The organism is Candidatus Neomarinimicrobiota bacterium (genome assembly GCA_036476315.1).
Lineage (GTDB): Bacteria > Fidelibacterota > Marinisomatia > Marinisomatales > S15-B10 > JAZGBI01.
In genome coordinates, this window is the sequence record JAZGBI010000073.1 from 1 (window position 1) to 57,671 (window position 57,671).

At 49.2% G+C, this 57,671-nt stretch carries 55 protein-coding genes, 1 tRNA gene, 1 pseudogene and 1 riboswitch (1 of these 58 running past the window's edge); of the genes and pseudogenes, 23 read left to right on the forward strand and 34 right to left on the reverse strand.

Going from position 1 to position 57,671, the window contains the following annotated elements:
- Positions 1-448: 448 nt before the first annotated feature.
- The gene (locus V3U24_07040) at positions 449-1,060 is read right to left on the reverse strand and encodes a site-specific integrase (GenBank protein ID MEE9167198.1); all 612 of its coding nucleotides are present in this window, start codon (positions 1,058-1,060) and stop codon (positions 449-451) included.
- Between the two features lie 448 nt (positions 1,061-1,508).
- Here V3U24_07040 and radC (V3U24_07045) point away from each other — a divergent pair, with 448 nt between their 5' ends.
- The 3 genes from radC (V3U24_07045) to V3U24_07055 are packed head-to-tail and all read left to right on the forward strand — an operon-like array spanning position 1,509 to position 2,378.
- Positions 1,509-1,964, forward strand: a complete 456-nt coding sequence (radC, locus tag V3U24_07045) for a DNA repair protein RadC (protein ID MEE9167199.1) — start codon at positions 1,509-1,511, stop codon at positions 1,962-1,964.
- A 19-nt stretch (positions 1,965-1,983) separates the two neighbouring features.
- Positions 1,984-2,169, forward strand: a complete 186-nt coding sequence (locus V3U24_07050) for a hypothetical protein (GenBank protein MEE9167200.1) — start codon at positions 1,984-1,986, stop codon at positions 2,167-2,169.
- Positions 2,170-2,171: 2 nt separating this feature from the next.
- Entirely contained in the window at positions 2,172-2,378 is a 207-nt protein-coding gene (locus V3U24_07055) for a zinc ribbon domain-containing protein (protein ID MEE9167201.1), read from the forward strand.
- 699 nt (positions 2,379-3,077) lie between these two features.
- On the opposite strand, the gene V3U24_07060 is transcribed toward V3U24_07055, so the two are convergent.
- The 8 genes and pseudogenes from V3U24_07060 to V3U24_07095 all read right to left on the reverse strand — a co-directional run bounded on the left by V3U24_07060 (position 3,078) and on the right by V3U24_07095 (position 8,951).
- Entirely contained in the window at positions 3,078-3,383 is a 306-nt protein-coding gene (locus V3U24_07060) for a hypothetical protein (GenBank protein ID MEE9167202.1), read from the reverse strand.
- 4 nt (positions 3,384-3,387) lie between these two features.
- Positions 3,388-4,545, reverse strand: coding sequence for a twin-arginine translocation pathway signal protein (locus V3U24_07065; protein MEE9167203.1), 1,158 nt, complete (start codon positions 4,543-4,545; stop codon positions 3,388-3,390).
- A gap of 101 nt (positions 4,546-4,646) precedes the next feature.
- The gene (locus V3U24_07070; GenBank protein MEE9167204.1) at positions 4,647-5,705 is read right to left on the reverse strand and encodes a CPBP family intramembrane glutamic endopeptidase; all 1,059 of its coding nucleotides are present in this window, start codon (positions 5,703-5,705) and stop codon (positions 4,647-4,649) included.
- Positions 5,706-5,780: 75 nt separating this feature from the next.
- Positions 5,781-6,488: a DUF4386 domain-containing protein gene (locus tag V3U24_07075; GenBank protein ID MEE9167205.1), complete on the reverse strand. Its 708-nt coding sequence runs from the start codon at positions 6,486-6,488 to the stop codon at positions 5,781-5,783.
- Between the two features lie 2 nt (positions 6,489-6,490).
- Positions 6,491-6,649 (reverse strand): annotated as a pseudogene (locus V3U24_07080) (zinc-binding dehydrogenase).
- Positions 6,650-6,683: 34 nt separating this feature from the next.
- Positions 6,684-7,121 carry a DUF6326 family protein gene (locus tag V3U24_07085; GenBank protein ID MEE9167206.1) on the reverse strand — a complete coding sequence of 146 codons (438 nt, stop codon included), beginning with the start codon at positions 7,119-7,121 and terminating at the stop codon, positions 6,684-6,686.
- Between the two features lie 134 nt (positions 7,122-7,255).
- Positions 7,256-7,954 carry a hypothetical protein gene (locus V3U24_07090; GenBank protein ID MEE9167207.1) on the reverse strand — a complete coding sequence of 233 codons (699 nt, stop codon included), beginning with the start codon at positions 7,952-7,954 and terminating at the stop codon, positions 7,256-7,258.
- 13 nt (positions 7,955-7,967) lie between these two features.
- Positions 7,968-8,951: an alpha/beta hydrolase gene (locus V3U24_07095; protein MEE9167208.1), complete on the reverse strand. Its 984-nt coding sequence runs from the start codon at positions 8,949-8,951 to the stop codon at positions 7,968-7,970.
- A 676-nt stretch (positions 8,952-9,627) separates the two neighbouring features.
- Between V3U24_07095 and V3U24_07100 the strand changes: the two genes are divergently transcribed.
- Entirely contained in the window at positions 9,628-10,470 is an 843-nt protein-coding gene (locus tag V3U24_07100) for a hypothetical protein (GenBank protein MEE9167209.1), read from the forward strand.
- A gap of 909 nt (positions 10,471-11,379) precedes the next feature.
- Here V3U24_07100 and V3U24_07105 read toward each other — a convergent pair.
- From V3U24_07105 to V3U24_07120, 4 genes are all read right to left on the reverse strand, one after another.
- Positions 11,380-11,452, reverse strand: a tRNA-Lys gene (locus tag V3U24_07105).
- Positions 11,453-11,608: 156 nt separating this feature from the next.
- Positions 11,609-11,860, reverse strand: coding sequence for a 50S ribosomal protein L27 (rpmA, locus tag V3U24_07110; protein MEE9167210.1), 252 nt, complete (start codon positions 11,858-11,860; stop codon positions 11,609-11,611).
- A 3-nt stretch (positions 11,861-11,863) separates the two neighbouring features.
- On the reverse strand, positions 11,864-12,256 hold the full coding sequence (gene rplU, locus V3U24_07115; protein MEE9167211.1) for a 50S ribosomal protein L21: 393 nt from the start codon (positions 12,254-12,256) through the stop codon (positions 11,864-11,866).
- A 67-nt stretch (positions 12,257-12,323) separates the two neighbouring features.
- Positions 12,324-13,850, reverse strand: a complete 1,527-nt coding sequence (locus V3U24_07120) for an Rne/Rng family ribonuclease (protein MEE9167212.1) — start codon at positions 13,848-13,850, stop codon at positions 12,324-12,326.
- 800 nt (positions 13,851-14,650) lie between these two features.
- Positions 14,651-14,726: riboswitch (SAM riboswitch) on the forward strand.
- Here V3U24_07120 and metH point away from each other — a divergent pair.
- From metH to V3U24_07180, 12 genes are all read left to right on the forward strand, one after another.
- The gene (gene metH, locus V3U24_07125; protein ID MEE9167213.1) at positions 14,717-18,424 is read left to right on the forward strand and encodes a methionine synthase; all 3,708 of its coding nucleotides are present in this window, start codon (positions 14,717-14,719) and stop codon (positions 18,422-18,424) included. Its footprint overlaps the riboswitch before it by 10 nt.
- Before the next feature lie 125 nt (positions 18,425-18,549).
- Positions 18,550-19,347 carry a 3'(2'),5'-bisphosphate nucleotidase CysQ gene (locus V3U24_07130; GenBank protein ID MEE9167214.1) on the forward strand — a complete coding sequence of 266 codons (798 nt, stop codon included), beginning with the start codon at positions 18,550-18,552 and terminating at the stop codon, positions 19,345-19,347.
- 59 nt (positions 19,348-19,406) lie between these two features.
- Positions 19,407-20,390 carry an FAD-dependent thymidylate synthase gene (gene thyX / locus V3U24_07135; GenBank protein MEE9167215.1) on the forward strand — a complete coding sequence of 328 codons (984 nt, stop codon included), beginning with the start codon at positions 19,407-19,409 and terminating at the stop codon, positions 20,388-20,390.
- Complete coding sequence (gene radC, locus V3U24_07140; GenBank protein ID MEE9167216.1) at positions 20,377-21,057, forward strand: DNA repair protein RadC; 681 nt, start codon at positions 20,377-20,379, stop codon at positions 21,055-21,057. The genes thyX and radC (V3U24_07140) overlap by 14 nt, the downstream gene beginning before the upstream one ends.
- A 204-nt stretch (positions 21,058-21,261) precedes the next feature.
- Positions 21,262-22,479, forward strand: coding sequence for an aldolase/citrate lyase family protein (locus V3U24_07145; GenBank protein MEE9167217.1), 1,218 nt, complete (start codon positions 21,262-21,264; stop codon positions 22,477-22,479).
- Positions 22,476-24,032 carry a citrate lyase subunit alpha gene (locus V3U24_07150; GenBank protein MEE9167218.1) on the forward strand — a complete coding sequence of 519 codons (1,557 nt, stop codon included), beginning with the start codon at positions 22,476-22,478 and terminating at the stop codon, positions 24,030-24,032. Before V3U24_07145 ends, V3U24_07150 begins: the two co-directional genes overlap by 4 nt.
- A 14-nt stretch (positions 24,033-24,046) precedes the next feature.
- Positions 24,047-24,580 carry an HD domain-containing protein gene (locus V3U24_07155; protein ID MEE9167219.1) on the forward strand — a complete coding sequence of 178 codons (534 nt, stop codon included), beginning with the start codon at positions 24,047-24,049 and terminating at the stop codon, positions 24,578-24,580.
- Between the two features lie 77 nt (positions 24,581-24,657).
- Complete coding sequence (locus V3U24_07160; GenBank protein ID MEE9167220.1) at positions 24,658-25,020, forward strand: four helix bundle protein; 363 nt, start codon at positions 24,658-24,660, stop codon at positions 25,018-25,020.
- On the forward strand, positions 25,004-27,016 hold the full coding sequence (gene lysF, locus V3U24_07165; GenBank protein ID MEE9167221.1) for a homoaconitase: 2,013 nt from the start codon (positions 25,004-25,006) through the stop codon (positions 27,014-27,016). Before V3U24_07160 ends, lysF begins: the two co-directional genes overlap by 17 nt.
- Positions 27,013-28,212 (forward strand): cation diffusion facilitator family transporter, encoded by a 1,200-nt coding sequence (locus tag V3U24_07170; GenBank protein ID MEE9167222.1) that lies wholly within the window; start codon positions 27,013-27,015, stop codon positions 28,210-28,212. The genes lysF and V3U24_07170 overlap by 4 nt, the downstream gene beginning before the upstream one ends.
- A gap of 221 nt (positions 28,213-28,433) precedes the next feature.
- A complete protein-coding gene (locus tag V3U24_07175; GenBank protein ID MEE9167223.1) occupies positions 28,434-29,561 on the forward strand; it encodes an isocitrate/isopropylmalate dehydrogenase family protein in 1,128 nt (375 codons plus the stop codon).
- On the forward strand, positions 29,558-30,952 hold the full coding sequence (locus V3U24_07180; protein MEE9167224.1) for an MmgE/PrpD family protein: 1,395 nt from the start codon (positions 29,558-29,560) through the stop codon (positions 30,950-30,952). Before V3U24_07175 ends, V3U24_07180 begins: the two co-directional genes overlap by 4 nt.
- Positions 30,953-31,015: 63 nt before the next feature.
- On the opposite strand, the gene V3U24_07185 is transcribed toward V3U24_07180, so the two are convergent.
- The 5 genes from V3U24_07185 to V3U24_07205 all read right to left on the reverse strand — a co-directional run bounded on the left by V3U24_07185 (position 31,016) and on the right by V3U24_07205 (position 36,332).
- Entirely contained in the window at positions 31,016-31,807 is a 792-nt protein-coding gene (locus V3U24_07185; protein ID MEE9167225.1) for a biotin--[acetyl-CoA-carboxylase] ligase, read from the reverse strand.
- A gap of 255 nt (positions 31,808-32,062) precedes the next feature.
- On the reverse strand, positions 32,063-33,556 hold the full coding sequence (locus V3U24_07190) for a methylmalonyl-CoA mutase family protein (protein MEE9167226.1): 1,494 nt from the start codon (positions 33,554-33,556) through the stop codon (positions 32,063-32,065).
- A 13-nt stretch (positions 33,557-33,569) separates the two neighbouring features.
- Positions 33,570-34,352, reverse strand: coding sequence for a TerB family tellurite resistance protein (locus V3U24_07195; protein ID MEE9167227.1), 783 nt, complete (start codon positions 34,350-34,352; stop codon positions 33,570-33,572).
- The gene (locus V3U24_07200) at positions 34,306-34,830 is read right to left on the reverse strand and encodes an acetyl-CoA carboxylase biotin carboxyl carrier protein subunit (GenBank protein MEE9167228.1); all 525 of its coding nucleotides are present in this window, start codon (positions 34,828-34,830) and stop codon (positions 34,306-34,308) included. The genes V3U24_07195 and V3U24_07200 overlap by 47 nt, the downstream gene beginning before the upstream one ends.
- Positions 34,827-36,332, reverse strand: coding sequence for an acetyl-CoA carboxylase biotin carboxylase subunit (locus V3U24_07205; protein ID MEE9167229.1), 1,506 nt, complete (start codon positions 36,330-36,332; stop codon positions 34,827-34,829). The genes V3U24_07200 and V3U24_07205 overlap by 4 nt, the downstream gene beginning before the upstream one ends.
- Positions 36,333-36,384: 52 nt before the next feature.
- On the opposite strand from V3U24_07205, the gene V3U24_07210 reads away from it, so the two are divergent.
- From V3U24_07210 to V3U24_07230, 5 genes are all read left to right on the forward strand, one after another.
- A complete protein-coding gene (locus V3U24_07210; GenBank protein MEE9167230.1) occupies positions 36,385-36,930 on the forward strand; it encodes a hypothetical protein in 546 nt (181 codons plus the stop codon).
- Entirely contained in the window at positions 36,927-38,144 is a 1,218-nt protein-coding gene (locus V3U24_07215) for a putative sugar nucleotidyl transferase (protein MEE9167231.1), read from the forward strand. Before V3U24_07210 ends, V3U24_07215 begins: the two co-directional genes overlap by 4 nt.
- Positions 38,145-38,245: 101 nt before the next feature.
- Positions 38,246-38,644: a hypothetical protein gene (locus tag V3U24_07220; GenBank protein MEE9167232.1), complete on the forward strand. Its 399-nt coding sequence runs from the start codon at positions 38,246-38,248 to the stop codon at positions 38,642-38,644.
- A complete protein-coding gene (locus V3U24_07225) occupies positions 38,641-38,958 on the forward strand; it encodes a DUF3467 domain-containing protein (protein MEE9167233.1) in 318 nt (105 codons plus the stop codon). Before V3U24_07220 ends, V3U24_07225 begins: the two co-directional genes overlap by 4 nt.
- A gap of 57 nt (positions 38,959-39,015) precedes the next feature.
- Positions 39,016-39,294 (forward strand): hypothetical protein, encoded by a 279-nt coding sequence (locus tag V3U24_07230; GenBank protein ID MEE9167234.1) that lies wholly within the window; start codon positions 39,016-39,018, stop codon positions 39,292-39,294.
- Positions 39,295-39,311: 17 nt separating this feature from the next.
- Here V3U24_07230 and V3U24_07235 read toward each other — a convergent pair whose 3' ends face one another.
- From V3U24_07235 to V3U24_07260, 6 genes are all read right to left on the reverse strand, one after another.
- Positions 39,312-40,214, reverse strand: a complete 903-nt coding sequence (locus tag V3U24_07235) for a cation diffusion facilitator family transporter (GenBank protein MEE9167235.1) — start codon at positions 40,212-40,214, stop codon at positions 39,312-39,314.
- A 28-nt stretch (positions 40,215-40,242) separates the two neighbouring features.
- The gene (locus V3U24_07240; protein ID MEE9167236.1) at positions 40,243-44,022 is read right to left on the reverse strand and encodes a TonB-dependent receptor; all 3,780 of its coding nucleotides are present in this window, start codon (positions 44,020-44,022) and stop codon (positions 40,243-40,245) included.
- Between the two features lie 83 nt (positions 44,023-44,105).
- Positions 44,106-45,698: a FlgD immunoglobulin-like domain containing protein gene (locus V3U24_07245; protein ID MEE9167237.1), complete on the reverse strand. Its 1,593-nt coding sequence runs from the start codon at positions 45,696-45,698 to the stop codon at positions 44,106-44,108.
- A gap of 140 nt (positions 45,699-45,838) precedes the next feature.
- Positions 45,839-47,674, reverse strand: a complete 1,836-nt coding sequence (locus V3U24_07250) for a (Fe-S)-binding protein (protein MEE9167238.1) — start codon at positions 47,672-47,674, stop codon at positions 45,839-45,841.
- 148 nt (positions 47,675-47,822) lie between these two features.
- Positions 47,823-48,809, reverse strand: coding sequence for an electron transfer flavoprotein subunit alpha/FixB family protein (locus V3U24_07255; GenBank protein ID MEE9167239.1), 987 nt, complete (start codon positions 48,807-48,809; stop codon positions 47,823-47,825).
- 17 nt (positions 48,810-48,826) lie between these two features.
- Entirely contained in the window at positions 48,827-49,600 is a 774-nt protein-coding gene (locus V3U24_07260) for an electron transfer flavoprotein subunit beta/FixA family protein (protein MEE9167240.1), read from the reverse strand.
- Positions 49,601-49,986: 386 nt separating this feature from the next.
- On the opposite strand from V3U24_07260, the gene V3U24_07265 reads away from it, so the two are divergent.
- Both V3U24_07265 and V3U24_07270 read left to right on the forward strand, forming a co-directional pair.
- Positions 49,987-50,202, forward strand: coding sequence for a hypothetical protein (locus V3U24_07265; protein ID MEE9167241.1), 216 nt, complete (start codon positions 49,987-49,989; stop codon positions 50,200-50,202).
- Positions 50,199-50,498, forward strand: coding sequence for a DUF2283 domain-containing protein (locus tag V3U24_07270; GenBank protein ID MEE9167242.1), 300 nt, complete (start codon positions 50,199-50,201; stop codon positions 50,496-50,498). Before V3U24_07265 ends, V3U24_07270 begins: the two co-directional genes overlap by 4 nt.
- Here V3U24_07270 and V3U24_07275 read toward each other — a convergent pair.
- The 10 genes from V3U24_07275 to sufT all read right to left on the reverse strand — a co-directional run.
- Positions 50,485-51,324 (reverse strand): IS1 family transposase, encoded by an 840-nt coding sequence (locus tag V3U24_07275; GenBank protein MEE9167243.1) that lies wholly within the window; start codon positions 51,322-51,324, stop codon positions 50,485-50,487. The two genes, V3U24_07270 and V3U24_07275, sit on opposite strands and share 14 nt — an antisense overlap.
- A 353-nt stretch (positions 51,325-51,677) precedes the next feature.
- Positions 51,678-52,103, reverse strand: coding sequence for a hypothetical protein (locus V3U24_07280; GenBank protein ID MEE9167244.1), 426 nt, complete (start codon positions 52,101-52,103; stop codon positions 51,678-51,680).
- 212 nt (positions 52,104-52,315) lie between these two features.
- On the reverse strand, positions 52,316-52,750 hold the full coding sequence (locus V3U24_07285) for a dCMP deaminase family protein (GenBank protein MEE9167245.1): 435 nt from the start codon (positions 52,748-52,750) through the stop codon (positions 52,316-52,318).
- Between the two features lie 311 nt (positions 52,751-53,061).
- Positions 53,062-53,316 (reverse strand): DUF2480 family protein, encoded by a 255-nt coding sequence (locus tag V3U24_07290; protein MEE9167246.1) that lies wholly within the window; start codon positions 53,314-53,316, stop codon positions 53,062-53,064.
- A gap of 213 nt (positions 53,317-53,529) precedes the next feature.
- Positions 53,530-53,877, reverse strand: coding sequence for an iron-sulfur cluster assembly accessory protein (locus V3U24_07295; protein ID MEE9167247.1), 348 nt, complete (start codon positions 53,875-53,877; stop codon positions 53,530-53,532).
- 18 nt (positions 53,878-53,895) lie between these two features.
- The gene (locus V3U24_07300) at positions 53,896-54,279 is read right to left on the reverse strand and encodes an iron-sulfur cluster assembly protein (protein MEE9167248.1); all 384 of its coding nucleotides are present in this window, start codon (positions 54,277-54,279) and stop codon (positions 53,896-53,898) included.
- Positions 54,276-54,674, reverse strand: a complete 399-nt coding sequence (locus tag V3U24_07305; protein ID MEE9167249.1) for an Rrf2 family transcriptional regulator — start codon at positions 54,672-54,674, stop codon at positions 54,276-54,278. Before V3U24_07305 ends, V3U24_07300 begins: the two co-directional genes overlap by 4 nt.
- 70 nt (positions 54,675-54,744) lie before the next feature.
- Entirely contained in the window at positions 54,745-55,920 is a 1,176-nt protein-coding gene (locus V3U24_07310) for an IscS subfamily cysteine desulfurase (protein MEE9167250.1), read from the reverse strand.
- Between the two features lie 173 nt (positions 55,921-56,093).
- On the reverse strand, positions 56,094-57,383 hold the full coding sequence (locus V3U24_07315) for a cysteine desulfurase (protein ID MEE9167251.1): 1,290 nt from the start codon (positions 57,381-57,383) through the stop codon (positions 56,094-56,096).
- Positions 57,317-57,671: the 3' portion of a putative Fe-S cluster assembly protein SufT gene (gene sufT, locus V3U24_07320; protein MEE9167252.1), read on the reverse strand. It continues 215 nt past the right edge of the window; only the last 355 of its 570 coding nucleotides appear in the window; the start codon falls outside the window, past its right edge — the gene reads right to left on this strand; the stop codon is at positions 57,317-57,319. Before sufT ends, V3U24_07315 begins: the two co-directional genes overlap by 67 nt.

Consider the following 57,671-nt stretch of genomic DNA (forward strand, 5'->3'; position numbering starts at 1 on the left):
AATTATTTATCAAATAAAGTTATATATGGTTATCGACAATATCACAACTCAATGATTAGTACTAGGCAAACTCAACCTATAGATACACCACAATTAACTAAATGCCATATTTAGCTTATTAAATCAATTTGAAATGTAATATTGAATTCAATTCATATTAATTTAGTTGATAGTATTTATTTCATTAGATAGAACTTATGAAAAGACCTGGATACGGAGCGGATACACAAGGTTCATATCTCGACGGTACGCTTCATAAATGGGGTTCAGGAGGTTTATAATTCAATATTAAGTAAAAGCTAACTCTCCCTTCATAGAATTCGCCACATTTCATCCGAATTGTAGCCAATTCCTCTCAGTTTTCGCTGGTAATATAGCCAATCAATCGAGTTTTGTAGCCAGTTTCTATTCAGTTTATCTCCAAGTAAAGAATAAGGTCAAATAAACCTCATTCTTCATCTAATTCCAGATTTTCCAAGGCTTCCTCTAGGTCTTTGCTAATAACATCGCTATATACAGTCGTTGTTGAAATGTTTGCATGACCTAGCTGTTTTTGCACTAGCCTTAAATTGTAGCTACTAGCTTTGTAGAGATTGGTGGCATATGTATGACGTAACGAATGGATACTGTAGTGTGGAGCGATCCCTGCCTTCTTAGCGAACTTTTTGAAGACTTTCTGAACCGCAGATCTTGTTATTTGTTCTTCCCGTTCAGACGGAAAAAGATAAGGACTATTGGATCGTCTGTATGCTAGATAAGCCTGGATCTGTTTCTTCAGTTTAACACTGAACGTAACTAACCGATCTTTATTCCCTTTTCCATTCTTCACCAACAATGAGTTCTGACCTTTCTTTAAGTGAAGATCTTCAATCTTAAGATTAGCAATCTCTGACACGCGCAGCCCTGTCCCTAATGCGAGGTTAATAATAAGTGCATCTCTGACTGGTGCTTGTACACCCCTAGTTTTCGCTAGAATCGATGCTTCCCGGCAAGCCTTTCTTAACTGTTTAGTTTCTTCTTCAGTTAAGTATTTATCTGGCGTAATAATCCAATTTGACATAAGAACCTCCTTCTATTATCAAGGTTCTTATACCCTATTTCTGGAATAAGAAATTAAGAAGAGTACACCTGTGCTTTGGCATTCAACCTTCAGGAAGGAGCGAAACATGGTTAAACGTGACCCATATTGGTTCGGGGACTTTGGGTGCTGCTTACCAGAACGTTTTCTGAAGATATTATTAATAATGCTTAGAATAATACGACAGCTCTTTCGTCGGAATGAATTCTGGAATAAGAAATGAAAGCTGCGAATCGTAAACAGATTATTTTCAAATAAGGAGGAATTGGGTTTTCAGAGTCCGCGGAATAGTCCTGCTTATACAGAGCACGCCAGCGTGTTCAGAGGGGTTGTTTTGATTAATCAGAACAGCCCCTTTCTGCATTTTCAAGGAGAACTATATGATTGCTGAAAAAGAGCTGTCAACAGGAATGAAAGAAGAGGTAACAGCATGATTGAAGTGCTTGATCAGATCAGCGATGAACAAATTGAAAATGAATATCGGAAACGTTTTTGGATCAAAGCTGGAGAAGTTGTCAATAACAGTGAACAAGCTGCAAAGCACTTTGCCAGCGTGCTTTCTGAAAACTATTCAAGAGAGTGTTTTGTGGTGATGTTTCTGAGTGGCAGTAATAAACATATTGCCACGGAGATTCTCTTCAAAGGGACTCTCACTGCAAGCTCGGTTTATCCTCGTGAGGTAATAAAAAGAGCGCTGGAACTAGATTCGGCTGCGATAATAGTAGCACACAATCACCCGTCAGGAAACCTCAATCCAAGTTCTGATGACAGAAAGATAACATCGAGAATAAAGAGTGCCTGTGAAGTTATGGACCTACCACTTCATGACCACCTGATCATTGCGGGAAAAAGTCATTACAGCTTTTCAGATCATGGGTTGCTTTAAAAACAAGGAGGAATAGATCGTGAAAATTGGCTTTGATACAGGCGGTGATGACGCTAAAAAAGAATCTGAATCGGGCTTCGCGGATGGTTCAGAAAAAGACGATGAATTATTTGACTGGATGGCTGGATTGATAATGGACTTCTTTCTTGTATATGGTACACTGGCTCTAGTGCGTGATGTTCTTAACTATTTCAGGGGGAGATAATCATGCCAATCTATGAATATCGTTGCCAGCATTGCGACCATCTCTTTGAAGTTCTTCAGTCAGTTAATGATGATGCACCTCAATGTCCGGTTTGCAATGGAGAAACAATACGAATAATCAGTGCGCCATCATTAAGGTTCAAGGGTAAAGGTTTTCATGCAACAGATTACACAAAGCATGGTCCTAAAAGAGTTGGAAAGATACATTAAGAGCTACTTGTTGTAGCTCTTTTTAGCGTGGGTTTTCTAGAAAAATATAAAAAATATTTTCAGAGAGTGTTTCTGGGCGGGTTAGTACCGGTTCTTTTAGTTCCTTGGCACACCCGGTCATCGTACCTTGATTTCTTAAGAAATTTTTACTCCTTCTGTTTTATGTAATCTCTATATGCTTTAAACAGTCCTATTAGTATGAGCACAACAATTATAGGGACAATTATAAGAAGATTGGTTATTTCGTCTCACCTCTGTAATAACATCTTGCGTGTCTGGGTGAAGTCAAAGTCCCTGTCCCTTCGGCATGGGCTATACTCAGGCAGATTCAAGAGCACGTTTTTCCAACTCTTCGACGTTTACACCCTTAATCAACAGCCACAAGGGAAATAACAATTCCCCCCACAACTTCCGTGTTTGATTTAAGGTCACCGAACAACACTGAGCATTTAGTTCTTCTTTTCTTTTTTCAATTTTCGTTTTTCCTTTAGATTAAGCTTGGCCTTTTTCTGTTGTTCCCTTTTGCCTTTGTCTTTTTTCCCCTTATCACCCATATCTGTTTCTCCTTGTTTGAAAGTGAATTGTGTCGGACTGTTGCGGTAAGTCTCGTGCTTGGATTTGATACAGGTAAACGCCAGCGCTCACTTGCTCTCCCATGTCATTGATCCCATCCCAAATGACTAACCTTTGGCCAGGCAGTTAGGAGTCATCCAGGCGCAGCTGCCGAATCATCTGACCGGATTGATTGAATACTTCCGTCAGTCCCATTTTTTGGAGCAGGGCCTTGAACCGGGGCTCGGCCCGGAGGAAATCAAATTCCGGATAATACTCGAGCCCCACAGGATAATATGTCTCTTTAGTGGTGTCTTTATAGGCCTTTTCCAACAGGCCGAGGGTCTTATCCCTCTCACCCATGATTGCATAAAGGCGCGCAGACCAGAATGGATACTCCTGCTCCCGCTGCTGCAGCTCCCCGCTGGACTTCAGCGAATCGTGGTTTGCCAAATAACTAACTTCTCACTAAATCTAATAATTCACGCCTTGGTGAATGAGGTGTTGATTTTGATCGTCCCAACCTAAAAAGCATTTGTGGGATACCTTCAATAGGTTGAATAACTTTAAAAAACTCTTGTCGGACTTCTGCTAATTCATCGTATTCTTGCAGTACCTGACTCATTGGATGCATTGCTAAACCCAATTTCGTTGCTGTCAAATGAACGCGTGCGTATTGCCGACCTATTTCAACTTGGACAATACGGTTATTTTCTCTTGCGAACATCAATCCAAATGCTTTTGCGGTTTGTGTCATTTCTCTCGTCACACTAACCGTTTTTTCTCTGAATGAATCACCAAAAGCCTGTTTTCGTCCAGCAAACATTTCTGCAAAGAATCGACTTGTACCAGTTACACCCATATTTTCATAACTGAATCCATCACGGTGTTTTGCAACTTCTTCATCATTGAATCTTATCATTGATACCGTTTCTGCGTGTGTTCGCTCAAGATAGGTTTCGATTTCCATCGCTTTAGTCATAAGATTACCCATAGCATTCAATTTCTCATCATCCGTAACGAATCTAATTGGATAATTTTCTGAATCGTAACTTTGTCCAAGCGATGTCAATTCACCAGTTAATAACGACATGTCATTATACGGACGACGATTGGTGATACGGTGCGGTATTTGCGAAAATAATTCATCCTTTTCAACTTCTGTTTGTTGAAGTTTTGCAGTAGCAATAGGTGATTTCCCTGTTTCTCTGACGGAATCAATACCATTTGGGAATAATTGGATTTTAGGATTGTAACCAAACTCTTTTGACGCCATAACTAAAAGTTCAAGAAATGTTCCCTGACCAATATAAATCTGACGATGAAAAGGATCAGTCATTGGTAATAAACGTTCTGGGTCAATATAAAGACTGATTTCATCAGGTTTTCTTAAATCAATAATCCAAGGTTGTTTGTTGTGGGGATTTGGCGCAAGAATTGCGTAGGACAATATCTTCAGGCGAATATCGTCATATTGGCTCACTTTACCATCTATTTCCCAAGGTGACCTTGCTATCGCTAATTTGCTACTCGTTGCACATCCTGTGAACAATTCAGGAATCGTGAGATATACGCCACCAATTCCCAAAACTTTGACAAAAGTTCTTCTTTCCACTTTTCTACTCCTTAAGCATTGATGCTCTCATTTTCCGTCTCCTGCCGTGTGTCGGTATTGGTTTTGAGAACATTACCAATATTGGGTTATCATCCAGCGGCTCAAAATTGCCAGGTGTAACTGATCATGATGAGTGGTGCCGAAATTGACGCTGAGCCACCGTTTTCCTCTATGGCATTGATGTCAGGAACGCCGCCGTCTCTCATCCAGTTTGTTGTAAAGTTGATAAAGTTGAACCATGTGTGCAACGACACGGCAAGGGGGAGACCGCCTCGATCATATGCGTAGTCAAAGAGTAGTGTAGCGATGCCACGCTCAACGAATCTTCCCCCTATTTCATCAGATTTCCTACCTGCCGCAAGATCCATTGGTATGTGGATGCTTGGGAAGATGAAGAAGTCGTAAAACTTGGCTCGACGAGACCCAAATGTTGTCCTCAGTTCCTCATAGATAAATCCACGATAAAGCACTTCTTCGCCTATCCCCGTCGCAAGATAGTGGATGATATTATTCGTAGTCATCAGAGCGAGTCCTGCTCCGACTGAGTACTCCTTCCCATCGATGTATGCCTTCTTCGTCTCAAAAATTGAAGTTTCAGAATCGCTTATTTGTCGAAACTGACTCCACGCTATGAGCCCGACTGGAAGAAGGAACATGGGTCGTATCAACTTCTTAAACTGGATGGGCGCCACTGCGAGCTCTTTCACGCTGTAACCTTTCCATTCATCTTTATAAACACCCGGCGCTGCATTATTGCGATTGATCTTATACATGTTGTACGACGAATACCAGGCAGTCATCATGTAAAGGTTGATGGTTGTTTTGGCGAGCATATAGTTGTCGCGAGTGGCATAATGCGCGCCAAGGAAGACACCTTCAGCAATAGAATACTTTTTCGCCAGCCCGGGATTGATCTTATACATGGGCAGATGCTGAGGCGCAATGATGGCAGGCATCCACCAAGGCAGTTGTGCATTGGTGAGATCGGTGCTGTCGAGGAACCCAATTGAATTTGCCGTAATCACGCTCACCGACGCCGACATGAGTGGATTTTTCAGTACTTCCTTTCGGGTGAGGCCCGTGCCTTGGGCAGATGAAATAGTTGGCAGGGATGCAAGTACGATTAGGGCGACGATTGCATCTATCTTATTTTTCAGCATGGATAGATTCCTTTTTGATTTGGCAAAATTCTACAACCGGAAGTTGATTTTCCATCCGTTCAGCATGGGCTATACTCAGGCAGATTCAAGAGCACGTTTTTCCCACTGTTCGACGTTTACACCCTTAATCAAAAGCCACAAGGGAAATGCCAATTCCCCCCACAACATTATTGCGGTAATTGTCGCCATAATTGTCACACCGAAGTTGGGTGAAAGTAATCTGCCAACACTATCTATCACATAGCCAATACCGGCAATCAACAACAAGACGCCCAAAAATGTAGGAAGGAAACCCGACTTGAAAGCTAAATAACCCATGGGCAATAGCCAAAGTCCCCAAAAGATCTGGGTGATAAAAATTCCCCGTCCTTGCAAATTGAGAAATAGTAATCCCAGAGCTTGCTGCTGACCTGCTGTGAATACTGTCAAGTAGTCAGCGCCGCTCGATACTAGCAGGACAGCAAATCGGTTAAGCTCATTGAGCATCGTGATAGGGATACTGACCAGTAAGAATATGACCATAAGCAAAGCCATGTTTTTGTTAACTGGTTTGAGCAACTTGTATAGAATCAGGACCAACAATAAATGGCCTATCTGGACGGCTAGAGCGCTAAGAATGCTGAGGCGGTATAGCGTTGCAGAAGCCATGATATTTTTCACTGTTGCCGCGGCATCTCCGGGCACAATAAGGGTGGTGCCCCACATTATGCCGAAGACAGCGAATGGGACCATAATCAGGTACAGGAACCCTGCAATTCTTGCGGTCTTTTTGGGTGAGTTCATTTTTAGTCCTTTTCTTTGTTATTATGTGCCACAGTTATGATTACTTCTCCCTTTTTGTGTCCTTTTTCAACATACCTGTGAGCCTCCACAATTTGTTCCAACGGATAGCGTCTATCTATGACCGGTCTTATCTTCCCCGCCTCAATAAGCTCTTTGAGGATTGCAGTTTCGAACAATGAAAGTAAATTACTTGGGCTAACCTTCCTGTCTAGGCCACTTCCATGCATGCCAAACAATTAGTGCAATAAACACAGCTTCAAAAATCATATAAAGCGCATAATAAGCCCAAAGCTCCCCTGGTACAAACAATGTAGCGAGTAAAACAACAATATGGAATATTCCTACTATGATGTTTGTCCGGCGATTCACTTTAGCTGGCAATATCAGTGACAGGAAAACCATAAAACTCGGAATCGCCATTAATATTGCCGCTCCAAACAAAAATACTTGAGTAATTTGAATACCTGCTACTTCTCCCGTTAACACTTCCTTAATATGCTCCGCCCGAAAAAACGTGAAAACATCGTTATATAAATAGAAAAACATTAAAGCTACCCATAATAACGAAAGCTTCATCTTCACATTTATTTTCACATCTTCAAAAATTCTTGCGGTCGTTTTGATTGAATTCATTTTTTATCTCCCTCCACTGGCATCACCCCGATAAGTCTGTACGGGTATAATCTCGGCCATCCCACCCTCGGTGGAATAGCACCCCTTTTTACATGCAAATTACTAACTGAAGATAATAGTCGAAGGAGGAATTGTCAATCGGGGGATTTCTGAATTTTTCTCTGTAAATGATAGTTCATTCCAATATTGACAACAAAGGGTATTCCTCCAGCATTGTTGAAACCTTCAGTCTTATACATTCCAAATCGAAGTGTTAGTTCTATAACATTACGAAATGTATAACCACCTTGTAAGCCAAATGTAATATTCCCACCGGTACTGCTATACCAGCCGTCTTTTGCGTCTGTATGCACTGATTCTTTGTACCAATGAGTATGTTCTATCTTGGTAAAGAGAAATTTCTCGTAGCTCAGATCAATTGCCATATACCATTCAGTAGCGAAGTGCCCCAGAAGAAGTCCTTCTTCAATGCTGAATAGATACCCGGCATACACCGGATTATCAGTCCCCTTATTGATTACACTGAGTGCACTAATAATATTCCATTTTTCTGAATTGAAAAGGGCTGTTCTTGAACCAAGATCAATTCGATAGTGTTTTAGATCCATCACAAATATTGGCAAAGTAATATCCCCGGTAAGAGTAACATTTCTGCTGAGCTTCTTGATCTCAATGTTTCTGGCGTAACCAGCAACAATAGCAAATACTGGATCCATCTCGAAGTTGAAGTACACATTTCTCGCCCCTGGCTGGAGTTGATTAAACACTTCTCTGGCAGAGATATTTTGCGTTTGGGCAACGATTATTAAGAAAATAAATGCTAATCTTTTCATGACTTTATCCTCTTTATTCTTCAAAATAACTACGTACAACATCCATATATTCTACAGACTTGACCCAACAGAGATCATGTCCAACATTTTCAATAGTAACCAAAGAATCAACAGGATAAGGCTCCATAACTAAATCAAAGTATTCAGGAGTATGATCCTCATTCAATCCGGACCGTATGAAAAGAACCTTATTAGTGAATTGAGATAAGTTAGTTGTCCAATCCCAGCCATCTGCTGCGTCTTCTCTAAACTTATAAGTAGCATATGCGCCCCATCTCCATTTTGGAGAAGGATCTGCTTTACTAAGATGTCGGTCAGGGTTGCTACCCTTAGTAACGAAGGCCCAATAATCGGCCCGCTCATGAGTATCTGATGATATGAACTCATTGTTCCACATAAATTCGTTCATCCAGCCAGCTGTTAAATCCAGGTCGACCATCACGTAATCCATCCATTCATCCTTCCATGGACCAGGGTCTGAATACACGACCTTATCCACTTTTTGCAGGGCTCTCTGAGGATCATCATCTATGTAAAAAGTAACAATTTGTGCCCCCCAGGAATGCGCAATGAAATTGATTGTGTCGGTTGGTGTTCTTCTATATTTCTCGATTATTGCATCCAAATCGCCTATATATGATTCAATTGATATATCATCAGGATCGTGTCTTCTGGAAAGACCACCTCCTCTTTGATCATAAAAGACACAGTAATAATCGTCTTGTAGACCATTAAGCCTTAACAAGCTCCTGAAATCGTCGACAGGTCCACCATGAAGAAATATAATGACTGGATTAGATGGATCTCCGTATGTTTCAATATGAAGGATTGTGCCGTTTATTTCGACGGCATGGTTAGCATGCTCAACATTCCCTTCATCAACTGTCTTAGGAACCAGATTGCCTGGTTCATCAGGATCTAAGAGCCCTCCACACCCTACAAACAACAATAATAGTGGAACCACCAAAATGATTATAGAAGAGTAAATTTTCCTCATTTTCTGAACTCCTTTTAGTACAGATTTATTTTGTCCGATATTAGATTTGGGGAAATCCAACATAGAACGTGTTTGGAAGATTAATTATTTATTCATTAAATATATATTTTCTTATCGACATTCCCCATATCAACTTGGGATTTGAATTCACTCGGTTTTCCACAGGATCTTGAGACTTCTTGACTCATGCACAGCATCCTGTGGATACTCAAACGCTATTATACAGTTCAGGTTCTAAGGATCTAATCTCAGCCATCCCACCCTCTGGGAAAATTCCTCCTTAGGAAATATAATACTATCTTACTATCATAAAGTCAATCATGGAATTTTCTCACTAAAGGCACCTCAATTAGGCGGTCGTGTAACTAGTAGATACTGGTAAAACTATGGTTGATTAGCATACGTTTCAATTACATACACCAGCTCCATTTCCACATTTTTCAAATTGCGGAGAGTTTGGTTGGTTTTTATAGTTTTTTCTTATCTCAAAGGTGTAATCAACAGTGCGGGATAACTGCCTAGTATCAAATAGCTTACGTAAATACAATAAGCTATTGTTTCAGAAATATAGATTATATACATTTAAATTCTACAGAAAAAGTAGTTACTCACTTGCTAGCTTCTGCCGCGATAAAAAATTCAATGTACCACCAAACATATGAAAGGAGTATTAATCATGAAGAGTAAACTTCTTATCAAAATATTGGCTGCTTTGGTCATTACTCTGTTCTGTTCCACATCGTATGCCCATAATGTAGATCTTCATGTCAGTAACCGATGGAAGAATTGCTCCATGCAGATTGATCCTTCCCTGACACAGGGTGCCTGGCAGCAGTTCACCAGGGAAGCTGGACTTATAGCGTATTTTCGCCCACTCGCATCGGCAAAACCGTTGGGTGCCAGGAAGTTTGAAATAATTCTAACGCAAGGCTGGGCGCCCATCGATGATACTGATTCCGCCTGGAATGACACTTTTGTTCATATCCACTCTACTCACTGGCAGATTGGTGAACAAGCTAAGAAAGACGATGAAGTCACTGCCGGCCATGCCGACTCTCGACATGTTCTCCCCATGCCGTTACCGCTTGTAAGGATAGGCCTCACCGACCGAATCGATATAGGCGGCACATTTTTGATGGCTCCTGGGTCTAATTACGGTTTTGCAGGTGCACAGCTCCAATATAGCATACTTAATGATATGGAAAAAAATCTGGCCACCGCTGTCAGGATTGGCGCTATGGGGCTCGTGGGCGTTGAGGATTTTGGCCTTACAGCTTTTTCAATCGATCTGATTGCGAGCAAAGACATCTCGAGATTCACGGCCTACGGAGGATTGGGAACCTACCTTATGAGTTCCCATGAAACAACCTCGGTAGTAGATCTAGACGATGAAAATCTTTTGGGTTTAACGGGAATGGTCGGAGTCACTACTACCCTGTTTTCGCATCTGCGAATTGGTGCGGAAATAAGCTTATCGGCGTTGACGATGCCTGTCATCGTAATTGGCTATACCCGGTAAAGAATCAAGCGAAAGCCTGTTTTTCTGATTTGAAACTCGGTCTTCGGAGCCATCTGTATTCCCGCGTTCGGTGCCAGCTTAGCTTGATCGATATAGTCGATAACTATAATGTTTTGATACAATTATAACTCCGATTATTGAAAAAAGGCTCCTATTTTGGAGCCTTTTCATACTGATCTGCTTCTCTCAATTCCGAAGAAACTAAATTCCCTTCTTCATATAGTGTATTTAACATAACACCAAGGGTGTCGCCAGCCTCTTCTTCGGAATCAAATTCTCAAGTAATTTCAGTATCATTTACTGTAACGAATTTAATTGTTGTCTCATCAGTACAATTGACTTGAACAACATGGTCCAAATTCACATGTTGTCCGCAGTCACCGTGTTTTTCTAAATATTTCATTATAATACATCCTTTCTAATTATTGGCTTTATTTCCCCTGTAAAACGAAATGCGCTGACCCACCGCTTTTTCTAACATCTTCAGCTGCTACTCGTCGAACTATTTGTTCTCTAAAATAGTTCGGGTCGTGTTTTAGCGTAAGTTTGTGGAGTTGTTTTTTCATTTTATCGTCTTTTTGTTTTCGTGGCGATTGTTGGGACATTCATCGATTAAGACAACGGAACGATATTATGTTGATCTTTTGGATGACAATTACAGGGCTTCAGTAGACGGATTGGACGATATATTATAGGAGTATCTACACTACTTGAAGTTCAAAAGGCACCTTATCGTAGGTGCTTTTTTTATTTCTATAACACTGCTCATCAGTCGAAAATTGCGTATGAGTAAATCGGTAATAGACCGGTGGACATGGGAAAAGTGACGTTTCCTGTCCATTCCTGTCAAATAGGTTCGGATAAATAATTACACCACTCTCACGACGAGAAAATGGGGTTGTCGACGAGTGAGCCCGGCGCGACTCGAACGCGCGACCAACGGCTTAAAAGGCCGCTGCTCTACCAACTGAGCTACGGGCCCAGAGGAATCCCGATGATCGAAAGAAAATTAGTTTCTCGACGGGGAAAGACAAAACAAATCCATCGAAAGATGCATATATGAGAAATCCCGTTCAATGGGATAAGGATTGTAAGGTGGATATGCTCCTAGGTGGTACGGGATTCGTGTTGAAAAGTGCTATGAAAGGACGCTCACTATTTTCCGCGATCTTCCTCTCCGACCAAATTTTACGACACCGTCTATCCTGGCAAAAAGAGTATCATCACCCCCAATACCCACATTCAGACCGGGGTGAATTCTTGTTCCTCTCTGACGGACAATAATGGATCCTGCCGTGACCGTCTGACCGTCATATATTTTCACTCCAAGCCTCTTTGACTGGCTGTCACGACCGTTCTTGGAACTGCCCATTCCCTTCTTGTGGGCCATAATTTATTCTCCTTTAGAAGCCTTGTTCTTCGTTGTCTTGGTTGTCGATTTCTTCTTCGCCGGGGCCCGGGCCTTTGATGGTGCCTTTTCCTTGACCGAGTCGACCCGGATCCTGGTAAATTCCTGACGGTGTGTGTTTTTTACCCTGTAACCCTTTCGACGCTTTTTCTTGAAAACTGGCACTTTCTTCGTTTTGCCGTGATCCAGAACGGTTGCCTGCACGGTGGAACCTTTCACGCTGGGCGTTCCGACTTTTATCTTTTTATCATTGCCAACGAGAAGAACATGATCGTATTTGACCTTCTTGCCCGGTTCCAGATTGTGCCGGGGAACCTGAAGTTCATCTCCCGGCTCCACCATGAACTGCTTACCTGATATGTTTACGATCGCGTACATGAATCTCAGCGTTACGTTTTCCGATATAACCCAAAAAAATTACCTACCTATCCCGCTACAAGTCAAGTTATACCTTGTGAGTGATTTCCTCCCCTTTCTTCCTGGAATAGAATTGAAATTCATCCGGTCCCAGGGATTTATCTTCCTCAATATCGATATGGACAAAATTGTGCCACATGAACTTTCTTAGCACATCCTTCTTCGAATCCCTCAGGTAATCGGCCAATGTTGGATGAACCCGGAGTCTCAAGCGAAGTCCCCGGTTCTTATTTCTGAATCCCCGAAGCCAGTTGTCTATCTTGGTAATGACGGAATCTTTGGATCCAATTCTGCCGCTTCCGTGACATGTGGGACACTTTTCAGTCACGGAATCGAGGAGCGAGAGGCGAACCCGCTGGCGGGTCATCTCCAACAGTCCGAAATCACTGATGGGAGAAACGGCCACCTTGGCGCGATCTTTTCGGAGCTCTTTCCGGAGTTCGTCATAAACCTTCTTCTTGTTGTTCTCATCTTGCATGTCGATAAAATCGATCACGATGAGTCCGCCAATATCCCTCAACCTCAGCTGCCGGGCCACTTCCCGTGCCGCTTCCAGATTGATTGTCAGGGAGTTTTCCTCGTGGTGCCCCTTCCCGATAAAGCGTCCACTGTTGACATCCACCACGGCCATGGCCTCTGTGTGTTCAATAACCAGGTAAGCGCCGCTTTTCACCCATACCCGTCTCCTGAGGGATTTGTCTATCTTCTCCTCGATTCCCCCCTTCGTGAACAGGGGAACACGTCCCCGATGAATCTCAAGCTTGGAAACCAGACTCGGAGATACGTCCTGCAAGTAACCTTGAATTCGACGGTAAAGCTTCCGGGAGTCGAACACTATCCTTGCAATATCCGAGGTTAAGAGATCTCGAATAACCGTGGATACCGCTTCCAGATCTTCGTAGATGAGAGAGGGAGCCGCCATGTGTCTTGACTTTTCGTCAAGAGTCTTCCAGTTTTGCATGAGAATTTCGAAGTCTTTTCTGATCACCTGTTCGTCCTTGCCTTCGGCTTCAGTCCGGACAATAATTCCCATCCCCTTCGGAAGGAGATTCCGGGCGATCTTCCGGAGACGACGTTTTTCATACTTGTCCCAGATCTTCTTGGAGATTCCCACAAACTGGGCATTGGGAACCATGACGAGGAGATGGCCCGGGATGGCAATGTTCGTTGTTACCCTGGGACCTTTTCCCGAAAAGGGTTCCTTGATAACCTGGACCAGGATTTCCTGTCCGGTCTCAAGATCCACGTCCATCTCTCCTTCCGTCGTCGAATCGCCGTTGCCTCGCTCATCTTCCTCCTCTGATGTGGAAGTGTCTTTTAGGTATTCAGGATTCGTAATCTCAGAAAACGGAAGAAAGGAATTGATGTCATATCCTATGTCCACGAACGCTGCCCGCATGCCGGGGATTACATTCTCAACTTTCCCTTTGTATATATTGCTCACTATGTCCTGAGCGCGCAGTTTCTCGACGTAAATTTCAACGAGTTCGCCATCTTCCAACACGGCTATGCGGCGTTCTCCCGCAGTTTCACTGATGTGAATTTCTTTCCCCATAATAACTTATATCCTCACTTGAAAGCTACACTTTAGGTCCATAGTACCAACGGGGGATTATCCCTGGGACCCACGGACACTGTCTATTTTTCCCTGTTATGTAACGTTAGAGCCGGATCTAACTACTCGATCCAGGTTTCATCTACTATTGAACAACTCCGATCACGATCGGATTAGGAGGGATCAAGGAAGGAGAGAAAGAAGAATGAAAATCTTTATCGTTTTAACTTCGAAAAACGTGCAAATCTTTTCTAAGAAACTTCCGAGCAATGCCTTCCCGATTCCGCCCGTATCAATCTAAGGTACATCGCAATCCTGGACTTGCCAAGGGTTTTGTCCGGGCCAAAATCTTCTGGAGCTTTTCCAACCGGAGTGCTGCCCCAGGAACTTCCATTCTTTACACTCCGCACACATTCTCATCGTGGGAATGTGCCCACCATTTATTTTCTCGTACTTTTCTTAGCGTAAGAAAAGTACTGCAAAATCTCAAGATCCTGTGGAGAACCTTCGGCTGAATCCCGACGGGTCGGGACTAATCCGCGGCTCGGCCACCCCCTTTTCGCCAGATTGTTTTAGGCCGTTTTCTTCTCTCATCCCGACAAATCGGGAAAAAGTCAAGAGAAAACCATTCAGGGAATTCAAGTACGCTGGGGGCGTTGAGCTCAATGAAAGCCCATGAACAAACCGGGTATAATAAAACCATAAATTTCTACATGCTTATCTGAAACGCCTGTTTTCCGACAGCTGGAAAATCTTGCCTTCAGATGAAAAGTTGTTTTACTTGATGTTCAATTTTACTAAACTTGGCCAGTCGTGATTTGAACCATATTGCCGCGACGCTAAAAAAGGTGCTAAAAAGGTACCAGATGCCGGGTAGCACCGGCTTTTTTACTATGGAGAAGCTCAAGGACATACTGAAAAGAAGACTTCTGATCCTCGATGGAGCAATGGGGACCATGATTCAATCGTACCGTCTGGAGGAAAAGGATTTCCGCGGAGATCGTCTTCAGGACCATCCCATTGACCTGACGGGCAACAATGATCTTCTTACCCTCACTCGACCGGATGTGATCGAGGCCATTCACAGGGCCTATTGTGAGGCGGGTGCCCACACTATCAGTACCAACACCTTCACTTCGAACCGAATTTCCCAGTCTGATTACGGCACTGAAGATCTGGTGGAAGAAATAAATGTCGAGGCGGCCAGGATTGCCCGCAAAGTGGCGGATGAGTTCAACGGCAACCCTGCTGGCGATCCACGCTTTGTCTGTGGAATTCTGGGTCCAACGAATCGCACTGCCTCCCTCTCCCCCGATGTGAACGATCCCGGTTACCGGAACATTACCTTTGACGACCTCATGACAGCGTATATGGAACAGACGGAAGGGCTCTTGGAAGGGGGCGTAGACTTGCTCATGGTTGAGACTGTTTTTGACACACTGAACTGTAAGGCAGCCCTCGCAGCCATTAGGGAGATTCTCAACAGGAAAGGTGTCGAAGTTCCGGTGATGGTGTCGGGGACCATTGTGGATGCCAGTGGGCGGACACTGTCCGGGCAGACGGTCGAAGCCTTCTGGCATTCCGTCAATCACGCGGATCTTTTCAGCATCGGCCTGAACTGTGCCATGGGGGCGAGAGATCTTCGATCGTATATTGAAGAATTAGCGCATCTTGCAGATGCCTTCACCTCCATTCATCCCAATGCCGGTTTGCCCAACGAGTTCGGAGGGTATGACGACACGCCCGGCTACATGTCAAAGATTCTCGGGGAGTTTGCAGAGAGCGGATTCTTGAACATGGTGGGAGGTTGCTGTGGTACAACTCCTGGGCACATCCGGGCCATAGCTGAGGCGGTGGAGGGCATTCCGCCACGCCAGATACCCGAGCCCCAACCCTATACTCACCTGAGCGGACTGGAACCGCTCACTATCCGTCCGGGTTCTTTCTTCGTCAATGTTGGAGAACGAACGAACGTGGCGGGATCCCGGAAGTTCAGGCGACTCATCCGGGGGGAGAAATACGAGGAAGCGCTCGAGGTGGCGCGACACCAGGTGAGGAATGGCGCCCAGATGATTGACGTAAATATGGACGAAGCGCTTCTCGACTCAGAGAATGCGATGGTAACATTCCTCAATTTGATCGCGTCCGATCCTGAAATAGCGGCGGTGCCAATCGTGATCGATTCTTCCGAATGGTCTGTCATCGAGGCCGGGCTCAAATGTATTCAGGGTAAGGGAGTAGTGAATTCCATCAGCCTGAAAGAGGGGAAGGATGCGTTTGCGGAAAGGGCGAAGAAAATCAGACAACTCGGCGCGGCAGTTATCGTCATGGCCTTTGACGAGAAGGGTCAGGCGGACACATACGACAGGAAGGTGGACATCTGCCGGCGGAGTTACCGGATCCTTACCGAAGAGGTTGGATTTCCAGGTGAAGATATCATCTTTGACCCTAACATCTTTGCCTTGGCAACGGGGATCGAGGAGCACAATGAATACGCTATCGCATATATTGAGGCGTGCAAAACGATCAAGCAGACCCTTCCCCGCAGCCTTGTGAGCGGTGGGGTGAGTAACCTCTCATTCTCCTTCCGAGGAAACAATTCGATTCGAGAACCCATGCACTCTGTTTTTCTGTATCACGCAATTCAGGCGGGAATGGATATGGGCATTGTGAATGCGGGGCAGCTTCCTGGGTATGAGGATCTTCCTGATGGCTTGCGAACCGCGATCGAGGACATTCTGTTCAACCGGCGGCAGGATGCCACGGACCGGTTGGTTGAGATTGCCGATACCTACAGAGGTGTCAAGAAAAAGCAAAAGGACGATCTGGCCTGGCGAAACGAGTCAGTGGAGGATCGTCTTTCCCATGCTCTGGTAAACGGGATACTCGACTTTATCGATAAAGATACAGAGGAAGCCCGGCAGAAACTCGGTCGCACAATCGACGTTATTGAAGGTCCGCTGATGGACGGGATGAACACGGTGGGAGATCTGTTCGGTTCTGGTAAAATGTTCCTGCCGCAAGTTGTGAAAAGTGCCAGAGTCATGAAAAAGGCGGTAAGGTACCTTGGCCCATTCATGGAGACCGAGAAAGAGAGCGGTGGAAAACTCAAGAAGACACACAAGATTCTCCTTGCAACGGTCAAAGGCGATGTGCACGACATTGGAAAGAATATTGTGGGAGTGGTGCTCCAGTGCAACGGTCATGAGGTGATCGATCTGGGTGTCATGGTTCCATCATCGAAAATCATCGAAGTGGCCAAGAAAGAAAAGGTGGACCTGATCGGTCTCAGTGGGCTCATTACCCCTTCCTTGAATGAGATGGTTCACGTGGCAAGAGAACTGGAACGCGAAGAATTTCAGGTACCTCTTCTCATTGGAGGTGCCACCACGTCTAAAACGCACACCGCGGTTAAGATCGAGCCGGAGTATCATGCGCCCACTCTATATGTAGTTGATGCATCACGGAGTGTGGGCAGCGTTGGTAATCTCCTCAGCGAAGAGAAAGGTGATCAATTTATCAGATCCATCCGGGCGGAGTACGAAGATGTGAGGGAAAAACATCGGCGTCGGAAAACGAAAAGAACCATTCTGCCTCTCGAGGTCTCCCGGGAACGGCGATTCACATTCTCCTGGGATGGCTATCCACCGCCCATTCCGAAACTCCAGGGTATTCAGGTATTTGACAATTATCCCCTTTCCGAGCTGACGGACTACATCGATTGGACTCCCTTCTTCTCTGTATGGGAGCTGAAGGGGAAGTATCCCAAGATTCTTGAGAATGAGAAAATCGGATCTGAGGCGAAAGTTCTGTTTGAGGACGCTCAGCGCCTGTTGACCCGTATCGTGGATGAACAGCTTTTCACTGCGAGGGCAGTCGTGGGCATTTTCCCTGCCAACGGGATGGGGGACGATATTGAAGTCTACTCGGACAGTAGGCGTTCCGGTATTTCGGCCGTACTTCATCATCTCCGCCAGCAGGTTGGGAAGGCGGCGGGTCGACCGAATTTTTCACTTTCAGACTTTGTAGCTCCCAGGAGTTCGGGAGTGCCTGACTGGATCGGTGCCTTTGCCGTGACGGCTGGCATCGGAGTGGAGGCAGTATGTGAAGAATTTGAGAAGAGAGATGATGACTATAGCAGCATTATGGCCAAGGCGCTGGCAGACAGGTTCGCCGAGGCACTCACCGAAAGGATGCACGAGCGTGTGAGAAAAGAATTATGGGGTTATGCTCCCAAGGAGAAAATCGCCTATGAAGGGCTCATCGATGAGGCCTACCGAGGGATCAGGCCCGCTCCCGGTTACCCAGCCTGCCCCGATCATACTGAGAAGCAACTGTTGTTCCGGCTGCTGAGTGCTGAGGAAGCTATCGGGGTAAAGCTCACAGAAAACTATGCGATGGCGCCAGCGGCCTCCGTTGCCGGGTGGTATTTCTCCCACCCCGACTCAACCTATTTCGGCCTCGGGAAGATTGGGAGGGATCAGGTGGTGGACTATGCCAGTAGAAAGGGGATGGACGTGAAAGCAATGGAACGGTGGCTGAGACAGAATTTGAGCTATGACCCTGATCTTTGATTTGATTCTTCTTGTGACTCTTTGGATAGTGGCAGGTGCTTTATGTGTGGTCATTTCGCGTCATGTTCATCGTGGCAGTGGAAATTTCAGTCACGTTTTTTCCGCCTAATACCTAAGTTTAATATATGCGCAATGAACTTGACGTGGCCCTGGAAGCGGCGCGGGAGGCGGGCAATCTCGTGCTGCAATACTACAATCAGTCCAACTATGAAGTGAAGAACAAGGGGGTGGGCATAGGCTCCCGCGGATATAACCCCGTGACCACCGCAGACCATGCCTCAAATTCTCTTCTGAAAGAGATTCTGCTCACGGAATTCCCTCACTACGGATGGTTCTCGGAGGAGACATCCGATTCTCCCGACCGGCTGACAAAAGAGCGCGTCTGGATCGTGGACCCCCTGGACGGTACCCATGAGTTCATAGAGGGTGTACCAAACTTCGTCGTGAGCATTGCTCTGGTTGAAAACCATCTTCCGATTCTGGGTGTTTTGTACAATCCCGCAACTGAGGAGATATTCTGGGCGGCCTCGGGACAAGGTGTCAACCTGAATGGTGAAAAGGTTCAATGCACATTGCAGTCGGAACTCTCAGAGATGGTAATCCTGAACAGTCGCACCGAAACAGACAGGGGATTGTGGAGCCGTTACAATGAAACGTTCTCAGAACTGAGGGCGGTGGGAAGTGTGGGTTACAAGCTGGCCCTCACAGCTGCCGGAATGGCGGACATTTTCGTCTCTTTGCGACCCAAACACGAGTGGGACATATGCGGGGGTCACTGTCTCATCAACGAAGCGGGAGGAAAATTGATTGATCTCAAGAGCCGGGTGGTAACCTACAACAACGAGAACGCCCTCATTTCTCCAGGTCTCATCGCAGGAAATCCGAGTGCAGTGAAGAACGTACTGGATGTGCTAGGGCGCTAGCGTGTTCATGTGTTAAAGTGTTCAGGTTGTGACGGGCTTCAAAGGCAAGTGGAAGGGTCATGAGTGATACACAAATACCGGAAGGGGCGATCCGGTGTCTTGATAAGGGGTTCCTCCGTCTGGTGGACAAGATGGGTGGCGACGATGCCATTGTCCAGGCCGCCCGTGTGAGCTATGGGAAAGGAACACGGAAGGTTTCCCAGGATAGAGGCCTTATCCGATATCTCATGCGCCACCGTCATTCCACCCCCTTTGAAATGGTTGAGCTTAAGTTCCATGCCAAGATGCCCATTTTCGTGGCCCGGCAGTGGGTACGGCACCGGACAGCCAACATCAATGAGTACAGCCTGCGATATTCGGAAGCCAGGGATGAATTCTACATCCCGGACGAAAAGATCATCCAGTTTCAAAGCAAGCTAAGTAAGCAGGGGCGGGAGCTATCCCTTGTTCCCCGTGAGTTGAAAAACAAGGTGATTTCCTATTTCAAGGAGATTTCAGAGAGAAGTTTCGCCATCTACTCGGAACTGAATGAGGCAGGAATAGCCAGGGAGCTGGCACGTGGAATCCTCCCTGTGAATATCTATACGGAGTGGTACTGGAAAAACGATCTTCACAATATCTTCCATTTTCTTCATCTCCGTACGGATGATTCAGCCCAGTACGAAATCCGCGTGTACGCTAAGGCTATGGAAAGCATTGTGAAAGAGATTGCCCCTCTGGCTTACGAAGCATTCATGGATTATGCTGTCCGGGGAATGCAATTGTCGAGTCCTGAGCAGATCAGTTTAACAAAGAACCTGCCACCGAGCGTTGTGGAGGATACTGTGGAGGATGTGAACTATCGGATCGTCGCCACCCTTCAGAATAGCAAGCCCCGGCCGGAGGATGAACTGTACATTGTTTATCAAAAGCAGGGGGGGAGGGACGCTCGTGAAGATTTTGAACTCAAGTGGGCCTCGGGAGAAATTGAAACGGGAAATATCCGGGAACTTCGCGAGTTCAAAGCCAAACTTGTTGCGCTCGAGAAAAATGACCCCGCGTGACTCAATAGCAGGCCACCGTCAGAGACTGCGCGACAAATTCATGAAATCGGGATTGGACGCTTTTCACGACTATGAAATTGTCGAGCTTCTTCTCACCGTTGGAATACCCCGAAGGGATTGCAAGCAGCCCGCGAAAGACGCTCTGAAACGGTTCGGATCGTTGCGAGGGGTGCTTGAGGCTTCGCCGGAAGAACTCACTGAAATCAGGGGACTGGGGCCCAGAAATATTTTTGGGCTCAAGTTGGCTCAGGCCATCGCCCGGCGCTATCTCCGGGAGAGAGTAGAGGGGCACGATTTCCTTCGCTCCTCCCGGGAGGTGATCGACTATTTGAAGGTTAGTTTGAGAGACCGGAGTCGCGAGATCTTTTCAGTTATCTATCTCAACGGAAGAAATCAAGTAATGGCATCGGAGGAACTTTTCGAGGGTACCCTCACCACGTCTGCCGTCTATCCCAGGGAGGTAATTGAGGCGGCACTGAAACACAAAGCTGCTGCGCTCGTATTCGCCCACAATCACCCGTCAGGAAACACAGAGCCGTCAAAGGAGGATCTGGAAATCACTCGCAGGCTGAAGGAAGCAGCCGCAACCATAGATGTGAGCGTGCATGATCATATTATTGTCTCCGGCAACGACTATTACTCTTTTTCCGATCATGGTCTTCTCTGAATCAACACTTATGTTCATCCATTTATGAACCACAGAGAACACAGAGTATATAGACATGATTTTTCAACTCTTTAGATGGATTATTTTGAAGTTCGCTCCTGAAAAACTCCAATTAACGTTGTTCTTTTATAAACTTATAGTTATTAGCTCTCTCTGTGACCTCTGTGGTTTAGTTTTAGAGAACCAGGTTAGGTCTTGACGCCCATGGCTCAAACTTCAACAGTTGGCCCAAAAGGGGACAAGATTCGATCGGACCTGAGAGTCACCTACTCGACAAGACGCCAGCCTCTTAGTGTCGAGATCAAGAGTAAGGTTCTTGCCCTCTACGGTGACTCTCTGAAAAAACAAGCCGAAAGCGTGTGCCGAGATCTTGGTGTCGATTCCGGTAAACTCGTGATCGAAGATTTCGGTGCGGTTCCTTTCGTCGTAGGAGCCCGAATTGAAGGGGCTATCAAAGGGGCCCGGCCGAAGATTTCGGAGGAGTCGCTTCCCCCCATGAAGGACTTCTGCAAAGGGACCACTGAGCCTGGTCGTTTTCGCCGGAGTCGCCTCTATCTCCCGGGTAATCAGCCGAAACTCATGCTCAATGCCGGGATTCATAGACCGGATGCCATCATACTGGATCTGGAAGACTCCATTTCGCCACCGGAAAAAGAGTCAACACGTTTCGTTGTGAGAAATGCCCTGAGATCCGTCGATTTCTTCGAGGCCGAACGGATGGTCCGAATTAACCAGGGGGAACTCGGATTGAAAGACCTCGAGTACGTGGTACCTCACAATGTTCATCTGGTTCTCATCCCGAAAGTGGAATCGGCTGAGCAGGTAGAAAATATCGAGGAACGAATCTCGGAAATCTGCGGAGCGTGCGGCCGTGAAGATCCGGTATATCTTATGCCCCTTATTGAAACTGCCCGTGGAGTGATGAAGGCGCTGGAGATCGCCGAGGCTTCATTAAGAAATGTGGCGCTGGCCATTGGATTGGAGGACTATTCTGCAGATATAGGAACTGAACGGACCGCTGAGGGGCGGGAATCGTTCATGGCGCGGAGTATCATCGTTAACGCAGCTCGGGCGGCAGGCATTCAGGCCATCGACTCTGTCTACAGTGATGTGAGTGACATGGAGGGACTCAGGTCCTTCGTGGAAGATTCCAGGTCCCTGGGTTTCGACGGAGTGGGGTGTATCCATCCCCGGCAGATTCGCGTGATTCATGAAGTGCACAGGCCCAGTGAGGAAGAGATTAAGAAGGCGAAAGAGATTATCCTGGCATACGATGAAGCCCGAGAAAAGGGGTTTGGCGTGGTTTCTCTCGGAAGCAAAATGATTGATCCACCTGTGGTGAAGCGAGCCCTCCGTACGGTGGGTCTCGCCGTTTCCGGGGGTTTGCTGGAAAAGAACTGGAAAGGACCTGGGAAATCATGACCGAACTGCTGGAAAACGCTGCGGGTAGACTTGTCCCTGCCGAAGTGAACGGGATCCCTCAGGTGCCTTTCAAAGGTGTTGGAAAACAGAGGCCGGAGGGGAGAAAAGCGTCCCCCTTTGTCCGTACGTGTTCCGATTATCCAGCTGATGGAAACAAGGTGGTTGGGTCCCTAAAGGAAGCGCTGGAGAGATGCGGACTGAAAGACGGCATGACCATCTCTTCCCATCACCATTTCAGGAACGGTGATCTGCTCATGAACCGCGTATTTGATGTGGTCTCCGACATGGGTGCAAAGAATGTGCGGTGGTTTCCATCTGCTGCATTTCCATGTCATGAGCCTATCGTTCAGCACATGAAAAACGGTGTCGTGAGCTGGGTGGAGGGATCTCTCAACGGTCCGCTGGGACGTTTTGCGTCAGGGGGGGGGATGAACGGAACGGCCGTATTGAGAAGTCATGGTGGTCGCTGGCAGGCGGTTCAGGACGGTGAGGTTCACATTGATGTCGCCGTGCTGGCGGCGCCCACGGCGGACCCATTCGGAAATGCCACGGGCGACCGCGGTCCTTCCGCATGTGGACTCCTTGGGTTTGGTCTTGTCGATTCCTTATATGCCGATAAGGTGATCATTGTCACGGACCATCTCGTGTCATTTCCCTGTGTTCCGTGGCAGATTCAAGGTCAGAACGTCGATCACGTGGTGGTGATGGAAGAGATCGGCGATCCGGCAAAGATCGTTTCGGGCACCACCCGCCTCACCCGCTCTCCGGACCGGCTATACATTGCCGAACTGGCCGCCCGGTTCGTGAAAGCGGCGGGAATCATGAAAAATGGTTTCAGTTTTCAGGCTGGTGCCGGGGGTACCGCTCTCGCGTTTGCCAGCTATTTGAAGCAATTCATGAAAGAAGCCGGCGTGAAGGCTGGATTTGTCAGGGGCGGATCCACGAAATACCTGGTTGAAATGTTGGAAGAAGGCTTCGCGGATTATATTCTGGACGGACAGACATTCGATCTTGATGGGGTCCGGTCCATGCGGGAGAATCCGAATCATGTCAACACATCACCGTTCACGTCTTATAACTGGCACGGGAAAGGGAATTTCGCTTCCATGGTTGATGTGGTGGTGCTGGGAGCCACGGAGGTGGATCTGAATTTCAATGCGAACGTGGTCACCCATTCTGACGGATTGCTCCTGCATGGCATTGGCGGATGGCAGAACTGTCTATTCAGCAGCTGTACAATTCTACCCATACCGTCGTTCCGGAATCGGATCCCCATCATCGTTGACCGCGTCACGACGCTCTGTGGTCCTGGAGAACTCATCGATGTCGTTGTCACCGAACGGGGCATCGCCATCAATCCGGTTAGGGAGGATTTGATAGCGACAACGAAGAACTCCGGACTTCCCCTCCGTCCAATGGAGGAAATCAAAGAAGAGGTGGACGACCTCTGTGGAGGTCCGCCCCAGAAACCTTCTGTCACAGAGAAGGTGATCGGGGTGACAAAGTGGGTGGATGGAACCGTGCTGGACGCCATCTACGGGGTGAAAAGCTGAACAGGGAGGGAGAGATGAGAGACGAAGTGCTGCAGCTATGGCCGGAGATTGAATGGATCGAGGACACCGTGCTCCGGGGGAAAGTTACGGACTGCTGGGAATACGCCATCGAGAACAGTCCTCTTTCGCCGGAAGATCTCAGAAATATCCCTTTCTCTCTTCTGGTCGAGGACTGCAAGATATCTTTCATGAACCATAAGCGAACGGCTGTTCATCTTGCAGTGGAAATCGCCAAAATCATGCAACAGAATTTTGGAGATGAGATCTCCATCGACATGGATACCTTGATCGCCGGGGCCATTCTCATGGACGTGGGAAAGCTATTTGAGTACGAGATAGTTGACAGAAAGCTGACCACGAGTGACTCAGGGAAAATCCTCCGCCATCCCTTTAGCGGGGTAGGCATTGCAGCGCGCTTTGGGATTCCGCCCGGAGTCCAGCACATCATCGCCACGCACTCAAAGGAAGGTGATTTCGGGGAAAGAACCGTTGAGAGCATCATCGCCCATCACGCGGATTTCGTCACCTTTGAACCGTTTAGGAGATGACTTGATACTGGATACTGGATGCTTGATGCTGGATACTCGACGCCGGATAGGAAGGCTCTAGGTTGACCTACAGGGAATTGGAGGTTTGGCAGATGGCAAAAGATTTGGCGGTTGACATTCATTCGATGACCTTAAATGAATTACCCAAATTCGAAATGTTCGAAGAGGGAGGACAAATCAGGAAGTCAATCAAATCGGTTAAATCAAATATCGCGGAAGGGTACGGTAGGCGACGTTACAAACAGGAGTTCATTCGATTTCTACATTTTGCCCTTGCCTCCAATGACGAGACTTTGGATCATCTCGACACGCTTTTTGCTACTCAATCATTGAAAGATCAATCATTGTATGACGAACTGTGTTCGAGGCTCGAAGTATTGGGCAAGAAACTCAATCAATTTATTCGTTCAGTTGGGGAATCTCATGTCAGTGCCAAGTAATGACCGATCCAGAATCCAGTATCCAGTATCCAGGAATCAGAATCTGGTCGAAAAAATCGTTCAGCGGTATGCCTCTGAGACCAGCGAGAGTGATTATGTTCACCGCGGGGATTACGTTTTCATCCGACCGGCCCATGTGATGACTCACGACAATACGGGTGCGGTGATGGGGAAGTTCATGAAAATGGGGAAGGAGAAAATGGCCGATCCCCGTCAGGTTGTTTTCGCCCTGGATCACAATGTTCAGGACAAGAGTAAAGAGAATCTTGAGAAGTACCGGAGGATTGAGGAATTCGCAAAGGAGATGGAGGTAGATTTCTACCCCGCCGGTCGGGGAATCGGTCATCAGATCCTCTGTGAGGAGGGATACGCTTGGCCTGGCACGATGGTGGTGGCGGCGGACAGTCATTCTAACATGTACGGTGGTCTCGGGTGTCTCGGGACCCCTGTGGTCCGTACCGACGCGGCGGCCATCTGGGCCTCGGGAACGACCTGGTGGCAGGTGCCGCCGGTTGCCAGGGTATCACTGTCCGGGAAGCTCCGGCCGGGAGTGGTGGGTAAAGATGTGATTGTCACTCTCTGTGGTGTCTTTAACCATGACGAAATGTTGAATCACGCGATTGAGTTTTCCGGAGAAGGCATCTCTCATCTGAGTCTCAACGACCGTTTGACCATAGCCAACATGACCACGGAGTGGGGAGCCCTTGCGGGATTATTTCCCGTGGATGATGTGACCCTCTCGTGGCTCCGTTCCCGTACCAGGTTTGTGGAAAAGCGGGGTCCCGCAGGCGTCCCGTCCGATGTCGACGGTAAAGATATTCACTCTCGCCTCAACGACAGGCGAATTGAGGCTCTGGAAAGGGATGTTCTAGAGGCCGATCCTGATGCCTTCTACTCAGTGGAACTCACTCTCGATCTTTCCACTGTTCGCCCCTACGTATCGGGACCTGACCATGTTAAGGTGACGGAGAGTGTAACGGAAATTGAAAGAAAGAATATCAGGATTGACAAGGCATATCTTGTATCCTGCGTGAACAGCAGGGTAGAAGATCTCGCCGAAGCGGCGGAGGTAGTCCGGGGGAGAAAAGTTGCAGCAAGCACCGAATTCTATATTGCGGCGGCATCGAGCGAAGTTCAGGCTGAAAGCAAAAGACGCGGTGACTGGCAGGTTTTGGTCGAGGCGGGTGCAATTCCCCTGCCGCCGGGATGCGGGCCGTGCATAGGTCTGGGAATTGGTCTTCTGGAACCAGGTGAGGTGGGGATTTCCGCGACCAATCGGAATTTCAAAGGTCGCATGGGATCCCGTGAGGCGCAGGCCTACCTGGCATCTCCTTCTGTCGTGACTGCCTCCGCCATTGCCGGCAAGATTACCGCTCCGAAAGAATTTGACCGCGTGGACCTTCGAACAAGTGTGACCCTTCGTGAGGAAGAAAAAAATGGTGGTGTTCGAGCAACTCTACTGCCTGGATTCCCCAAACGGATGGAGGGAGAATTGGTTTTATGCCATCAGGATAATCTCAATACCGATGGCATCTTTCCGGGCAAGTACACCTATATTGATGACTTCACAGCTGAGCAACAAGCCCAGGTGGTGATGGAGAACTACGATCCTGAATTTGCCAACGTTATCAGTGCGGGAGACATACTGGTGGGGGGATTCAATTTTGGAACCGGGAGTTCCAGGGAGCAGGCTGCTACGGCTCTGAAATACCGTGGCATACAATCGGTGATAGCGGGTTCATACAGTGCCACTTATAGCCGAAACGCCCTGAACAACGGGTTTCTTCTCCTGGTCGCTCCCGGGTTGGTGCGTCATCTGAAGGACCGATTTGGAGATGAAAAATTGACGGTTCGAACAGGGATTCGTGCTCGGATCGATTTTGAGAATTCAACCATGACAGCAGACCAGAAAACGTACACTTTTGCCCCTGTGGGAACCACCGCCCAGGAACTTGTTCTTGCGGGGGGATTGGAGATGTGGGTGGGCAACCGATGAGCGCTCTCGCCCGCTGGATCGTTCGCCAGCTGTTTCCACAGCTGTCCCACATTTCCAGAGAAACTCTGGCTGGGATTCCGTCGGGGAGAGCAAAGATTGGGAGGGTTGAGGGGTGGTTTGCCACTATCGTCAACATTGTTCTTTTTGTGGTTAAGCTACTGCTGGCGGTATCGATTCAGAGCATTGCCCTCATGGCCGACGCGTTTCACACCCTGGCAGACGCTTTAAGTTCCCTCATTATCGTTGTCACTTTCGGGGTGACAGAAAAGCCTGCGGACGTGGAACACCCTTACGGTCACGGCAGAGCCGAGTATATCGCCACACTGATTCTTTCCATTCTCATCGTGGTAACGGGCGTGGAATTCATCCGCTCCTCAACGGAACGGGTCGTTTCACCGGCTATTCTGCATTCTTCGCTCCTGGTAATCGGTATCGTGCTCGGGACAGTCGTGATTAAGGAAATGCTGGCCAGACTTTGCCTCCGTCTCGCCGAGCTCACGGACTCGGACACCCTCAAAGCCGATGCCTGGCATCACCGGTCAGACGTATTCTCGTCTCTCGCTCCCATCGCGTCAATTCTACTGGCCAATGGTGGTAGGGCACAGTGGGATGGGATCCTGGGAGTGGGTGTGGGTTTCTTTGTTATTTGGATAGGCTATTCCGTGGGCCGAAATGCCATCGATTCTTTGCTGGGAAAACCTCCGGGACCGGAACTTCATGAGACGATACAGTCTGAAGCTCAAACCATGGAAGGGGTCATCGATATTCACAGCATTGTGGTTCACAGTTACGGAATCAAGAGATTCGTATCCCTTCACATGGAGGTGGATGAAAACCAATCTCAAAGAGATTCACACAAACTGGCGAGCCGCCTCATGAGGAGTCTGAGTCAGTCGCTCGGGGCGCATGTCGTCGTTCATGTGGACCCAGTCACCGCAAGAGGCGAAAAGGCCGACCTTGTCAAGAGAGGTTTGAAAGAATTGGTGAATCTTCACCCGGGGGTTAGTTCCTATCACGATCTTCGTCTGGTTCACGGGAGAGGTCGGGACCTGATACTGGTGAAACTTGCGGTGGAAGCGCGCCTCTCCCGTGATGAGCGAAAGAAAATAAGAAGTATTCTCTCTGGAACTTTGAGGAAGAGGTTTCCGGAATTCGACAACCGGATCAGGCTCATTTCGCCTGTCCATGATTACTAAGTTGACCAATTTACTGGCCACAGAGGTCACGGAGCATATGAATTTGCCATTAAAGACCTTACTTCTATTCGATTCCCAAACAGCGTATTTGGATTCCAATCGCGTAACGTTTTGTCAAGTTTATGTTTAATTCTCTCTGTTCTCTGTGGCTCCAGGCGAATCTCATCTCAAGATCCTTTGGAAGATCCTGTGGATACTTTGGTCTAAGTTGAGGAAGTAAAATGGCAGAATATCGGATCGCGTGGCTTCCCGGTGATGGTGTGGGGCACGATGTGATGGAGTGCGCCCGGCTGATTCTGGATACTATGAATTTTGATGGGGAATACATTCATGGGGACATCGGCTGGGAATTCTGGAAGTCCGAAGGAAACGCCTTTCCCGATCGGACGAAAACTCTGATGCGGGAAACACACTGTGCCCTTTTCGGTGCCATTACGTCGAAGCCCAAGGATGAGGCAGCGAAAGAGCTGTCACCGGAACTCAAGGAGAAGGGGTTTGTCTACTTCAGCCCTATCGTGCAGCTGCGACAGGAGTTCAACCTTCACACGAACCTACGCCCCTGCAAAGCCTATCCAGGGAATTCTCTCAACTACCGTGAGGGGATTGACATCGCCATTTTCCGCGAGAACACGGAAGGGATGTATGGAGGTGTGGAATTCTTCCCTCTCCCTGGGGAAGTGTTTGATGCGCTGGACGCGAACCATCCGAAGATGAAAAAGTTTGAAAAGTTTGGACTCAACAACATTGCACTGTCAACTCGCATCATGACGAAACAGGCGTGTGAAAACATTGCGGTTCAGGCTTTCGAGTACGCAAGAAAGTCCGGTCGAAGGTCGGTCACGGTGGTGGACAAGCCCAACGTGCTCCGGGAAACCGGCGGACTCATGATTCGAACGGCCAGGGAGGTGTCCAGAAGGTACCCGGCGATTGAGTTGGGGGAGACAAATATCGATGCGCAGTGCATGTGGCTCGTGAAGAATCCTGAAGACTATGAAGTGATCGTGGCTGAGAATATGTTTGGAGATATCCTTTCGGATCTCTGTGCTCAACTGGTGGGGGGGCTCGGCTTTGCTTGCTCCGCTAATATAGGAGATGATTACGCGGTGTTCGAACCCACCCATGGCTCCGCTCCCAAATATGCGGGCCAGTATAAAGTCAATCCCATGGCCATGCTTCTTTCGGTGAAAATGATGTTCGAATGGCTCGGAGAACGGGAGAAGGCCGTTGGCCTGGAACGTGCTGTGGCAGAGGTCATTGCAGAGGGGAAGGTGAGGACTTACGATATGGGAGGAAGCAGTACGAGTCTCGAGGTGGCGGAGGAAATAGCCAGGAAGTTAAAGGGATCATGATGGAGAGCATATCGAGACAGCTTGCACGTTTTGCCATCGGTCTTGAGTATGATGATTTTCCTGAGGAGGTGGTTAATGAGGTAAAGAGATTCCTTTACGACTCAATTGGCTGTGCCTACGGTGGGTATCACACCAGAGATGTGAACATCATCCGCAATATCTACTCGCGTACGGGAGGTAAGAAAGAGGCCACCGTGATCGGGTTTGGCGATGGAATGTCGGCCATTAATGCCACGCTCGTTAATTCTTTGATGATCAGAGCCTTGGATTATAACGACATTTACTGGAAAGAAGATCCCAGTCACCCTTCTGACCTTATTCCTGCTGCCCTCGCGGTGGGTGAGCTGGTGAATGCTCCCATGAAGGATGTCATTGTGGCCATAGTTCTGGGATATGAATTCGAGATGCGACTCTGTGAATTCGCGGTCCCGGGGATAAGGGAGAGAAAATGGCATCACGCCACCCTGACGCAGTTCGTCGCCCCCATCGTAGCCGGAAAACTCCTTGATTTGACAGAAGATCAACTGGTCAACGCCATAGGGGTTTCAGCCAGTCACAATTACACTGTGGGAGCTCCCACTGCCGGTCATCTCACCATGATGAAGAACACGGTTGATCCCATGGCTGTTCAGGCTGGAGTGCTGGCGGCTCTCATGGCCGAGAAGGGTTTCACCGGCACCGAGGAAGTGTTCGAGGGCAAGGAGGGGTTTATGGATATCTTCGGGCCCGAGTGGGACGTAGAAAAACTCGTGGGGAGTTTAGGGAATTCTTTCAAGATATTGGAGTGTTCCATGAAGGCGTTCCCTACGGAAGCCCTGACCCACACTCATCTTTCCGCCACGTTGAAAGTGGTAACCGAGGAAAACATCAGACCTGAGGATATTGAAGAGGTGATAGTGACAACTGTTGCCAGGGCGTGCGACATCCTGTTTGATCCTAAGAAATATGAACCGAGAACTCGAGAGACGGCTGATCATTCCCTCCCTTATTGTTTGGCTTGGGCCATTCTTGACCGGGAGATTACCACGGCCAGTTTTAGCGAGGAAAAGATCAACGACCCCCGGTTGACAAAACTCATCCACAAAATTAAGGGAGAGGCGAGCGAGAAATTCGAGCGGATGTTTCCGGACAAACAGCCTTCCCGGGTTACCATTCGTACGAAAGATGAACGGGAATTCTCGGCCTATCTTGAATATCCAAAGGGAGATCCCAGGGAACCCATGACCCTGGAGGACTTGCAGGCGAAGTTCAATGCACTGTCGGCGGATCTCCTCTCAGAGGATGACCTGGAAGAGGTGCGGAAGATGGTTTTTTCTTGCGAGGAGATAGGCAGCGTCCGAGAGTTTATGAATGGGCTGCCCGTCTCACGGACCGGCCATGAATCATCTTGAGAGTCAAATTCTTGTCAAAAAGAGTCATCGTACCTGAAAGCCCGGCTACGATACGGAGCACCGTCAGACTTCTCGAACATCGGCAATTTCCTCTGAAGAGAGTGTCAGCCGGGTTGAATTATCTAGCTTGTGGATGATAGCCTCTCCGTCCTGGGCTACGCCTTCGAAGATCCCCATCGCGTTTTCCCCTTTCCAGTTGAAACTGACCGTCTTTCCAATGTGTGAGCAACGATTTTCCCAGTCAGAGATTATTGACGAAGCATCGCCGGACTTCAAACCGGCGTACCGCCGTTCAAGGGAATTGAGGGTCCAGGCCAGAATCAGTTCTCGCTGCGCCGGTGACTGCTTCTCAATAGCGATGGAGGTCGTGATATTCCGTATTGACTCGGGAAATTCACTTTGGGACTCGTTTACATTGATTCCGATTCCCGCGATGGCCGAGGTCATCACATCTCCCTGGAATCTTGTCTCCAAAAGGATGCCTCCGCACTTCTTCCCGGAAAGGAGCACATCATTGGGCCATTTGAGTTGGGAGACCAGCCGAAAATTTTCAATGGCATCGGTGACAGCAAGTCCGACGGCAAGAGAAAGCACTCCTGCAGGTTTTCCCCGCATATTCGGTTTCAGGATGACTGAGAATGCCAGTCCTTTCCCCGGACCTGAGAACCAGGATTCCCCATGGCGGCCCCGGCCGGCCGTCTGGTTATCGGTGAGGATCAGAGTCCCCTCTTCCGCCCCTTCTTCGAGCAATTTCCGTGCCTCCAGGTTGGTGGAGTCCACCCTCGTGTAGTATTCGATCTCCCGGCCGAGAATCTGGGTCTGAAGATTTGCTGTGACGAGTTGAGTGAACAACATTAAATCAAGAACCAAGTAACCAGTAAGCAGTCCCGAGGCATCGGGATCTCCGCTGCGCTCCGATTGGCAGTAGCAGTCCCGAGCGGTCGGGATCTCCGCTACGCTTCGATTGGCAGTCAGTAGTCAGATCACTCATCCATTCTCCATTTCTCCATTCCTCCATTTCTCCTCCTCCACAGGAGACCCTACGGGTCAAGGGAGTTCCTACGGAACAATTCTCCAGTTGTCCATTCTCCAATCTTCAATAATCAATATTCAATTTGCTTCGTATTCACCATAAACACCACGCAACGTATCAGAAATTTCTCCCAGAGTCGTGCGGACTTTTACCGCTTGTATCAAGTAGGGAAGGAGGTTCTCGTCATTCGTTGCCGCCGTGGCGAGGGATTCCCTTGAAGATGCCACGGCGAGGTTGTCACGCGTCCGTTTGAATTTCTTGACGCGATCGATCTGTTTTGCCGTCGCCCCGGGATCGATACTTAACGTGTCAGGTTCACCGTTCACATCTGAAACAAACTTGTTTACACCCACGACGATGCGTTTGCCACTATCCACGCCTCTCTGGTACTCCAGGGCGCTCCGGATTATCTCATTTTGAATGAATCCTTTTTCGATAGCTTTTACGGCACCTCCTATTTCGTCAATCTTCTCAATAATTGTCCTGGCCTCTTTTTCAATCCTGTCGGTGAGTTCTTCCACGTGATAGGAACCCCCCAGGGGATCCACCGCGTGGGTTACTCCGGTCTCGTAAGCGAGGACTTGTTGGGTCCGGAGTGCGAGCTGGACCGACTTCTCTGTGGGGAGTGCCAGTGCTTCATCCTGAGCGTTGGTATGGAGAGATTGGGCGCCACCCAGGACCGCTGCCAGAGCTTCCACGGCAGTTCTCACCACATTGTTACCCACCTGCCGCGCAGCGAGCGTCGATCCGGCGGTCTGCACATGAAAGCGGCACATCATGGATCTGGGGTTCTTCGCGGAAAACCTGTTCTTCATTATCGTCGCCCACAAGCGACGAGCGGCGCGGAATTTTGCCACCTCTTCAAACAGGTCCAAATGGGCGTTGAAAAAGAAGGAGATACGAGGGGCAAAATCGTCCACGCTGAGTCCACGGTGGAGAGCTTCTTGAACGTAGGCAATGGCGTTCGCAAAGGTGAAAGCGAGTTCCTGGGATGCCGTCGAACCGGCTTCTCGAATGTGATAACCCGAAACGGAAATGGTGTTCCACTTTGGCATCTTCTCATGACAGAATTCGAAAGTATCGGTAACGATCTTCAAACTTTCCCGGGCGGGGAAAATGTGAGTTCCCCGGGCAACGTATTCCTTCAGAATATCGTTCTGAATGGTGCCCCGCAGCTTCGAAAGTGGAATACTCTGGCTTTCCGCAATGGCAACATAAAAGGCGAGAAGAATCGCCGCGGTAGAATTGATGGTCATTGAAGTGGAAATCCGGTCGAGAAGGATGCCGTCAAAGAGGCGCTCCATGTCTTCGAGGGTTGAAATGGGAACCCCCACACGTCCCACTTCCCCTTCAGCTTTCCGGTGGTCCGAATCGTAGCCCATCTGGGTGGGAAGGTCAAATGCGACTGAGAGCCCCGTAACACCTTGCTCCAGCAGGTATTGAAACCGCCTGTTGGATTCCTCTGCAGAGGTGAAGCCTGCATACTGCCGCATGGTCCAGAGCCGTTCCCGGTACATATTGGAGTAGATGCCCCGGGTGTAAGGGAATTCACCGGCCTTTTCACGTGTCATGGATTCAGGGGGGCTAAGTAAATTGGCGCTCCTTCTTGATTTGCTGGTAGGCGTCGTTGATGGCTTTGAACTTGTCTTCCGCCAGTTTCTGCAGATCGTCTCCCAGGTGCTGAACCTTATCCGGATGGTATTTGTTGGCCATTTTGCGGTAAGCTCGTTTGATTTGATCCGCAGGAGAATCGGAATCGACCTCAAGGATTCGATACGCGGAGGACGGATCAGAAACGAACATGGCTTTGATGGACTCGAAGTCGGCCTGGGAAACTCCAAGGTATCCCGCAATCTTCTGGATGGCGTCAACCTCAGCCGGGTGAACCCGTTGATCCGCTTTGGACAGGCCGAAGAGTACATGAATCATCTCCAGGCGGCTCGGATGATCCATCCGACTCTTGATCTGGCGGCAGACGGAGGCAAGAGAATAATCCTGTTCAAGAATATCGTGGAAGAGGATCATCATGTCATTTGTATTCCGCTGGCCGAAATTCTGTTTCAGGAATTGTTTCACGTATTCAAGTTCGGATTTCAGAAGTTGCTTGTCAGCCTTCATGACATGGGCGAACAAAACGAGAAGCGAGACTGCAAAGTCACCAGGCCTTGTTCTGGGGTATCCAGAACTACTTCCCCAGCCCATGCGGACGGAGGACGTCCCTCCGCCCTTGCGGTCCTCGCTCATGGTGGCCAGGGCGTACCCCACAATGGCACCGATTGGTCCCCCGAGCGCCCAGCCCAGGCCACCCCACAACAGTCGACTACCGATTCCCATCCTTATCAGGGGTGATGGAAACCAATATGGCATTCTTTTCCACGGATTGTCCCTGGGAAGCCGCCACGTCTCCTACTTCACCGGAAATGGAGGATACAATCTCATTCTCCATCTTCATCGCCTCCAATATCATCAATTTATCCCCTCTCTTCACCATCTGACCGGGCTCCACGAAAACAGCCGAAATAAGTCCGGGGATAGGCGCTCTGACCTCACCCCGGGAGTGAACCGATACATCACTGATTCCAAATCGCTCAAGGAGAAGGTCAGTTTCATCCTTGATCTTTACCTGGTAGGTGTGCTGATCTATTACAACTTTATAGCCATCGGATTGTTCCGTAACACTCAGGTGGTGAGATTGACCGCCCGTGAGAATCGAATAAGAATGGGGCGTCAGACGCACACAATCCCAATCTTCATGTGAACGGTTGAGCTGCACTGTGATTGTGTCCCCCCTCTTCTCAATGTGGAAAGTGAGTTCCGTTCCGTCAATCGTAGCCCGGAATTTCACCGAAGTGCGTCCTTTCGGCCGGAGGACTTCCATATGGACCGGGGAGATGCAGGCCTTCCGTTGATCTTCGTCTTATTCCCCAGGTCTGACCTGTGGATGGCAGTCAAAACGGAGGCGATTTGGTGGTGAATCCTCCTCTTTTTGTCTCCGTCTTTCCTGAGATTCCCTGTTTCCGCGGAGATGAACTCCGTGTCATAGTCCCCGGAGCGGAAACCGGGATGGGAGAGGACGGCCAGACAGAATGGTATCGTGGTTTGTACCCCCATGATATGGCATTCCTTGAGGGCGCGTCTCATTCTGCTTATGGCTTCACCGCGATTCTTTCCCCAGGCCACGAGCTTCCCCAGGATCGGATCGTAGTGAGGAGTGATACGTTGACCGACCCTGATGCCGTGATCGAAACGAATTCCAAACCCGCCGGGAATGTCCAGTTCAGCGATGGTCCCAGTGCTGGGAATGAAATCGGCGAATCCGTCTTCAGCATAGACCCGGCATTCAATGGCATGACCGAGATAGTCACCCTGGTCACCTTCAATGGAGAGCGTCTCCCCGTCTGCCACCCGAATCTGCTCCCGCACCAGATCGATTCCTGTAATCATCTCCGTAACAGGATGTTCCACCTGAAGGCGCGTGTTCATTTCAAGGAAATAGAAATTCTTGTTTCCATCAACCAGAAACTCAACGGTTCCCACCCCTGTGTACCCGGAACGGCGGGTGATGGCCACAGCAGACTGGGCCATCTTTCGCCATAGTTTGTTATCGATAAACGTAGAGGGCGACTCCTCGATCAATTTCTGGTATCTGCGCTGAATGGAACACTCTCGTTCCCTCAAAGGAACGCAGTGACCGTGAGAATCGGCCATAACTTGGATTTCAATGTGACGAGGTCGTTGAAGTAGTTTTTCGATGAAGACCCTTCGGTCGGAGAATGAGGAGGCAGATTCGGACATTGCCCTTTCAAGGGCCCCTGGTAATTCTTCTGTGGAGTTCACGATTCTAATTCCTTTTCCACCACCTCCGCCCACCGCCTTCACCATGACGGGGAACCCTATGATTCGGGCAAGCTCAATCGCTCCGGTTTTTTCGACCACTGGCATTTCCGACCCTGGCACCACGGGAACGCCTTCCTCCATGGCCAGCTTCCTCGCCGAGACCTTGTCTCCCATCTTTGCCATGGCATCGGTGGGAGGGCCGATCCACGTAAAACCTGCTTCCCGAACCGCCGCAGCAAACTCCCCATTTTCTGACAGGAAACCGTAACCGGGATGAACAGCGTCGGCTCCGCTCGACTTCGCCACGTCAAGAATTTTCTCCGCCCGGAGATAGCTCCTTGCGGAAGGGGCAGATCCGATCGGAAAGGCCTCCGTGGCCAAGAGGACGTGGGGTGACGAACGATCGACGTCTGAGAAGACGGCCACCGTGTGTATGCCCATTTCATGACAGGTGCGGATAATTCGAACCGCGATCTCCCCGCGGTTGGCGATGAGGACTTTCTTAATCATCGAAAAAAGATAAGAAGTATAATTTTTCTGCGAAAGTCATATATTCGGTGCCATGAATCAATTCCTGGATCGATTCAAGATTCGGCTTGTACTCTGGTGGTTTCGACTAACGGGAAAACTGAAGCCGAAAGGCGACCTTCTGGCCATTCGCCGGGAGGGATCGGGCGTGGGAAGTGCCCTGATTATTCTGCCCAAGGGACGGGATGACTCCCGCATTGCCCGGTATTTCCTCAAATCCCTTAAGCCTGACGGCAAAGTGGATCTCCGCATTCTGATGGACAACAGCCTCTATCACAGCATTACGGAGACGCCTCCTGCTACGGTTGAAACTTACAGCGCAGACGATGTTAGCTGGTTCTCTCTTCCTAAAAGAGATCTTATCCGTCGCATCCTTGCGAACAAGTATCATGCCGTGGTGGATATGCATCCCTCCTTCAATCTCTCAACGGCCTACCTTACCTACCTTTCGGGAGCCCCTCTCCGCGTGGGTTTCTCCAGTAGATTTTCAGGGAAATTCTTTAACATTGAAATTGAGCGGAAGAGTAACCACTTTATCGAACAGAGTTATCTCTCCATCCAGAAGCTGTTGAACCTGTGAACGTTTACGTATACGAAAACCGCGACGAAGCGTTGAACCTGGAACCCATTGCTCTCACGCGTCCCGGCTTCGACTTGAGGTGTGGAGCGTTCACTTTTCTTGAAAGAATCCAGCGTCTCTCTCACGGATCGACCCTTTCCGTCTTTGTGAGGGATGAGCTCACCGAAGTCACCCGTGAAAGATTCTCCGATGTGGTAGTGAATCCTCAGGATGTCACTAAGGGGATCTGGCTAAACGGAATCTTTCTGTGGCGGCGTGAGTTCATGGATGAACTCCGTTCATCATCAAACACCGTGCTTCGCTGCGGTGAAAGGGTTGTAGGGGTGTCCCTGGACGAAGAAAAGGGACGAGCTTGGGTTGAAAGGGGAAGTCCCGTGTTCGAACCGCCCGACAAATCCCTCCCTTCGAAGGAGATATCTGCCGAGCCTGTCGCCTATCTTTGGGACTGTGTGAATCTCAATGGAACAGCGCTTCGCCAGGACGCTGATTTCTTTGAGCTTGGTAGAAAGAATGGTGGGGTCGACCAGGGCGTCCATCTTCTCAATCCGTCCTCTATTTATGTAGGAAAGGGGTCAAGAGTCAAGGCGGGGGCGGTCCTCGACGCTGCGGATGGTCCCATTATCATCGGAGAAAATGTGACCGTTCTCTCCGGCGCCTGTCTTGAGGGTCCCCTTTTCGTTGGCGACAAAAGTGTCATCAAGGTGGGGGCCAAGATTTATGGAGAAACGTCGGTGGGGCCTGGATGCAAGGTGGGAGGTGAAGTGGAGGAAGCCATTTTTCAGAGCTGGAGTAATAAACAGCATGATGGATTCCTCGGTCACGCCTATATCGGTGAATGGGTAAACGTGGGTGCGGACACAAACAATAGCGACCTCAAGAACAACTACTCTCCCGTTAAGGTGATGATCAACGGCAGAGTCGTGGATACAGGATCACTATTCGTTGGACTTTTTCTCGGGGATCATTCCAAGACGGGTATCAATACGATGTTCAACACAGGTACCGCTGTGGGGCCCGCCTGCAACATAGTGGGCTCAGGATTTCCTTCCAAATCGATTCCTCCCTTTTCCTGGGTAGTGGATGGAAAGATCCAAACCCATCTCTTTGAAAAATTTGTGGAAACTGCCAGGGCGGTCAAGAATAGACGGGACCAGTCTTTCTCATCCGCAGAGGAAAAACTCTATCGCCGCTTATTCAAAGGGCGTTCCGCCTGAACTCCTCTCTGGTTTCCACACCCATCCCCAAAAATGTTGTTGACGACGGTACGACCGGCGATTATATTAACGCTCCGAAATCAGGAACGAATAGGTTTATTATGACACTCGAAGGCATCATCTGTCCCGAATGCAGCGTTCCTCTTCACGAGGATGAGCTGCGAGAGTCACTTGTCTGCCCAAGCTGCAAAACGGATCTCAAATCACCCAAGTACCTTGACTTTATTGAATACCTCGTTGCCAACGGGATCGTTAGCGACATAGACTTTTTCGACACCAAGTTGTACAGCGACGAAATCGAAAGACTCGACCCTTCTGATCAGGAAGAGGTGGATCCCCAGGATTATGAAAAGAAGAAAGACACATTTTCACTCTTCGAAAATGAAATAGAATCCATCCAGGAAGACGAATCCGATGACATGGACTCGTGGGAAGGCCTCGAGGAAGACTGGGAGGAATTCAATAGGCGAGATGCGGAAGAAGACGCAGGAGGAAAATGAGTAAAGAGAGAGAACAGAAGATCAACATTGAACTGGATGAAAAAGTGGGCAGCGGAGAGTATGCGAATTTTGCGGTGATAACCCACTCTCCCGCAGAATTTGTCATGGATTTTGTCCGGCTTCTGCCGGGAATGCCCAAGGCGAAGGTAAATTCCCGGATTATCATGGCACCCTCCCATGCGAAGGCTTTTCTGAATGCACTTACCGATAATATTCTTCGGCACGAGAAGAAATACGGCGAAATCAAGGTTCCATCCAAGGATTCATTCTCTCCGTTTGGATTCAAACCCCCGAAAGGCACGCTTCCAAATTGATCGTCGCCGAACGTGCCAGGCCGTACTGGAGACGGCAGACTTGCAGTAGGGGAAGTTATGGGGATTAGCCAGGAACTGCTGGATATCCTCTGCTGCCCGGAAACCAAGGAGGCCGTCCATCTCATCTCTGAACAAGAGTCCGAGAGAATCAATGCCGCTATCTCCAGCGGCACCGTGAAGAAGCGCAGCGGCGAGACCGAAACGGAAAAAATCGACACCGGTCTTCTCAGGGAGGACGGGAAGTATCTCTATCCAATTCGTGAAGACATCCCTGTCATGCTCATTGACGAGGCCATCGATATGGCCACGGTGAAGTCAGGCTCGAGCCTGGATTAACCTAACCAATCGACAGATTAGGTATGTTCGTGCTCGAAGGCGTGGTTATGCCTGGTGGACATGTCCGAAGTTTCGCATTCCAGGGTAATATCCCTCACGTCAAATTCATCCTGAACGATAGACCTGATCTGCCGCTTAATCCCTTCTGTCTCTTCTACTGTTCCTACCGAAACCACCACGTGAGCGGTTCCCACCGTGAGATGAGAACAGACCTGCCAGAGACGCACATCCACAAAGTCTTTTACTCCTTCCACATCTAAGACGCGCCCTCTTAACCGGTCCACATCCTGTGGCGATTTGTGAAGGAGTATCTCCGCGCTCCGGTAGAGCACGCGTCCCGCGGCGATCAAAATGAGGAGTGCCACGAAGCCCGCCACGATGGGATCGACAACGGGCGTGTCGAAGAGCTTGATGGCCACAATCCCCACCACCACTGAGACGGAGGCAAGGATATCTCCGAGCACATGCAAATAGGCAGCCTGAATATTGATGTCCTTCTTGCTGTGCCTGGAGATGCGTTGAAAGAGGACGGCCACAGTGAAGTTGACCGCCAGCCCAATCCCGGCTACAATCAATGCTCCGGTCGTATCGATGGGCGCGGGGTTCCGGAAACGCGACCACGCTTCCGCGAAGATGAGTGCGGAAATGACGCTCAACAAAAGGCCATTGAAGAGTGCGCTCATCACCTCAAGGCGGTGGTAACCGAACGCCATCTGCCGGGACGGCTGTTTCCGGTGCGCAATGGTGAGGGAGAGGAAGGCGACGAGAATGGAGATGAGGTCGGAAATGACGTGGAACGAATCGGAAATGAGACTCAGACTATTAAATGCGATCCCGCCGATCAACTCCGCCAGGAAGGTTCCCATCAGCAGTGCAGCGGCAATGAGCAACGTTTGGCGGGGAGCGGGCACGGTCTTCATAATTTGACTGAATATGAAAGGAATTACGCTACAGCCGGCCCTGGAGTCTCAACACGGTCATCCTTCCGAGTTTCGGTCCTCCGATGATTTCCGTATGACGATCCTCCAGCACGTTGTTGATCGTAGCGAACAGCTTCAGGTGGTCGTTGAAGGAGTAGCTGAGATGAAGGTCGAGAATGCTGTACGCACGGATGGTTCCAAAGTAGATACCCGACTGCCATTCGAAGCTATCCACGTGCCGCAGACTGGCGGCAACGGAAACGCCGATTGGGGACTCGTACGTTGCCTTCAGGGCCCACTTGTTTCTGGGGGCGTTTATGGGGTCCTTTGTGCCGGTGAGAGGGTTGATGAAGTCGGAAAGACTCAAGAAGGAGTAATTTCCGTCGAGGGCAAGATCCTTATTGAAGAAATAAGTGAAGCTGGCATCGAGGCCCCACATTCTCACCTTTCCGTAGTTGAGATACCCCACGACGACCGGGGGGTTCTGTCCCTCAATGAGTTGGGTTGTGTCGCCTGAGACCACAACACCTTTCAGATGGCAGGAGGGACAATCAAAGAAATCGTCAATCGTAAGATCGGGATCGTTTTCGACAACAAGAGGCGTGATTAACAGGATGGGACTGACAAAGCTGTCATATTTGCTGTAGAAGATGTCCAGGGTGGCGTAGAGCGGAATGGCCAAACGTCCTTTCCAGCCGAACTCCAGCGTACGGACAATCTCCGCTTCTATGGGTTTCGGGTCGACTGAGATATCTGTTTTGAAAATGCCTTTGCGCTCCTTCTGAAGATTGGGAAACAGAAGCTTGTAGAGTCCATCCCAGTCGCCGTTGCCGTTTGCGTCTGTCCACACCTCGTGTCTCTCTGCAGGTTCACCCTCTTGAAACACGCCGTCTCCTTCGGTACCGTTGAGGTCCGGTCCGCTGTAGAAGCGGTTCCCATCAAGATCATCGTAGTCTTCGCCAAAATCCCATTGGCCATTTCCGTTCTCATCCGTATACGGTTCGGCAGGCTTTCCATCCGAACCATAGTCGCTGAAATCGAACTCCCCATTTGAATCAAATTCATAGACGTACTCGTTTCCGTAGATGTCCGTAACCGTGTCAATGGACCCATCCTCGAATGACCAGGCCCCATCACCATCCTCGTCGTTGAAATCTTCCATGCTGATACTGTTGAACTGAAACATGTCCCCGGAAATATCCCAGAACGTTAGATCTCCGTTTTCATCCCGGGGGTATGCGTAACCGTTTGCGGCTCCTTTGGCATAAATCTTGAAAATGGAGAGACGCGTCACGAAAATGTCCAGGAAGAGTGCCTGGGAGGAGGGAGTATTGTACGCTTTCGCCCAGGTGAGTCGAAAGTTCTGGTGATCCGCAGGTTTGTATTGAAGTCCAATTTTTGGCGAGATCTGGAGTCCCGCAGTCTTGCTGAAATCGATCCCCCATTTGAAGGGATTTGCCTCTCGATTTTCACTTCCAAAATCTATCATGCCCGTGAGTTGTTCATGGGCATCCAGGCGGCCGGCCAGAATCAGTTCCAGTTTGTCGGTCAGTTTCGTGTTCGATTGAAAATAGAAACCGAGTTCATTCGTCAGGTACCGGTTGTCCTCATCCTTTTCGTCTATGCCTTCGTCGGTCAGACCGTCTCCATCGTTGTCAATGCCGTCGGCGATGGCACCCCTGGCGTTGTCCTTCCCATCCAGTTCGTCCCAGTCTTTATAGGGCTCTCCCGGGTCGTACTCGCCATTGTCGAGAACTGTCTCCGCCCAGGCCACAGGGGATCCATCTTCCCCATCTCCGTCGTTGTCGATGTTGTCCCAGAGGTGATCATCCCCCAGGATGGTGCCGAAGGTCTGTGGCATCGTGCGGAAGTAGTCGATTCCCCAGACGATCCGCTGGCGGTCGTTCCAGAATAGGCGGTGATGCTGTATCTGAGCGCTGAACTTCTTTGACGTATCCTTGATGCGATCACCCGTGGCAAGGCTTCGGGTTTTGCCGGCGAAGCTCATGTTGAGATAAGCCTGGGCAAACCAGTTCTTGTAGGTGAGGCGTCCGTGGGCATAACGATATGTCCATCCATCAGCCAGATACCGTGCGATGCCCGTGATGTTGATATTCTTGGCCCTGGCATAGCCGTAGGCGAAGCTCATCTTGACATCCTCCCTGGGGTCGTAATCCATACGGAAATCGGCCCGGAGATTCCTGACGTCGAAGTCGGGGAAATCCTTAAGCCCATCTCCGTTGGAGTCGTAGACCCGGTACGAATGGATGGTGCTGTCCTCTTTCCCTCCAAAAACACCGTCCTTGTTCGTGTCAAAGAGGATATTGCCATCCTGATCAAAGATGTACTCCCCAAATTTGTTTTGTCCATACTCACCCACGCGATTCACCCACTTGGTCCCTCGCTCGTCGGGTTCATCTATCTCGCCGTCACCGTCGTTGTCGATGCCGTCGAACCATTTCTCCCCGAAGTCATCGATGCCGGTGTCAACCCCTTCATCGATCAACCCGTCATTATCATTGTCGGTTCCATCGGCATAAGGATACCCCACCCAGTCGTTTTCGTCGATGAGTCCATTGTTGTTATCATCCATCCCGTTGCCAGGAATCTCTCCCACGGTCATCTGCTGAGTGATGATCGGATTCTCTTCGTCGCTGTTGCGGTCGTTGTCGATGCCATCGGCAAAGGCGACGTAAGTGTAGTATTGACCATCCTGGAAGAACGACTCGATTCCCTCACTGTCCAGGAAGGTGTCCGTTAATCCTCTGTCAGAATCGGGCCACGGGTCCGGGATCTTGACGGCTTTGGTGGGACTCCCGCTCTCTGTAACTCCTGTCTGCCAGACGGCGTTCTCCCCGTCCATGGTGAAATCCCAGTTCCCCACAAGGGCAAAGTGGTGGCCTTCCCACTCTTCCTCGTTGAAATGTCGCCACTCCCTGGCTGTGAAGTAGGCGGTGGACAGTTTGGCTCCGAACTGACCCCGAGTGTACGACCCACGAGCTGTGATCTTCCGGAGATTTCTGGCATCCGCGCTGGCCTGGAGGTTTACCGTCAATGGATCAGCGAACCTGGGTGATTGAGTGATGATATTCAGAACGCCGCTGTGGGCATTGGGTCCGTACGTGGCAGATGAGGGACCAAGAACCACCTCGATCTGTTGCACGTCCTCAAACGTAACCGGGATAACATTATAGGCAATCAGACGGAGTGAAGGGACATTCGCCATCCGTCCATCTGTCAGGGTAAGGAACCGGGAGCTGAAGCTGGAATTGAATCCCCGGGCACTCAGATTGTAACTGTCCACCCCGGATTGAGTGAACTCCACTCCCTTTACCCCTTTCAGGTAGTCACCAAGATTGGTATTGCTTTCCCTGCGGATATTTCTCTGAGTGATGACAGATATGGCAGCGGGAGCGTCTTCGATGCGTTCCCTGCGCCGGGACGCTGTTTCTACAATGATTTCCTCCATCTCGATCGCAGCGGGGTTCAAGGCAATGTTCACGACTTCGACGCCGTCCTGAGGCAGCTCCACTGTTATCGCCTCTTCTTCGTACCCCATGTACGTAGCTTTCACGGTATATGTGCCAGTCGGAAGGTTACGCACTTCATAGCCCCCGTTCAAATCGGTGGCGGCGCCAGTGGGTTCGGGGAGTGCAGGACTCGTGACAAGAACGTTGGCTCCCATGAGAGGTTGCCCGCTGGTTCTGTCAGTGATCCTGCCTTTGATGGTTCCCCTCGCGGCCAGAGAGGAGGTAGACCAGATCAACAGAAGAATAACGGGGATGAAGCCAGCCTTCGTGAGTCTCATTTTCCCCACTTATGAATCAACCCCGCCATATAGAGACCGGGGTTGACTGGAAGATCGTTCTCCAAGGGCGGGTCTTTCCCGCGTCATTTCATTAACAGCATCTTCTTCGTTGCCGTGTAGTCCTGGGCGGTAAAACGGTACAGATACATGCCCGTGGGGAGTGGAGTACCGAGACGGTCCCGGCCGTCAAAAACTACCGTGTACCGCCCCCGTTCCATGTATCCGGAGTGGAGTGTACGAACCGTTTCTCCCAGAAGGTTCAATACCGTAACTGTGACGTCGCTCCCCTGCGGCAGGTCGAAGGCGATGGTGGTGGAGGGATTGAACGGATTTGGATAGTTTTGACGGAGCGCGAACTTTGTGGGGAGTAGATCCTCCTCTTTCTCCACCGTCAGTACATTAGCTAGTATGGTGGTCACGATCCGGGTCTGGAGGTCAGGGACACATTGATTTCCCATCTCAAACACCAGGCGGCCCCCTTCTAAAAGGTTGGCCAAGTCCACATCGTGATCCGAATCATCAGGAAATGTCCACGATCCGGCGGCTGCCACCATGCTGGCACCTATGGACCAGATCATTCCTCCCTGAACGGCCTCCTCCAGGGTGAGACCCAGGTTGATTAATGTTTCCACCTGATCGTAGGCTTGCTCGCTTACGGCAGTAACGACAGTGGAAGGTGCTCCGAAGATGTTCAGGACAGCCTCAACGGCGAATGCGACGCCGCCAGGGATGTCCGTTGGGTTTTGGGCCATGTAGCCTGCAAAAGCATCCTTGAGGGTTTTCACGGCCACGAGGAAGTTATAAGTGAAATAGTATCCTGTAAATTGAAGGGGTTCATCGTCTGTGAAGAGGTCACCGTCAGGGCCGACGGGATCAAAAAGATACATCCAGTTGGCACTGAGTTCCTCCCCATCACCGGCATAATTTTCCCCCGCGGTAGGAAATGTACCCACATTGAGATCAGGGTTTACGTTGTCCCTCAAATATGCCACAAAATCATCGTCGGCAGGGAGTGTTGAGATTCCCATCTGGCGGTTGAGATTCCCTTCATCATCGATACCGATGTTGGAATCTGTCCCGTCTATGGCTTCCCACTCAATAGCGAGAGACCCCATCCGGCCCTCGAAGTCCGGGAATACAGTTATCCAACCGTGGTTGACGGCCTCAGCATCGGCGTCAAACAGGTCAAAAATATTCGACTCGCCGATACCAAACTGTCCCCGGTCCTCGTTGCCGTCCCACTCATAGGTGCCCTGGTCCTGGATGGTGGGAATCGCGGCAAAGGTGGAGCAATCCTCAGTCCGGGTGGTGGGGTAGGTACTCGTGGGAATCTCAAAGGATCCGTCTTCTGAGAATATCAGAGTCAGATCGATGCCTACGTAGGCGAGACCTTCGGGTACCCAGAGCAACTCGGGTGTCTCGGGTGCCGCAATGGTGTCTCCCGATTCGAAATGCTCAACGGGGAATTCGAACTGTGGGTCATCGGCGGTTGGCCACGATAAATTCAAGGTGTGGGTGGATCCCTCGTCTTCTGCAGCATCCCCGGAATCCCGGGCCACGTCATAATACTGTACATGAACGCCCGTTAATTTGAACTCGCCACTGATCCCCTGTGCCGAAAGGCTCGAGGCCACGAAAAGAAAAGCAAATATCAACACTAACCGTGAAAACTTCATGGGTGAAACCCTCCTTTTTGACAATGAAATCTGTACGGATAACGCAACCAATCCGTTGATAAATTGAAAATAGATACTATGCTCCCCGCAGGCAACACTTTTTTCTCAGGTGCATTTGAACCGAGATCTCCCTGAACCAATCAGGCAAGATTTTCCGCGACTATATCGGCAACATCCTTCACCCGGACGGGCTTCGAACCTTCAGGGGTTAACGGACCGAGACCCTGATTGAACATTCCGTAACAAAAATTGCATCCCGTGATCACCGTGTCGCAACCTGAGTCGACAATTTGCTGAGCGCGTACCAGGTGGGTTCTCCCGGTGCCTTCCTTTTTCCACCAGAGGCCGCCTCCGGCACCGCAGCAGAGCGTTTTCCTGCCGTGTTCCTCCAATTCAAATGTGTTTGAGGCAACCGCTCCCACCACCCTCCGGGGTGCACGAACCTCTTCCGCCACCCGGGCGAGGTAGCACGGATCGTGAAAGGTCATTCGTTCGTTATTTCCCGGTTTCACTCGTATTCGACTTTTCTGGATGAGAGAATCGATGACCTGCGTGTGATGCTCCACGGAATAGCTCACAGGGGCATACTTGCGGTATTCCGTGTCAAGATTCACGAGACAGTGGGGACATAATGTGGCCACTTTTTTGGCCTGTGACAGTTGCTTCAGGTTGTGCTCCATGAGGAGTTGATAAGTCATTTTTTCCCCAAGGCGGTTGGCGGGATCTCCCGAGCACCATTCGTCTTTGAGTACTCCGTATGAGACACCTGCCGCGTCCAGAATCTTTATGAAATTGTTCACGGCCTTGGTGAAGTTGGGATCCATCTCGTACCTGGCGAAGCATCCGAGCCAGAGGAGGTATTCCGCATCTGGGGTGTACGGAGAAAGTCTTTCGGCCAGCGGACTCCGTGTGGCCCCTTCCGTGTTGCCGGTTTCCTGAAGGTTTATGAAAAGTTTCTGGTATTCTTGTGGCACATTACCCTCAACTAGAACCTGGATCTTGCGGATTTCATCCGCTTTCTCCACCTGATTGCCCACGGGGCAGGCATAGGTACATGCTTGACAGGTGGTACATTCCCATCCTGCTTCCACATCGATCTGATCCATAACGGCCACGTCTCCCGAGTCGATCAGAGGTTTCCTGAGATCGAGGATAAAATGGTGCTTTGGATCGAGGAGTCCTCCCCCCCGGTTGGCGGGACAGACTTCCGTACAGCGGCCGCACTCGACGCAGGAAAAAACATCCAGTGTCTGATTCCGTGAGAGGCGGGTAAGTCCCTCCAGCATGTCATCCAGTTCGTCCTCACTTGCCTCCAGGTCAACCTTGACGGTGCCATGGTCGGGCGTATGGAAGGGACGGAAGAAAATGTTGAAAGGGGCAAATACCAGATGGAGATGCTTTGACCGGGGAATGACAATAAGGAACACAAGGATGGTGACGGCATGTATCCACCAGTTCACCCTTGAAGCAAGGGAAGGAGGATTTGTCTCTCCATAAAGATAGGTAGCCATGAGGAGAAATATGAAAATGGCCACCAGGCCGGAGGAGGGGGAAAGTTTCCCGAGGGGTTCGGGTCTTGAGACAAAGCGACGGAACGCGAGAGCCAGAATACCCAGGGAGACAAGAACCGCCACGGGGATAGCGACAAGAGAATAGAGGTGGCGGCTTTTCTCCGTTAGAAGGGGGTATCCGAGGCCCGCAGCAAAATGATCGAGAGTAATCACGGCGAACACGATGAATCCCCAGAAGACAAATCCATGCATAATCCCCGGCCACACCCTTCCTCCTATGACCCGTTCATGGAGGATAACTTCCTTGAACACCCGTACAAGACGTTGACCTGGGCGATCAACGGGCCACTGACCAGTTCCTTTGTTTACAATTTGGAGGCGACGCCAGATTTCGTAGAATAACAATGCGAGGGTGGCGATTGTGAGGATGGAAAGAAGAACGCGTTCAGGAACGGGAAGGGTCACACCAATTTAGTGTTCAGGTGTTTCCCAGAGGGACTCCTGCGGAGCAAGTGTTCGTGTGTTCATGTTTCTGAGTTTTCATGTGCTGGCGAGATAGTGTAGGCTCGTCTGGGTTGACACACAAACACTCTAACACTTTAGCAGTCAGGCGTCAGCCTGAAGTTTTGAGCTCTTGAATCGCTTCCGTCAACTTTGGGACGATTTCCACAATATCGGCCACAATTCCAAAGTCGGCAATTTCGAAAAATGGAGCATTGGGATCTTTGTTGATCACAACAATATTTTGGGATCCCTTCATACCCACGAGGTGCTGTATGGCTCCCGAGATACCGAGAGCGAGGTAGAGTTTCGGGGAGACAGTCTGTCCGGAGCTCCCCACCTGCCGGAAGGAAGGAAGCCATTCCGCATCAACCACCGGTCGGGAGGCGGCGAGCTGGGCGCCGAGAACATCCGCGAGCTTCTTAATCAGAGGCAGGTTTTCTTCCTTCCCGATGCCGCGACCTACGGCCACGATGAGTTCTGCACTTGAGAGATCTACTTGTCCCGCGGCTTCCTGGAAGGGCTCTTCCGAATGAGTCTTGATTGCCGACTCATCCAGGTCAATGGATACATCTCGTACTGGCGCACCACTTCCCTCCGTCACCTCGTCCGCCTGGAAAGTTGCGGATTGAAATGTAATAAGGAGGGGACCGTCACCTGTGGGTACAACATCCGCGAGGAGTTTCCCCTGGAAAACCTGTTTGATGAATACAGGCGAATGATTTTCCACTCTGTACCCCACGTTGTCCGCAAAGAAAGGTATGTTCAGGATTCCACTTACCTTCGGGAAGAAGTCCCTCACCATGTACGTGTGTCCCATGAAGACGTATGTGGGTGATTCTTGCTCAATGACCTGGTTGAGAGCCTCTGAGAAACCATCGGCCGAGTAGTGAGCCAGAAGGGGATGTCGCAAGACCAGAAGTTCATCCACGTCTTTCGACACACCCGTTTCAACGGCACCAGAAACCTCGTAACCCATCACAAGGAGCGCCGTGGTGAGATCAAGCTCCTTGGCCAGGGACTGAGCGGCCGCCAGTGCTTCCCAGCTCATTCGGTGGATACCCCCATTCTTATTCTCAGCCACTACCAGAATATCCATATTCGACTCCCTGAACCTTACAATACTTTCACGTTGCGTTTCAGAACATCGACCAGTTTAACCACGACTTCCCCGGGTTCTCCTTCGATCATTTCCGTCCTTTTCGTCTTCCGGGGAACGTAAATCCGTGTGAATTTCTGGAGAGGCCGATCGTTTTCCACAAGGTCTTGTTTGGCGACTGCACGAATCTCCTTTTTCTTCGCTCCCATGATGCCTTTCAACGATGGATATCGCGGCGTATTGATTCCCGATTGTACGGTTACTGAGGCCGGCAGATCCATCGTGACCCATTGGAACCAGCCCGATTCCAGTTCCCGTTTCACGCGTACGGAAGAGCCCTGGAGCTCAACGGCGACCGCCAGGGTGGCCGTGGACATGCCGAGAAGTTGCCCCAGAATGACACCCGTTTGAGCCATTCCCAGATCGTCTGACTGAAGTCCTGAAAGGATGAGATGAAACTCCTCGTCTCTCAGTACGGAAGCGAAGAGAGTCGCAGAGACCAGAGGATCGGTTATGTAAGGAAAAGCTTCCTGGATATGAATTCCCCGGTCGGCCCCTTTGGAAAGAGCTTCCCGGATTGCTCTTTGAACCCGGTCGGGTCCGAGACTTGCCACCACGACCTCCCCTTCTCCCTCCCTCTCTTTGATCTGGAGAGCTTCTTCCAGGGCGTAGGCATCACTCTCGTTCGTGGTGAAGGTGACATTCTCCTCCTGAATCCAGCTTCCGGCGTCGTTGAGACGTAGAGGAGAATCTGCGCTGGGCACCTGTTTTATCAAGACGCATATCTTCATACCTATTCAGCCCACTTGACTGCGATGAGAACTACTTCATGGATCGTCTAGAGGCAGACGATTCTTAAACCACAGAGGTCACAGAGTGACATGAAACATGTGGATTCACAAAAAGAGAGCGTTGAGTAGAATACCCTCAGAGAGAAACTGCAAATGAGTCATCTTAACGTTTTGAATATTGATTCTTTTACTCTGTGTTCTCTGTGGCTAATGAACTTACTTACGCAAATTTTTAAATGCAAGTTAGCTCAGCAATGGGTAGTGGGCTAATTTGGATTATTGACGGGAAAGTTGCGAAATACAAAAGACTACCGAATTCCCGGATATATGTGGTAGATTAACATTCCGTGCGTCAGTTTTTTCTCCCAACGGGCGAAGAAATAAGAATGACTGCCTATATGGATTGGCGTATTTGGTTAAGAGACCTTAATATACCTGAAATTAGAGAAACACTTGCTGATCCTGACGCTATAGAGCCCGCTGAATACTATGAGAATAGAAACATATACACGAAGAATTTTGGGAACTATGACATTGTCGTAGTGTTAGAGGAAACCAAAAGCCCACGATTGGCTGTAACAGTATGGAAGGATATTAAATGAAGAAAGAACAAACACCTATCCGCTTTGACTCAGAAGCAGACATTCTATACATCAATTTGGCCAAGGGAGAATACAGCCATAGCATTAGACTTAGTAAGACGCAATTTAGCATAGATCCAAAGATGGATTCTCATATGCTTTTAGATATAGGGGAAAAAGGAGATATACTCGGAGTTGAGGTACAAGCAGTGTCTCAAATCGTTCAAGAAGAGCCTCCGGTTGAAAAGGGCATGTGGGAAGTTCCCCTGCATTTACTATCAGCATTTTCCCGCAACATAAATCTCAATTCTGTTTAGAATACTCCTCTTCCCATACAAGCAAATCCTTTAATCCCCACAGTCTTTGTGTAACACCGGCTTTCATTGCTGGAGTGCATCTAAGCGTTTTATGTATGCGACAGAAATTGTAGTAAGCAAAGTGAAGTGCGACAGCATATCTAAGATTGTCCAATTTCTTGCTGAATCCGTTTGTCAGTCGCGTAAATCTTCTCATTTGCATTCTCATTGTTAGGTTCTGTCTTTCTACGTGAGAAGTTGATATATATTTTCGCTGTGGATGCCCTTGCATGATAAGATGGAAGACAGCCACTATGCTTGGTGGACTGTAACGTCTCTCCCCATTTCCTGCAAAACTTTTGTGCAATTGAGCATAGTCAATATCGCGTCCAAACGCTTCATCTATAGCCTCAGGGTAAGGAGTGAAAGCGTCAGTTGTTAATTGGACATGATTTGTTAAACGTTTTTCAAGGTCAAACATAAATCTGAGTGTTGTTTCCTTGTCACGTTTTCCTATCTCAAATAGAGGGACAAGCTTTGTCTCAGCATCCAACGCCACAAAGACGTATTGGTCTCCCAAATCTCTACGATTTCGTTTTTCTTCTTTAGTTAAATGGGACTGTTTCTTTCCCACAAAACACCAGATTTCATCTACCTGAAGTGACCGACATTCAAGATTTCTCATTCGCTCGTCGAGTAGTTGTTCACAACCTTTGCCAATTCGCCCAAGAAAACTGAGGATTGTAGTTTTATGAACACCTGTCATTCTGCTTACGCTTAACACGCTATTCCCTTCAACAAGGCCAGATAACACGGCTAATTTCTTTTCATCTTTTAATTGGTTCATTTGGGCTCTCCTTGATTTGTCACACGGAGAGCCCTAAATTCTCTTTCGGTCTCACGCGGGCCTCTACCGTGTGAGGTTAATGCTCCGTTGGTAGTTAACGCTATCAACGGAGTTGTTTATGGTGGGTCTCTACATCTTGCGCTGATTAGCTCCGTAAATTCTCACTTGACAAACCTCCATTAGCATATTAACTTAAAAAGACTTTTGGCTGTGGAGCCGGTGGAAATTGAATCCACAACGTTTCATGCTAACTGAAACGCCTGTCCAACAGCGGCCCCAGTCAAAGATCACTAAGGGGCGACTGATTTCATTTGCGAGAGAAAGTCGCCCTTTGCTTTTAGCTTAGCGAAGCCTTATGTTTTCTTTCGATACCATCGTTTCCGCGGAATGCCTTCCCATTCGATTTCGTTTTGTGTCTCCATCCTTTTAAGAACTGAATTAACATTTGCACCTAAGCTCTTTGCAGATGTATCAACTATGCCAGATAGAACTTCTGCCATGATTACTGATTTTTTCCATTTTTTATCAGGCTGGGAATCAAAAAGTTGTCGAATAAATTCAGTCAATTTGGGTGCATCTTGTGCTTCTTCAACTGATTCTGTTAGTTCCGTCAATTTGGATTGGTCACCAGTCACCTCAAGATCGTCGATAACGTTATTCAGAGAATCAAGGAGAGATTGAAAATCTTGAACTTGATGTAGGATTTGATTTCGTCTCTCACGTAAGGTTCTTAATACATTTCCGTTAGTAGCTTTCACGCCTTGTTCGTTCGCTTTCATGTCAGAATATAACACTATGCTTCTAAAAAAGAAAGATTAAAAGCATCATGCTTACTTTAATAATAGCATTGATTGTTCTAAATGTCAAGCCACCATTTGCCACAATTTGAGAAACATAACTAACTATGGCCAATTCATGTAGGAAATCCAAATTAGCCCACTACCCAGCAATGGGGTGATTGGCGGCGGGTGTATAAGGGAAGAGTGGCGAGCTATTCGGGGAAATGGGTTAACTCCATTCCCAGCTCGGTTGCGCGTGTTTTGATACGCTCGTCCCGGTAAAATTCGCCGTAGTAAATCTTTTCGATTCCCGAATTGGCTATCATCTTGAAGCAATCATAGCAGGGGCTGGCCGATACGTAGATTTCGCTCTTGTTGATGTTGATTCCGTTTCTCGCTGCCTGGACAATGGCATTTGCTTCGGCGTGGATGGTTCGAACGCAATGGCCGTCATCCATCTCGTGTCCTGCCTCTTCACAGTGGGGAAGTCCGCGAATACTGCCGTTATAGCCCGTTGATAAGATGGTCTTATCTCGCACGATGACTGCTCCCACGTGCTTTCGATCGCAGGTAGAGCGTGACGCCACTTCCTGTGCAATATTCATGAAATAACGGTTCCAGCTGACACGATCATCTGGGGATGTCATGAAATAAGTTTAACCTGAAAAACAGAAGGTTGAAATGAATAATTGGAAGGTTTTCTATCGACGGTATCCGTTTTTCGCGCACTCGCGAGGGGAAAATCGAAATGAGGGGAATGTGATTTATGTCACAAACGTTAAGTTACAACCTTACTATATTGTCTGAACTTTCTCCCCCTCCAACTTTTCATTAATCTGCCCTGTTTTGAACTCCTGTCGAGGGTTATCCTTTATGGGAGACAGCCAATCAGCCGACAGCAAACCGCGGCAAGTGTCGCCTTATTCTGAGGGTGGGGATTTAAACCGGGCTGCGGGGTTTACCGCTTCCCGTCTCTCGTGAAGATCCTCACGGCCGAGCACGGTTCTCCATAGACAATACGGCCCGCATACTGGGCCAGCCTGGCAGTAATGACGAGATATGCCCAGGTAGGAACCGGTACATCCGAACATCCTTTGATCATGACCTTCTTATCCCTGTACTGTGACCAGTCTATGGCATCCACGGATGCGCGGAACGATTCTTCCTTGAGGATGCCTCCGTCCAGAAACTGCTCGAAGAAAATCGTGTCCATTTTCAGCGAGATGGAGAATTGAAGCGGTGGAGAGATGGAGAATTAATTCGTAATGCGTGATGCGTAATCTGACTGCCCACTGCCATCTGCCTACTGCCTACTTGGTTCCTGGCTGACTGCCTACTGGTGACTGCCACTGCCAATCGAAGCGTTGCGCCTGCCAGCCACCTACAACGTGGGGCAGGCTGGGAGATCCCGATCCTTCGGGACTGTTTACACAGAGAAAGAGGTGCCGCAACCACACGTTCTTCGGGCGTTGGGATTATTGAAAGTGAATCCACCCGAAAGCAAATCGGTGGAAAAGTCAATCTCCATTCCCTTCAAATAGAGCAGTGATTTGAGGTTAACCACAACATCCAGGCCGTGCATGCTGAAGACCTTGTCAAACTCTCCGACTTCTGTATCCCAGTCCAGGTTGTAATTCAAACCCGAGCATCCCCCTCCCGTCACTGAAGCCCGAAGATAGTCACCATCCTTGTCCATCTTGATCGCCAGCAGCCGCTGCGCAGCTTGTTCGGTTAATGTGACTCCTTCAAGAATCCCGCTCTTCATCTCTTCCATAAGGATACTCTCCTCATTCTATGCCCAGTCATCTTCTTCATCTCGGACTTGACCGGGAGACTGGGACTGTCTCGACAGATCATTGCCGAATCCCAGTCTTGCTCTCGCTTCATCGCTCATCATTTCAGGGGTCCAGCGCGGTTCAAACGTTATTTTCACATCTGCTTGGGACACTCCCGGAATCGATTCCACCTTGTTCATAATATCTTCCGCCATGTAGCCACCCATTCCGCAGCCGGGGGTCGTCAGGGACATCAGAATATCTACATTTGAACTTTCTCCTCCGGCACTCTCATCAATTTTCACGTCGTAGATGAGACCCAGATTCCAAAGATCGATGGGGATCTCAGGATCGTAACATTGTTTCAGGACATCGATGACCTGTTCTTCTCGCACTTTCACCGGGTTATGTCGTAAACGGTCATATTATCCAGCATGTTTCTCATGCTGACGTTAATACGCTCGATAGGGGAGCGAATATTGCAGTTCTCAAGGACTGAACAATTCGAGTCGAAATGGCAATCCATAATCCCCAGGGGTCCTTCCAGTCTTTCGAAGAACTCTCTCAGGCTCATGTTCTCCACATCGGTCTCCAGCATATAGCCCCCCCGGGCGCCTTGAAAAGGCTTCAAAATCCTCTTCTTGGCCAGTTCCTGCATGATCTTCGCGAGAAGGGGATGGGGGAGATGGTAACGCTCGGAAATCTCCTTGGCACTGCTCACATTCCCGGGATCAGAGGATCGCATGTGTCTCATAGCCATGAGGGCATATTCGGCTTTTCTCGTTAGTTTAAGCATTTTAAATACGACTCCTTTTGTCCTGTTTCAAATTACATCACAGAGCCTTTTGTGACAAAGGGGATTCTTTTCAATTCTGCCAGTGGGGAACCACCTGTCTCAGTTTTTCCACCGTCGCCGTTATCTTCGTGATGGCGTAGTCAATGTCTTCTTCGGTGGTGAATCTGCCCACCGAAAAACGGACAGACGAATGGGCCATTTCCTCACTCACCCCCAGTGCTTTGATGACGTGAGATGGCTCAAGCGTTGCACTGGTACAGGCGGAACCGGTAGAGCACGCGATATCGCCCATCCCCATGAGCAACGATTCGGCCTCAACCTCTGGAAAGGCCACGTTCAAATTGTGAGGGAGGCGGTATTCCATACTCCCATTGACAACGGTACCGGGCAGAGATTCAAGAATACCCTCCATCAGCCGGTCTCTGAGCGTTTTCGATCTTCTGTTCTCCTCATCCCGCTCGGATTTGCTGACTTTCGCTGCCATTGACATTCCGACGATCAAGGGTACTGCCAGCGTTCCGGACCGCATGCCACGCTCGTGACCACCGCCGTCGATCTGGCTGGACAGGTTGACCCTGGGATGTCTTCCCCTCACGTAGAGAAAACCGATCCCTTTGGGTCCGTAAATCTTGTGGCCTGAAGCGGCGAGAAGGTCGATTCCCAGTTCCTCTATATCAATGGGTAATTTTCCGAAGGATTGTGCAGCATCGACGAAAAAAAAGACATTGTGGTCCCTACAAATCTTTCCGATCTCAGAAATAGGATTTAGGGTGCCAATCTCATTGTTGGCATGCATGATGGAAACCAGCACCGTCTCATCGCGGATGGCATCGTTCACGCGGTTGGGATCCACCCGTCCTTCTTTCTCAACAGGAAGACAATCGACCTCCCAGCCACGCCTTTTCATTACCTCGCAAGTATCGAGTACCGCCTTATGTTCCGTCATCTGGGTCACGATGTGCTTGCCCTTTCGTTCGTATGTTTCGCAAAGACCTTTTATGGCAAGGTTAATCGATTCCGTGGCACCACTCGTGAAAACGATCTCCTTACTTTTTGCATTCAGTTCATCCGCTATGGTCCTGCGGGACCTGTCCACAGCTTCTTCCGCTTCCCAGCCGAAAGAGTGATTCCGGCTTGCAGCATTTCCAAATTTGTCTGTGAAATAGGGTATCATGGCCTCCCGTACCCTCGGATCAACCGGGGTAGTGGAATGGTAGTCAAGATAGACCCTCTTTTCAGTGTTCATCGCCCGATTTCACTCATCAACCACAGAGAGCACAGAGCATATCCTTTTGATATTAAATACTTTATAATAGTTCATCTCAATTTACTTATGAGAGGATTCTAGACACGTCATCTTACTTTTAACTCAACCTATGTTAGTTATACTTCTCTGTGATCTCTCTGGTTTAATTGTGATCAATTCGGACTCAGAAAGTCAATGGCCCTGAGGATGGCGTCCCCGAGAAGATCGATTTCCTCGGTATTATTGTAGAGATAAAAGCTGGCTCTCGTTGTGGCCGTTACCCCCAGTCTGTTCATGGTGGGCTGTGCGCAGTGATGGCCGGCCCGGACAGCTATGGCGTCACGATCAAGAATCTGGGCGAGATCGTGGGGGTGAATTCCATTCACGTTGAAGCTTATCACCGGTCCCCGGTGGAGAGAATCGCCGTAAATGGTGACCTCCGGGATAGATTTCAGCACCTCCAGAGCGTAGCGCGTCAGCAGTTGATCCTGCTTCTGAATTGTATCCATTCCAATTTCATTGAGAACATCGATTGCGGCGCCGAGGCCTATGGCCTGGGCAATATTCGGGGTACCTGCCTCAAACTTCCAGGGGATCTCCTTCCAGGTGGCCCTCTCCATCGATACGGTGGTGATCATTTCACCGCCGCCCATGAATGGATCCATGGATTCCAACAAATCGGGACTGGCGTAGAGAACGCCAATGCCGCTCGGCCCCATCATCTTATGACCCGAAAAGGCGAGAAAATCACATCCCAGCTCCTCTACATCGGTGGGGAAATGGGGAACACTCTGGGCGCCATCGAGAAGCACCAGGGCTCCCACATCCTTCCCGTACTGGATGAGTTGTTTGACCGGATTTATGGTTCCCAGCGCATTGGACTGGTAAATGAACGCCATAATCTTTGTCTTCTTTGTAACGTACTTCTCAGGAGCCGTCAGGTCCAACATCCCATCTTTTTTCAAGGGAATATACCGCAGGGAAGCCCCCGTATCTTTCGCCACAAGTTGCCACGGTATTATGTTGCTGTGATGCTCCATTTCGGTAATGAGTATTTCATCCCCGGGACCGAGATGGTGACGTCCCCAGGCATACGCGACGAGATTAATTGCTTCAGTGGTTCCCCGCGTGAACACGATTGACCGGTGAGTGGCGTGGATAAATCGAGCAACTTTTTTCCGGGCCTCTTCATACTCGTATGTGGCCTTTTCACCGATATGATAGATGGTTCTATGGACATTGGCGTTGTACTCGGAGTAGAATTCGGTAACCTTCTCAATGACCTGGCGTGGCTTTTGTGAGGTTGCCGCGTTGTCGAGATAGACCAGCGGCTTATTCCGAATCCGCTGACTGAGTATGGGGAAATGACTTCGAATATCCCGGACGTCGAGTAGGCTCACAACATTCCCAGTTGGAGCTTCGCCGCGTCGGACATCATGTCCCGATTCCACGGTGGATCCCATACGAGCTCTACCTCCACTTCTGAGACACCCGGAAGATCGAGAATCTTCTGTCTCAACTCTTCAGACAGGGGCCCGCCCATGCCACATCCGGGTGCAGTCAATGTCATTCTTACCTGGACCTCTGTACTTCCCTCCTCACTGGGAGAGAACTCACACGAATAGATGAGACCCAGGTCGACAATATTGACTGGGATTTCAGGATCATAGCAGGTTTTCATGACCTCCCAGACCGCCTGCTCATCAACAGGTCCTCCGGTCTGTTTTGTTTTCTCCACTCGCTCCGTGGCA

Bases quoted from the DNA above. Each gene is read 5' to 3' on its own strand.
- V3U24_07040 (MEE9167198.1), bottom strand. From the start codon at position 1,060: ATGTCAAATTGGATTATTACGCCAGATAAATACTTAACTGAAGAAGAA.
- radC (MEE9167199.1), top strand. From the start codon at position 1,509: ATGATTGAAGTGCTTGATCAGATCAGCGATGAACAAATTGAAAATGAA.
- V3U24_07055 (MEE9167201.1), top strand. From the start codon at position 2,172: ATGCCAATCTATGAATATCGTTGCCAGCATTGCGACCATCTCTTTGAA.
- V3U24_07070 (MEE9167204.1), bottom strand. From the start codon at position 5,705: ATGCTGAAAAATAAGATAGATGCAATCGTCGCCCTAATCGTACTTGCA.
- V3U24_07075 (MEE9167205.1), bottom strand. From the start codon at position 6,488: ATGAACTCACCCAAAAAGACCGCAAGAATTGCAGGGTTCCTGTACCTG.
- V3U24_07085 (MEE9167206.1), bottom strand. From the start codon at position 7,121: ATGAATTCAATCAAAACGACCGCAAGAATTTTTGAAGATGTGAAAATA.
- V3U24_07090 (MEE9167207.1), bottom strand. From the start codon at position 7,954: ATGAAAAGATTAGCATTTATTTTCTTAATAATCGTTGCCCAAACGCAA.
- V3U24_07095 (MEE9167208.1), bottom strand. From the start codon at position 8,951: ATGAGGAAAATTTACTCTTCTATAATCATTTTGGTGGTTCCACTATTA.
- V3U24_07100 (MEE9167209.1), top strand. From the start codon at position 9,628: ATGAAGAGTAAACTTCTTATCAAAATATTGGCTGCTTTGGTCATTACT.
- rpmA (MEE9167210.1), bottom strand. From the start codon at position 11,860: ATGGCCCACAAGAAGGGAATGGGCAGTTCCAAGAACGGTCGTGACAGC.
- rplU (MEE9167211.1), bottom strand. From the start codon at position 12,256: ATGTACGCGATCGTAAACATATCAGGTAAGCAGTTCATGGTGGAGCCG.
- V3U24_07120 (MEE9167212.1), bottom strand. From the start codon at position 13,850: ATGGGGAAAGAAATTCACATCAGTGAAACTGCGGGAGAACGCCGCATA.
- metH (MEE9167213.1), top strand. From the start codon at position 14,717: ATGCCGGGTAGCACCGGCTTTTTTACTATGGAGAAGCTCAAGGACATA.
- V3U24_07130 (MEE9167214.1), top strand. From the start codon at position 18,550: ATGCGCAATGAACTTGACGTGGCCCTGGAAGCGGCGCGGGAGGCGGGC.
- thyX (MEE9167215.1), top strand. From the start codon at position 19,407: ATGAGTGATACACAAATACCGGAAGGGGCGATCCGGTGTCTTGATAAG.
- radC (MEE9167216.1), top strand. From the start codon at position 20,377: ATGACCCCGCGTGACTCAATAGCAGGCCACCGTCAGAGACTGCGCGAC.
- V3U24_07145 (MEE9167217.1), top strand. From the start codon at position 21,262: ATGGCTCAAACTTCAACAGTTGGCCCAAAAGGGGACAAGATTCGATCG.
- V3U24_07150 (MEE9167218.1), top strand. From the start codon at position 22,476: ATGACCGAACTGCTGGAAAACGCTGCGGGTAGACTTGTCCCTGCCGAA.
- V3U24_07155 (MEE9167219.1), top strand. From the start codon at position 24,047: ATGAGAGACGAAGTGCTGCAGCTATGGCCGGAGATTGAATGGATCGAG.
- lysF (MEE9167221.1), top strand. From the start codon at position 25,004: ATGTCAGTGCCAAGTAATGACCGATCCAGAATCCAGTATCCAGTATCC.
- V3U24_07170 (MEE9167222.1), top strand. From the start codon at position 27,013: ATGAGCGCTCTCGCCCGCTGGATCGTTCGCCAGCTGTTTCCACAGCTG.
- V3U24_07175 (MEE9167223.1), top strand. From the start codon at position 28,434: ATGGCAGAATATCGGATCGCGTGGCTTCCCGGTGATGGTGTGGGGCAC.
- V3U24_07180 (MEE9167224.1), top strand. From the start codon at position 29,558: ATGATGGAGAGCATATCGAGACAGCTTGCACGTTTTGCCATCGGTCTT.
- V3U24_07185 (MEE9167225.1), bottom strand. From the start codon at position 31,807: ATGTTGTTCACTCAACTCGTCACAGCAAATCTTCAGACCCAGATTCTC.
- V3U24_07190 (MEE9167226.1), bottom strand. From the start codon at position 33,556: ATGACACGTGAAAAGGCCGGTGAATTCCCTTACACCCGGGGCATCTAC.
- V3U24_07195 (MEE9167227.1), bottom strand. From the start codon at position 34,352: ATGCCATATTGGTTTCCATCACCCCTGATAAGGATGGGAATCGGTAGT.
- V3U24_07205 (MEE9167229.1), bottom strand. From the start codon at position 36,332: ATGATTAAGAAAGTCCTCATCGCCAACCGCGGGGAGATCGCGGTTCGA.
- V3U24_07210 (MEE9167230.1), top strand. From the start codon at position 36,385: ATGAATCAATTCCTGGATCGATTCAAGATTCGGCTTGTACTCTGGTGG.
- V3U24_07220 (MEE9167232.1), top strand. From the start codon at position 38,246: ATGACACTCGAAGGCATCATCTGTCCCGAATGCAGCGTTCCTCTTCAC.
- V3U24_07225 (MEE9167233.1), top strand. From the start codon at position 38,641: ATGAGTAAAGAGAGAGAACAGAAGATCAACATTGAACTGGATGAAAAA.
- V3U24_07230 (MEE9167234.1), top strand. From the start codon at position 39,016: ATGGGGATTAGCCAGGAACTGCTGGATATCCTCTGCTGCCCGGAAACC.
- V3U24_07235 (MEE9167235.1), bottom strand. From the start codon at position 40,214: ATGAAGACCGTGCCCGCTCCCCGCCAAACGTTGCTCATTGCCGCTGCA.
- V3U24_07240 (MEE9167236.1), bottom strand. From the start codon at position 44,022: ATGAGACTCACGAAGGCTGGCTTCATCCCCGTTATTCTTCTGTTGATC.
- V3U24_07245 (MEE9167237.1), bottom strand. From the start codon at position 45,698: ATGAAGTTTTCACGGTTAGTGTTGATATTTGCTTTTCTTTTCGTGGCC.
- V3U24_07255 (MEE9167239.1), bottom strand. From the start codon at position 48,809: ATGGATATTCTGGTAGTGGCTGAGAATAAGAATGGGGGTATCCACCGA.
- V3U24_07260 (MEE9167240.1), bottom strand. From the start codon at position 49,600: ATGAAGATATGCGTCTTGATAAAACAGGTGCCCAGCGCAGATTCTCCT.
- V3U24_07265 (MEE9167241.1), top strand. From the start codon at position 49,987: ATGACTGCCTATATGGATTGGCGTATTTGGTTAAGAGACCTTAATATA.
- V3U24_07270 (MEE9167242.1), top strand. From the start codon at position 50,199: ATGAAGAAAGAACAAACACCTATCCGCTTTGACTCAGAAGCAGACATT.
- V3U24_07275 (MEE9167243.1), bottom strand. From the start codon at position 51,324: ATGAACCAATTAAAAGATGAAAAGAAATTAGCCGTGTTATCTGGCCTT.
- V3U24_07280 (MEE9167244.1), bottom strand. From the start codon at position 52,103: ATGAAAGCGAACGAACAAGGCGTGAAAGCTACTAACGGAAATGTATTA.
- V3U24_07285 (MEE9167245.1), bottom strand. From the start codon at position 52,750: ATGACATCCCCAGATGATCGTGTCAGCTGGAACCGTTATTTCATGAAT.
- V3U24_07290 (MEE9167246.1), bottom strand. From the start codon at position 53,316: ATGGACACGATTTTCTTCGAGCAGTTTCTGGACGGAGGCATCCTCAAG.
- V3U24_07295 (MEE9167247.1), bottom strand. From the start codon at position 53,877: ATGGAAGAGATGAAGAGCGGGATTCTTGAAGGAGTCACATTAACCGAA.
- V3U24_07305 (MEE9167249.1), bottom strand. From the start codon at position 54,674: ATGCTTAAACTAACGAGAAAAGCCGAATATGCCCTCATGGCTATGAGA.
- V3U24_07310 (MEE9167250.1), bottom strand. From the start codon at position 55,920: ATGAACACTGAAAAGAGGGTCTATCTTGACTACCATTCCACTACCCCG.
- V3U24_07315 (MEE9167251.1), bottom strand. From the start codon at position 57,383: ATGGGATCCACCGTGGAATCGGGACATGATGTCCGACGCGGCGAAGCT.